This window comes from Buttiauxella sp. AC142 (assembly GCF_979253435.1).
In genome coordinates, this window is record NZ_CEEDCH010000001.1 from 692,060 (window position 1) to 749,730 (window position 57,671).

The 57,671-nt window shown below is 47.6% G+C and carries 45 protein-coding genes, 3 tRNA genes, 3 rRNA genes and 1 pseudogene (2 of these 52 running past the window's edge); 25 read left to right on the plus strand and 27 right to left on the minus strand.

Translation table 11 applies throughout. The features are described 5' to 3' along the window. From proS to metN, 6 genes are all read right to left on the minus strand, one after another. Window positions 1–1,676: the 5' portion of a proline--tRNA ligase gene (gene proS / locus AC0IWZ_RS03120; RefSeq protein WP_471678184.1), read on the minus strand. It extends 43 nt beyond the left edge of the window; only the first 1,676 of its 1,719 coding nucleotides appear in the window; its start codon is at window positions 1,674–1,676; its stop codon lies beyond the left edge, outside the window. A gap of 113 nt (window positions 1,677–1,789) precedes the next feature. Next, on the minus strand, window positions 1,790–2,497 hold the full coding sequence (tsaA, locus tag AC0IWZ_RS03125; RefSeq protein WP_034493527.1) for a tRNA (N6-threonylcarbamoyladenosine(37)-N6)-methyltransferase TrmO: 708 nt from the start codon (window positions 2,495–2,497) through the stop codon (window positions 1,790–1,792). Further along, window positions 2,494–2,898: an Rcs stress response system protein RcsF gene (rcsF, locus tag AC0IWZ_RS03130; RefSeq protein WP_034493529.1), complete on the minus strand. Its 405-nt coding sequence runs from the start codon at window positions 2,896–2,898 to the stop codon at window positions 2,494–2,496. The genes tsaA and rcsF overlap by 4 nt, the downstream gene beginning before the upstream one ends. Window positions 2,899–3,012: 114 nt before the next feature. Further along, entirely contained in the window at window positions 3,013–3,828 is an 816-nt protein-coding gene (locus AC0IWZ_RS03135; RefSeq protein WP_034493531.1) for a MetQ/NlpA family lipoprotein, read from the minus strand. Between the two features lie 45 nt (window positions 3,829–3,873). Beyond that, window positions 3,874–4,527 carry a methionine ABC transporter permease MetI gene (locus AC0IWZ_RS03140; protein WP_034493533.1) on the minus strand — a complete coding sequence of 218 codons (654 nt, stop codon included), beginning with the start codon at window positions 4,525–4,527 and terminating at the stop codon, window positions 3,874–3,876. Continuing rightward, entirely contained in the window at window positions 4,520–5,551 is a 1,032-nt protein-coding gene (gene metN / locus AC0IWZ_RS03145; protein ID WP_410373897.1) for a methionine ABC transporter ATP-binding protein MetN, read from the minus strand. Before metN ends, AC0IWZ_RS03140 begins: the two co-directional genes overlap by 8 nt. Before the next feature lie 190 nt (window positions 5,552–5,741). On the opposite strand from metN, the gene gmhB reads away from it, so the two are divergent. From gmhB to dkgB, 7 genes are all read left to right on the plus strand, one after another. Then, on the plus strand, window positions 5,742–6,308 hold the full coding sequence (gene gmhB / locus AC0IWZ_RS03150) for a D-glycero-beta-D-manno-heptose 1,7-bisphosphate 7-phosphatase (RefSeq protein ID WP_115630703.1): 567 nt from the start codon (window positions 5,742–5,744) through the stop codon (window positions 6,306–6,308). 397 nt (window positions 6,309–6,705) lie between these two features. Further along, window positions 6,706–8,245: ribosomal RNA gene (locus AC0IWZ_RS03155) — 16S ribosomal RNA — on the plus strand. 90 nt (window positions 8,246–8,335) lie between these two features. Continuing rightward, window positions 8,336–8,411: transfer RNA gene (locus AC0IWZ_RS03160), tRNA-Glu, on the plus strand. Between the two features lie 218 nt (window positions 8,412–8,629). Further along, window positions 8,630–11,538, plus strand: a 23S ribosomal RNA gene (locus AC0IWZ_RS03165). Between the two features lie 112 nt (window positions 11,539–11,650). Continuing rightward, window positions 11,651–11,766, plus strand: a 5S ribosomal RNA gene (rrf, locus tag AC0IWZ_RS03170). Together the 16S, 23S and 5S rRNA genes with 2 tRNA genes alongside form the textbook arrangement of a ribosomal RNA operon. A gap of 63 nt (window positions 11,767–11,829) precedes the next feature. Further along, window positions 11,830–11,906, plus strand: a tRNA-Asp gene (locus AC0IWZ_RS03175). A 174-nt stretch (window positions 11,907–12,080) separates the two neighbouring features. Further along, window positions 12,081–12,884, plus strand: a complete 804-nt coding sequence (gene dkgB, locus AC0IWZ_RS03180) for a 2,5-didehydrogluconate reductase DkgB (RefSeq protein WP_471678183.1) — start codon at window positions 12,081–12,083, stop codon at window positions 12,882–12,884. Here dkgB and yafC read toward each other — a convergent pair. Then, window positions 12,881–13,794: pseudogene (gene yafC / locus AC0IWZ_RS03185) on the minus strand (DNA-binding transcriptional regulator YafC). The gene dkgB and the pseudogene yafC overlap by 4 nt on opposite strands. 104 nt (window positions 13,795–13,898) lie before the next feature. Between yafC and AC0IWZ_RS03190 the strand changes: the two are divergent. The 3 genes from AC0IWZ_RS03190 (at window position 13,899) to AC0IWZ_RS03200 (ending at window position 16,866) form a co-directional block, all read left to right on the plus strand. Beyond that, the gene (locus tag AC0IWZ_RS03190) at window positions 13,899–15,074 is read left to right on the plus strand and encodes an MFS transporter (protein WP_471678182.1); all 1,176 of its coding nucleotides are present in this window, start codon (window positions 13,899–13,901) and stop codon (window positions 15,072–15,074) included. A gap of 150 nt (window positions 15,075–15,224) precedes the next feature. Beyond that, window positions 15,225–16,022 carry an endonuclease/exonuclease/phosphatase family protein gene (locus AC0IWZ_RS03195; RefSeq protein WP_034493561.1) on the plus strand — a complete coding sequence of 266 codons (798 nt, stop codon included), beginning with the start codon at window positions 15,225–15,227 and terminating at the stop codon, window positions 16,020–16,022. Between the two features lie 76 nt (window positions 16,023–16,098). Beyond that, a complete protein-coding gene (locus tag AC0IWZ_RS03200; RefSeq protein WP_471678181.1) occupies window positions 16,099–16,866 on the plus strand; it encodes a class I SAM-dependent methyltransferase in 768 nt (255 codons plus the stop codon). Between the two features lie 59 nt (window positions 16,867–16,925). Here the strand turns inward: AC0IWZ_RS03200 and mltD are convergent, their stop codons facing one another. Together mltD and gloB are read right to left on the minus strand one after the other, a co-directional pair. Continuing rightward, window positions 16,926–18,284, minus strand: coding sequence for a murein transglycosylase D (gene mltD, locus AC0IWZ_RS03205; protein ID WP_172895477.1), 1,359 nt, complete (start codon window positions 18,282–18,284; stop codon window positions 16,926–16,928). Window positions 18,285–18,354: 70 nt separating this feature from the next. Further along, entirely contained in the window at window positions 18,355–19,110 is a 756-nt protein-coding gene (gene gloB / locus AC0IWZ_RS03210; RefSeq protein WP_471678180.1) for a hydroxyacylglutathione hydrolase, read from the minus strand. A gap of 36 nt (window positions 19,111–19,146) precedes the next feature. Here gloB and AC0IWZ_RS03215 point away from each other — a divergent pair, with 36 nt between their 5' ends. Continuing rightward, on the plus strand, window positions 19,147–19,911 hold the full coding sequence (locus tag AC0IWZ_RS03215; RefSeq protein ID WP_471678179.1) for a methyltransferase domain-containing protein: 765 nt from the start codon (window positions 19,147–19,149) through the stop codon (window positions 19,909–19,911). Here the strand turns inward: AC0IWZ_RS03215 and rnhA are convergent. Then, window positions 19,862–20,434 carry a ribonuclease HI gene (rnhA, locus tag AC0IWZ_RS03220; protein ID WP_167333327.1) on the minus strand — a complete coding sequence of 191 codons (573 nt, stop codon included), beginning with the start codon at window positions 20,432–20,434 and terminating at the stop codon, window positions 19,862–19,864. The genes AC0IWZ_RS03215 and rnhA overlap by 50 nt on opposite strands. Here rnhA and dnaQ point away from each other — a divergent pair. From dnaQ to AC0IWZ_RS03235, 3 genes are all read left to right on the plus strand, one after another. Further along, entirely contained in the window at window positions 20,388–21,119 is a 732-nt protein-coding gene (dnaQ, locus tag AC0IWZ_RS03225) for a DNA polymerase III subunit epsilon (RefSeq protein ID WP_471678178.1), read from the plus strand. The two genes, rnhA and dnaQ, sit on opposite strands and share 47 nt — an antisense overlap. Window positions 21,120–21,253: 134 nt before the next feature. Next, window positions 21,254–21,330: transfer RNA gene (locus AC0IWZ_RS03230), tRNA-Asp, on the plus strand. Window positions 21,331–21,657: 327 nt separating this feature from the next. After that, window positions 21,658–22,497, plus strand: a complete 840-nt coding sequence (locus AC0IWZ_RS03235; RefSeq protein ID WP_471678177.1) for a DUF4225 domain-containing protein — start codon at window positions 21,658–21,660, stop codon at window positions 22,495–22,497. A 398-nt stretch (window positions 22,498–22,895) separates the two neighbouring features. Here the strand turns inward: AC0IWZ_RS03235 and AC0IWZ_RS03240 are convergent, their stop codons facing one another. From AC0IWZ_RS03240 to tssB, 15 genes are read right to left on the minus strand one after another with little or no spacing between them, the layout of a single operon-like run. Further along, window positions 22,896–23,375, minus strand: a complete 480-nt coding sequence (locus AC0IWZ_RS03240; RefSeq protein ID WP_471678176.1) for an Hcp family type VI secretion system effector — start codon at window positions 23,373–23,375, stop codon at window positions 22,896–22,898. Window positions 23,376–23,387: 12 nt separating this feature from the next. Then, window positions 23,388–24,740, minus strand: a complete 1,353-nt coding sequence (locus AC0IWZ_RS03245) for a VasL domain-containing protein (protein ID WP_471678175.1) — start codon at window positions 24,738–24,740, stop codon at window positions 23,388–23,390. Window positions 24,741–24,787: 47 nt separating this feature from the next. Next, complete coding sequence (gene tssM, locus AC0IWZ_RS03250; RefSeq protein WP_471678174.1) at window positions 24,788–28,330, minus strand: type VI secretion system membrane subunit TssM; 3,543 nt, start codon at window positions 28,328–28,330, stop codon at window positions 24,788–24,790. Between the two features lie 14 nt (window positions 28,331–28,344). Continuing rightward, on the minus strand, window positions 28,345–29,751 hold the full coding sequence (tssA, locus tag AC0IWZ_RS03255) for a type VI secretion system protein TssA (RefSeq protein WP_471678173.1): 1,407 nt from the start codon (window positions 29,749–29,751) through the stop codon (window positions 28,345–28,347). 18 nt (window positions 29,752–29,769) lie between these two features. After that, a complete protein-coding gene (vasI, locus tag AC0IWZ_RS03260; RefSeq protein WP_471678172.1) occupies window positions 29,770–30,462 on the minus strand; it encodes a type VI secretion system-associated protein VasI in 693 nt (230 codons plus the stop codon). Further along, a complete protein-coding gene (tssH, locus tag AC0IWZ_RS03265) occupies window positions 30,462–33,092 on the minus strand; it encodes a type VI secretion system ATPase TssH (RefSeq protein ID WP_471678171.1) in 2,631 nt (876 codons plus the stop codon). Before tssH ends, vasI begins: the two co-directional genes overlap by 1 nt. 16 nt (window positions 33,093–33,108) lie before the next feature. Continuing rightward, a complete protein-coding gene (gene icmH, locus AC0IWZ_RS03270) occupies window positions 33,109–33,870 on the minus strand; it encodes a type IVB secretion system protein IcmH/DotU (RefSeq protein WP_471678170.1) in 762 nt (253 codons plus the stop codon). Between the two features lie 4 nt (window positions 33,871–33,874). Next, on the minus strand, window positions 33,875–35,218 hold the full coding sequence (gene tssK / locus AC0IWZ_RS03275) for a type VI secretion system baseplate subunit TssK (protein WP_259268154.1): 1,344 nt from the start codon (window positions 35,216–35,218) through the stop codon (window positions 33,875–33,877). A 5-nt stretch (window positions 35,219–35,223) separates the two neighbouring features. After that, window positions 35,224–35,754 (minus strand): type VI secretion system lipoprotein TssJ, encoded by a 531-nt coding sequence (gene tssJ / locus AC0IWZ_RS03280; protein WP_410372430.1) that lies wholly within the window; start codon window positions 35,752–35,754, stop codon window positions 35,224–35,226. Continuing rightward, window positions 35,751–37,076, minus strand: a complete 1,326-nt coding sequence (tagH, locus tag AC0IWZ_RS03285) for a type VI secretion system-associated FHA domain protein TagH (protein WP_471680487.1) — start codon at window positions 37,074–37,076, stop codon at window positions 35,751–35,753. Before tagH ends, tssJ begins: the two co-directional genes overlap by 4 nt. 26 nt (window positions 37,077–37,102) lie before the next feature. Continuing rightward, the gene (tssG, locus tag AC0IWZ_RS03290; RefSeq protein WP_471678168.1) at window positions 37,103–38,140 is read right to left on the minus strand and encodes a type VI secretion system baseplate subunit TssG; all 1,038 of its coding nucleotides are present in this window, start codon (window positions 38,138–38,140) and stop codon (window positions 37,103–37,105) included. Beyond that, window positions 38,104–39,942 carry a type VI secretion system baseplate subunit TssF gene (gene tssF, locus AC0IWZ_RS03295; protein WP_471678167.1) on the minus strand — a complete coding sequence of 613 codons (1,839 nt, stop codon included), beginning with the start codon at window positions 39,940–39,942 and terminating at the stop codon, window positions 38,104–38,106. Before tssF ends, tssG begins: the two co-directional genes overlap by 37 nt. 5 nt (window positions 39,943–39,947) lie before the next feature. After that, window positions 39,948–40,379: a type VI secretion system baseplate subunit TssE gene (tssE, locus tag AC0IWZ_RS03300; protein ID WP_172895458.1), complete on the minus strand. Its 432-nt coding sequence runs from the start codon at window positions 40,377–40,379 to the stop codon at window positions 39,948–39,950. A gap of 2 nt (window positions 40,380–40,381) precedes the next feature. Further along, window positions 40,382–41,866 carry a type VI secretion system contractile sheath large subunit gene (gene tssC / locus AC0IWZ_RS03305; protein WP_410372426.1) on the minus strand — a complete coding sequence of 495 codons (1,485 nt, stop codon included), beginning with the start codon at window positions 41,864–41,866 and terminating at the stop codon, window positions 40,382–40,384. Window positions 41,867–41,886: 20 nt separating this feature from the next. Then, complete coding sequence (tssB, locus tag AC0IWZ_RS03310) at window positions 41,887–42,384, minus strand: type VI secretion system contractile sheath small subunit (protein WP_410372425.1); 498 nt, start codon at window positions 42,382–42,384, stop codon at window positions 41,887–41,889. A 536-nt stretch (window positions 42,385–42,920) separates the two neighbouring features. Here tssB and AC0IWZ_RS03315 point away from each other — a divergent pair. The 9 genes from AC0IWZ_RS03315 to AC0IWZ_RS03355 all read left to right on the plus strand — a co-directional run bounded on the left by AC0IWZ_RS03315 (window position 42,921) and on the right by AC0IWZ_RS03355 (window position 53,731). Continuing rightward, window positions 42,921–43,439, plus strand: a complete 519-nt coding sequence (locus tag AC0IWZ_RS03315) for an Hcp family type VI secretion system effector (RefSeq protein ID WP_172895455.1) — start codon at window positions 42,921–42,923, stop codon at window positions 43,437–43,439. Between the two features lie 69 nt (window positions 43,440–43,508). After that, a complete protein-coding gene (locus AC0IWZ_RS03320; RefSeq protein WP_471678166.1) occupies window positions 43,509–45,473 on the plus strand; it encodes a type VI secretion system Vgr family protein in 1,965 nt (654 codons plus the stop codon). 18 nt (window positions 45,474–45,491) lie between these two features. Next, window positions 45,492–46,724, plus strand: a complete 1,233-nt coding sequence (locus AC0IWZ_RS03325) for a hypothetical protein (RefSeq protein ID WP_471678165.1) — start codon at window positions 45,492–45,494, stop codon at window positions 46,722–46,724. Window positions 46,725–46,748: 24 nt separating this feature from the next. Then, window positions 46,749–46,985, plus strand: coding sequence for a hypothetical protein (locus tag AC0IWZ_RS03330; protein WP_471678164.1), 237 nt, complete (start codon window positions 46,749–46,751; stop codon window positions 46,983–46,985). A gap of 86 nt (window positions 46,986–47,071) precedes the next feature. Continuing rightward, entirely contained in the window at window positions 47,072–48,097 is a 1,026-nt protein-coding gene (locus AC0IWZ_RS03335; protein WP_471678163.1) for a DUF2169 family type VI secretion system accessory protein, read from the plus strand. Further along, the gene (locus tag AC0IWZ_RS03340; RefSeq protein ID WP_471678162.1) at window positions 48,079–49,143 is read left to right on the plus strand and encodes a hypothetical protein; all 1,065 of its coding nucleotides are present in this window, start codon (window positions 48,079–48,081) and stop codon (window positions 49,141–49,143) included. The genes AC0IWZ_RS03335 and AC0IWZ_RS03340 overlap by 19 nt, the downstream gene beginning before the upstream one ends. After that, entirely contained in the window at window positions 49,137–50,135 is a 999-nt protein-coding gene (locus tag AC0IWZ_RS03345; RefSeq protein ID WP_471678161.1) for a DUF4150 domain-containing protein, read from the plus strand. The genes AC0IWZ_RS03340 and AC0IWZ_RS03345 overlap by 7 nt, the downstream gene beginning before the upstream one ends. Before the next feature lie 2 nt (window positions 50,136–50,137). Then, complete coding sequence (locus AC0IWZ_RS03350) at window positions 50,138–52,501, plus strand: phospholipase D-like domain-containing protein (RefSeq protein ID WP_471678160.1); 2,364 nt, start codon at window positions 50,138–50,140, stop codon at window positions 52,499–52,501. 33 nt (window positions 52,502–52,534) lie between these two features. After that, a complete protein-coding gene (locus AC0IWZ_RS03355; RefSeq protein WP_471678159.1) occupies window positions 52,535–53,731 on the plus strand; it encodes a T6SS immunity protein Tli4 family protein in 1,197 nt (398 codons plus the stop codon). Between the two features lie 122 nt (window positions 53,732–53,853). On the opposite strand, the gene AC0IWZ_RS03360 is transcribed toward AC0IWZ_RS03355, so the two are convergent. Beyond that, a complete protein-coding gene (locus AC0IWZ_RS03360; protein ID WP_471678158.1) occupies window positions 53,854–54,624 on the minus strand; it encodes a lipoprotein YafT in 771 nt (256 codons plus the stop codon). 161 nt (window positions 54,625–54,785) lie between these two features. Beyond that, on the minus strand, window positions 54,786–56,279 hold the full coding sequence (locus AC0IWZ_RS03365; RefSeq protein WP_410372413.1) for an NCS1 family nucleobase:cation symporter-1: 1,494 nt from the start codon (window positions 56,277–56,279) through the stop codon (window positions 54,786–54,788). 220 nt (window positions 56,280–56,499) lie between these two features. Between AC0IWZ_RS03365 and hpxA the strand changes: the two genes are divergently transcribed. Together hpxA and puuE are read left to right on the plus strand one after the other, a co-directional pair. Continuing rightward, the gene (gene hpxA, locus AC0IWZ_RS03370; protein WP_410372412.1) at window positions 56,500–57,237 is read left to right on the plus strand and encodes an allantoin racemase; all 738 of its coding nucleotides are present in this window, start codon (window positions 56,500–56,502) and stop codon (window positions 57,235–57,237) included. 30 nt (window positions 57,238–57,267) lie between these two features. Then, window positions 57,268–57,671, plus strand: the beginning of a protein-coding gene (gene puuE / locus AC0IWZ_RS03375; RefSeq protein ID WP_471678157.1) for an allantoinase PuuE. 553 nt of this gene lie beyond the right edge of the window; the window shows 404 of its 957 coding nt (coding positions 1–404); it begins with the start codon at window positions 57,268–57,270; its stop codon lies beyond the right edge, outside the window.

A 57,671-nucleotide genomic window follows, 5' to 3' on the forward strand; every position in this document is an offset into this window, starting at 1 on the left:
GTTTTGATCATCTGCTTCTCACCTTCACGGCGATTTTTGTATTCAACTTCTTCGCTATCGAGATTGCGATCGCCGATAACAACAGTGTGTGGAATACCAATCAGTTCCATGTCAGCAAACATCACTCCAGGACGCTCTTTACGGTCGTCCATCAGCACTTCAATGCCTTTAGCACGCAGAGTGGAGTACAGCTCTTCAGCCAGTTCTTTCACGCGGAAAGATTTGTGCATATTCATCGGCAGAATAGCAACCTGGAACGGTGCAATAGCGTCTGGCCACAGGATGCCGCGCTCGTCGTTGTTCTGCTCAATGGCTGCTGCCACTACGCGAGTCACACCGATACCGTAGCAACCCATGGTCAGTGTCTGGTTACGACCATCTTCACCCTGAACAGAGGCTTTCATTGCTTCTGAATATTTGGTACCGAGCTGGAAGATGTGGCCAACTTCGATACCGCGTTTAATCAGCAGCGTACCTTTACCGTCCGGGCTTGGATCGCCTTCGACAACATTACGGATATCAGCAACTTCTGGCAGCGCAACGTCGCGTTCCCAGTTAATACCGACGAAGTGTTTGCCATCGATATTTGCGCCAGCGGCGAAATCACTCATCGCAGCAACGGTACGGTCAACAACCACAGGGATTGGTAGATTAACTGGGCCAAGTGAACCTGGACCGGCTTTAACTACCGCACGAATTTCTTCTTCGGTTGCGAAAGTCAGCGGGGCAGCAACTTGCGGCAGTTTTTCGGCTTTAACTTCGTTCAGCTCGTGATCGCCGCGAACCAGCAAAGCAACCAGTGGGTAAGCGCTACCTTCAGCCGCTTTAACCATCAGAGTTTTGACTGTTTTATCAACTGGTAGGTTGAACTGCTCAACCAACTCAGCGATGGTTTTCGCATTCGGGGTATCAATCTGTGTCATTTCAACGGCTGGTGCTGCACGACCGCCAGCCGGAGCAACTGCTTCTGCAAACTCGATATTCGCTGCGTAATCAGATTCGGTCGAGAAGATGACATCATCTTCACCGCTTTGTGCCAGCACCTGGAATTCATGGGAAGCGCTGCCACCAATAGAACCGGTATCCGCTTCTACCGCGCGGAAATCCAGACCCATACGGGTGAAGATTTTGCTGTAGGCCTGATACATCGCATCGTAAGTTTCCTGCAAGGATTCCTGAGAAGTATGGAAAGAGTAAGCGTCTTTCATCAGGAATTCACGAGAACGCATCACGCCGAAACGCGGGCGAACTTCGTCACGGAACTTAGTCTGAATCTGGAAGAAGTTCAGTGGCAGTTGTTTGTAAGAGCTGAGTTCATTACGAATCAAGTCAGTGATGACTTCTTCGTGAGTTGGGCCGAGGACAAATGGACGATCGCCACGGTCAACAAAACGCAGCAGCTCTGGGCCATACTGTTCCCAACGACCACTTTCTTGCCACAAATCTGCGGGCTGAACCACGGGCATGCACATCTCGATGGCACCGGCGTTGTTCATCTCTTCACGCACGATGTTTTCGACTTTTTTCAGGACGCGCAGACCGGTTGGCAACCAGGTATACAAACCAGAAGCGAGTTTGCGGATCATCCCGGCACGCAGCATCAGTTGGTGGCTGATGACCTCAGCGTCGGCTGGTGTCTCCTTCAGTGTGGAGAGCAGATATTGGCTAGTACGCATGTTGTTACGGTTCCATTTGAACGGCAGATAACTGGCTACCTGAGTAGCCTGATGCAAAATAAGTGTTTTAGTTTACCAGTGTGGCAGGAATGTCAAAAGAGAAGGGCGATAAATTAACGGTTCTCAACGGCAAACACTTCCGAGCCGTGCTCTGTTACACGCCAGCGAACATTAAAATCTAGCAATAAAACGGCGTAGCTTTTACCAGGGTCTTCTGCTTTACGATAGGCCGGGCGTGGGTCTTGTGCCAGCACCTGGCGGATAAAACGCTCAATGTACGGATAATGTTTATCGAGTAACGATAATCGCTGTTGTACTTCTGGCGTGAAATAAACCGACATATCGGCAACGGGAGCATTTTGCGCGTAACCCGCAACGGCTTCTGGTATCGCTTCGGCAAATGGTAAATAAGGTTTGATATCAACGACCGGCGTACCATCGACTAAATCCAGACTGCCCAACTGCAAAATGACCTGATCTTTTTGGCAACGAATCCCTTTCAGCTCGACCAAAGACATGCCGATGGGATTCGGGCGAAAGGTGGAACGCGTAGCAAATACGCCCATCCTCGCGTTTCCACCGAGCCGTGGCGGACGTACCGTGGGCCGCCAGCCACCTTCCATCGTTTGGTGGAAGACAAAAAGCAGCCATAGATGGCTAAAGCCTTCAAGGCCGCGAACGGCATCTGCCACATTATACGGGGGCAGTAAATGCAATTCGCCACCGCCATCAGTGACTAAACCGGGTTGGCGGGGAACGGCAAACTTCTCTTTATAAGGAGAGTGAATAACGCCAATTTGCTCAAAACCAAATGCTGTCATTTTGCGGAGACGTTTAACGCAGACCCAACACAAACGGCCTGACGGTAGCAACCTGGCGTGCCGCTAGTCACATCACAACTATGCAACAGCACCGCGTTTGCTTTCATTTTTGATGCGTTAACTTGCAAGCGTTTACGAGCTGTCGGGATATTGGGTGGAGAGTCCTGATTGCTAACCTGGCATGAATCGCCACTGACTTCACCGAGATCGCGGAATGGCTTACCGACTAACTCTTCAGCATTGGTATAGATTTTTACGGGTGCTGGTTTCACGGCCTTAGGTTTTGCAGGCTCGGCTTTCGGCGGTGTTGCAGTGCTTTTGATAGGTTCAACGGGGGATCTGCTTAGCATCGTACAGCCGCTGAGCATGACTGCTAATAAACAGATCGGTAAAGCACGCATAATTTTTCCTCAATGAATGATAAAACGCGATTATTGAACCAAGCTCTCGTACAAATAACAAGACGGGCATAAGCCCGTCTTAGATTATTTACGCAAAAATAGAAGAATGGAAACTTACCAGCCTTTTACTGCGCCGCCGTTGAAGACTTTGTTTGCTGCATCGTAAACTTCATCAGACTGATAAGCCTGAACGAATTTCTTCACGTTTTCAGCGTCTTTGTTGTCTTCGCGGGAAACGATCAGGTTTACGTATGGAGAGTCTTTATCTTCAACGAAGATACCGTCTTTCGCTGGAGTCAGGCCAATCTGGCTTGCATAGGTGGTGTTGATGATAGCCAGTGCAATCTGAGCATCGTCCAAAGAACGTGGCAACTGTGGTGCTTCCAGTTCAACCAGTTTCAGATTTTTAGGGTTCTCAGTTACATCCAGAACAGTTGGCAGCAGACCGACACCATCTTTCAGTTTGATCAGACCTTGTTTTTGCAGCAGCAGCAGGGAACGGCCAAGGTTAGTTGGGTCGTTTGGCAGGGCAATTTGCGCGCCAGTTTGCAGCTCATCTATAGATTTGATCTTTTTGGAGTAGCCAGCGATTGGGTAAACAAAGGTATTACCCACACCAACCAGTTTGTAGCCACGATCTTTGATCTGCTGGTCCAGGTATGGTTTATGCTGGAAGGCGTTAGCGTCGATGTCGCCTTTGCTCAGCGCTTCGTTAGGCAGAACGTAATCGTTGAAAGTCACTAGCTCAACATCCAGGCCATATTTTTCTTTTGCGACTTTCACTGCAACTTCTGCAACTTGTTGTTCAGCACCAACGATGACGCCAACTTTAATATGGTTTGGATCTTTCTCGTCTTGACCACAACCCACGAGTGCCAGAGACCCAATCAGAGCACCAACTGCTGCAAAGGTTTTAAATTTAAAAGACATATCCCTTCCTTACTATGTGTAAAAAACGATGTTGTGTTGAACGTATTATTTGTGAGTTACAGCCCGGACGATACGATCGCCTGAGAATTGAATTAAATACACTAATACCACCAATAACACTAATACCGTATTCATCACGGTAGCGTTATAACCGATATAACCGTATTGATAACCAATTTGACCTAAACCGCCAGCGCCCACGGCGCCGCCCATTGCAGAATAGCCAACCAGAGTAATCAGTGTGATGGTCGCCGCATTCACCAAACCTGGCAGTGCTTCAGGCAGCAATACTTTGCGGATAATTTGCATTGGCGTCGCGCCCATCGCACGTGAGGCTTCAATCAGGCCTGATGGAATTTCCAACAGGGCGTTTTCTACCATACGAGCAATAAATGGTGCTGCGCCTACTGTTAACGGCACGATTGCAGCTTGTAGACCAATCGAGGTTCCGACAATCATCCGGGTAAATGGAATCATCCATACCAGTAATATAATGAACGGAATGGAACGGAAGATATTTACCAGCGCTGACAGGCTGTTATAAAGCTTCGCGTTCGCGCTGATTTGGCCTGGGCGGGTAATATAAAGAAGCACGCCCACAGGAAGTCCCAGAACAAAGCCAAAGAAGCCGGACACAAACGTCATCGCCAGCGTTTCATACACTCCTTTAAGGAGTAACCACATCATTGGCTCAGACATAACCCAGCACCTCTACTTTTACATGTTGCTGCTGCAAGTATGCGATTGCAGCGTCCATATCCTGATGTTCTCCATGCAGCTCGCACAGCATAATGCCGAACTTCACACCACCGGCGTAATCCATCTGCGCGCTGATGATATTGCTGTTCACATTAAAGCGGCGTGCGGTTTCGGAAAGAAGCGGCGCATCAACAGACTGGCCGGTAAATTCCAGGCGAAGCAGCGGAACGGTAGTCTCGTTTTTCTTTGTGCTTAAACGCTGGGCGTAATCTTCCGGGATATCCAGATGCAAAGTTGATTGAATAAATTGCTGCGCAAGAGGTGTTTTCGGATGAGAGAACACTTCGCTTACAGTGTCTTGCTCTATTAACTCACCGTCACTAATGACTGCGACGCAATCACAGATGCGTTTTACAACATCCATTTCATGAGTAATTAAGAGAATCGTCAGGCCAAGACGGCGGTTTATATCTTTCAGCAATTCCAGAATCGAACGTGTTGTTGCTGGATCAAGTGCGCTGGTGGCTTCATCACACAAAAGCACTTTAGGGTTGCTTGCCAGCGCACGCGCAATCGCTACGCGCTGTTTTTGCCCGCCGGACAAGTTGGCTGGATAAGCATCGTGCTTTTCGCTCAGCCCGACCAGGTCGAGCAACTCTGATACCCGACGTTTGATTTCTTCGCGCGGCGTATTATCCAGCTCCAACGGTAATGCAACATTGCCGTAAACCGTACGGGAAGAGAGCAAGTTAAAATGCTGAAAAATCATGCCAATCTGACGGCGTGCCTTGGTCAGTTGGCTTTCAGAAAGCGTGGTCAGTTCCTGGCCATCAACCAGGACTGAACCTTGCGTTGGACGCTCAAGCAGGTTTACGCAACGGATAAGTGTGCTTTTCCCAGCACCTGATGCGCCAATCACGCCATAAATTTGCCCGGCAGGAACATGCAAACTGACATTATTCAATGCCTGGATGCTGCGATTCCCTTGCTGGAACACTTTGGTGATATTCGAAAGTTTAATCATTAGGTTATTTATTATCGTATGAGTGTAAGCCGTGGCATTTTCTGCTGCCGACAACGGGCGATGACCGTTATCGATATGGATGTTAAGGCATCCAGACGTCTAAATCAATCTGCGAATGATTGTCTATTCCCGCCAGGATAAGAAATCATGCGATACTACCGCTAATAATCCCAGTTTCAGGAGTTTCCAAGTGGCACAGTCTGTTCCCGCTATTTTTCTCGATCGTGATGGCACCATTAATGTTGATCATGGCTATGTCCATGAAGTTGATCAGTTTGAGTTCATTGATGGTGTAATTGATGCAATGCGTGAGTTAAAAGCAATGGGCTATGCGTTAGTGCTTGTCACCAATCAGTCAGGTATCGCCCGCGGCATGTTTACTGAAGCGGATTTTGAAAATCTTACAGAATGGATGGACTGGTCTTTAGCAGACCGTGGTGTTGATCTTGATGGCATCTATTATTGTCCGCATCATCCAGAGGCAATAGTAGAAGAGTTTCGCCAAACCTGTGATTGCCGCAAACCGCAACCGGGTATGTTGCTTTCCGCTCAAGAGTTTCTACATATAGATATGGCCTCTTCTTATATGGTTGGCGACAAACTAGAAGACATGCAGGCGGCATCAGCGGCACAAGTAGGGACAAAAGTGCTGGTTCGCAGCGGTAAGCCAGTGACTGAAGAAAGCGAAGCGGCGGCAGATTTGGTAATTAATAGCCTCAGCGACCTGCCAAAAGCGATTAAAGCGCGTCAAAAATAGACGTGGCGCTCGAAAAATAAGCGTTCGGTCATGATTTTGAAATTAGGGGTTGTCAGCTCCCAGAAAATCCCTATACTGCGCCTCCACTGACACGGCACAACGGCTTACAAACCGGCCCGTCAGCCAGATGAAAAGCGAAAATAAACGCTTGACTCTGAAAGAGGAAGGCGTAATATACGCCACCTCGAGTTAGCAAGCGAAAGCGCGTAACTCACTGCTCTTTAACAATTTATCAGACAATCTGTGTGGGCACTCGCAGGATTGATATCTCAGATACCCTCGGGTATCAAAAAAATATCAAGTCTTGAAGAGTGACCAAGCAGTAATTCATTTAGTTGAATTATTACGAAAGTTAATTTTTGAGCACCGCTTCACGAGTTGAAGCAAATCAAGCTTTTAATTGAAGAGTTTGATCATGGCTCAGATTGAACGCTGGCGGCAGGCCTAACACATGCAAGTCGAGCGGTAGCACAGGGAGCTTGCTCCTGGGTGACGAGCGGCGGACGGGTGAGTAATGTCTGGGAAACTGCCTGATGGAGGGGGATAACTACTGGAAACGGTAGCTAATACCGCATAACGTCTTCGGACCAAAGAGGGGGACCTTCGGGCCTCTTGCCATCAGATGTGCCCAGATGGGATTAGCTAGTAGGTGAGGTAATGGCTCACCTAGGCGACGATCCCTAGCTGGTCTGAGAGGATGACCAGCCACACTGGAACTGAGACACGGTCCAGACTCCTACGGGAGGCAGCAGTGGGGAATATTGCACAATGGGCGCAAGCCTGATGCAGCCATGCCGCGTGTATGAAGAAGGCCTTCGGGTTGTAAAGTACTTTCAGCGAGGAGGAAGGCATTGTGGTTAATAACCGCAGTGATTGACGTTACTCGCAGAAGAAGCACCGGCTAACTCCGTGCCAGCAGCCGCGGTAATACGGAGGGTGCAAGCGTTAATCGGAATTACTGGGCGTAAAGCGCACGCAGGCGGTCTGTCAAGTCGGATGTGAAATCCCCGGGCTCAACCTGGGAACTGCATTCGAAACTGGCAGGCTAGAGTCTTGTAGAGGGGGGTAGAATTCCAGGTGTAGCGGTGAAATGCGTAGAGATCTGGAGGAATACCGGTGGCGAAGGCGGCCCCCTGGACAAAGACTGACGCTCAGGTGCGAAAGCGTGGGGAGCAAACAGGATTAGATACCCTGGTAGTCCACGCCGTAAACGATGTCGACTTGGAGGTTGTTCCCTTGAGGAGTGGCTTCCGGAGCTAACGCGTTAAGTCGACCGCCTGGGGAGTACGGCCGCAAGGTTAAAACTCAAATGAATTGACGGGGGCCCGCACAAGCGGTGGAGCATGTGGTTTAATTCGATGCAACGCGAAGAACCTTACCTACTCTTGACATCCACGGAATTCGGCAGAGATGCCTTAGTGCCTTCGGGAACCGTGAGACAGGTGCTGCATGGCTGTCGTCAGCTCGTGTTGTGAAATGTTGGGTTAAGTCCCGCAACGAGCGCAACCCTTATCCTTTGTTGCCAGCGGTTCGGCCGGGAACTCAAAGGAGACTGCCAGTGATAAACTGGAGGAAGGTGGGGATGACGTCAAGTCATCATGGCCCTTACGAGTAGGGCTACACACGTGCTACAATGGCGCATACAAAGAGAAGCGACCTCGCGAGAGCAAGCGGACCTCATAAAGTGCGTCGTAGTCCGGATCGGAGTCTGCAACTCGACTCCGTGAAGTCGGAATCGCTAGTAATCGTAGATCAGAATGCTACGGTGAATACGTTCCCGGGCCTTGTACACACCGCCCGTCACACCATGGGAGTGGGTTGCAAAAGAAGTAGGTAGCTTAACCTTCGGGAGGGCGCTTACCACTTTGTGATTCATGACTGGGGTGAAGTCGTAACAAGGTAACCGTAGGGGAACCTGCGGTTGGATCACCTCCTTACCTGAAAGATACGAACTTGCGTAGTGCTCACACAGATTGTCTGATAGAAGTAAATGAGCAAAAAGCGATATCCTGCAAAGGATCATTCGTGTCCCCATCGTCTAGAGGCCCAGGACACTGCCCTTTCACGGCTGTAACAGGGGTTCGAATCCCCTTGGGGACGCCATCTTCGATAATGATGTGAAAGACATTATCAATAAATATCTCAAAACTGACTTTCGAGTCACGTTTGAGATATTGCTCTTTAAAAATCCGGAACAAGCTGAAAATTGAAACGACATGTCGTCTCATTCCTCCGTAATAAGGAATGGGAATACGATATGTTCGAGTCTCTCAAATTTTCACAACATCGATTGTGTCTCACGAGACATCTTCGGGTTGTGAGGTTAAGCGACTAAGCGTACACGGTGGATGCCCTGGCAGTCAGAGGCGATGAAGGACGTGCTAATCTGCGATAAGCGTCGGTAAGGTGATATGAACCGTTATAACCGACGATTTCCGAATGGGGAAACCCAGTGCAATTCGTTGCACTATCGTTAAGTGAATACATAGCTTAACGAAGCGAACCGGGGGAACTGAAACATCTAAGTACCCCGAGGAAAAGAAATCAACCGAGATTCCCCCAGTAGCGGCGAGCGAACGGGGAGCAGCCCAGAGTCTGAATCAGTTTGTGTATTAGTGGAAGCGTCTGGAAAGTCGCAGGGTACAGGGTGATACTCCCGTACACAAAAATGCACATGCTGTGAACTCGAAGAGTAGGGCGGGACACGTGGTATCCTGTCTGAATATGGGGGGACCATCCTCCAAGGCTAAATACTCCTGACTGACCGATAGTGAACCAGTACCGTGAGGGAAAGGCGAAAAGAACCCCGGCGAGGGGAGTGAAACAGAACCTGAAACCGTGTACGTACAAGCAGTGGGAGCCTCTTTTATGGGGTGACTGCGTACCTTTTGTATAATGGGTCAGCGACTTATATTCTGTAGCAAGGTTAACCGTATAGGGGAGCCGCAGGGAAACCGAGTCTTAACTGGGCGTTAAGTTGCAGGGTATAGACCCGAAACCCGGTGATCTAGCCATGGGCAGGTTGAAGGTTGGGTAACACTAACTGGAGGACCGAACCGACTAATGTTGAAAAATTAGCGGATGACTTGTGGCTGGGGGTGAAAGGCCAATCAAACCGGGAGATAGCTGGTTCTCCCCGAAAGCTATTTAGGTAGCGCCTCGTGAACTCATCTTCGGGGGTAGAGCACTGTTTCGGCTAGGGGGCCATCCCGGCTTACCAACCCGATGCAAACTACGAATACCGAAGAATGTTATCACGGGAGACACACGGCGGGTGCTAACGTCCGTCGTGAAGAGGGAAACAACCCAGACCGCCAGCTAAGGTCCCAAAGTCATGGTTAAGTGGGAAACGATGTGGGAAGGCACAGACAGCCAGGATGTTGGCTTAGAAGCAGCCATCATTTAAAGAAAGCGTAATAGCTCACTGGTCGAGTCGGCCTGCGCGGAAGATGTAACGGGGCTAAACCATGCACCGAAGCTGCGGCAGCGACGCTTATGCGTTGTTGGGTAGGGGAGCGTTCTGTAAGCCGTTGAAGCTGGACTGTGAGGTCTGGTGGAGGTATCAGAAGTGCGAATGCTGACATAAGTAACGATAAAGCGGGTGAAAAACCCGCTCGCCGGAAGACCAAGGGTTCCTGTCCAACGTTAATCGGGGCAGGGTGAGTCGACCCCTAAGGCGAGGCCGAAAGGCGTAGTCGATGGGAAACAGGTTAATATTCCTGTACTCGGTGTTACTGCGAAGGGGGGACGGAGAGGGCTATGTTAGCCGGGCGACGGTTGTCCCGGTTTAAGCATGTAGGCGGAGAGTTTAGGTAAATCCGGACTCTTATCTAACGCTGAGGTGTGATGACGAGGCACTACGGTGCTGAAGTAACAAATGCCGCACTTCCAGGAAAAGCCTCTAAGCATCAGGTAACAACGAATCGTACCCCAAACCGACACAGGTGGTCAGGTAGAGAATACCAAGGCGCTTGAGAGAACTCGGGTGAAGGAACTAGGCAAAATGGTGCCGTAACTTCGGGAGAAGGCACGCTGTCGGTAGGTGAAGTCCCTCGCGGATGGAGCTGAAGGCAGTCGAAGATACCAGCTGGCTGCAACTGTTTATTAAAAACACAGCACTGTGCAAACACGAAAGTGGACGTATACGGTGTGACGCCTGCCCGGTGCCGGAAGGTTAATTGATGGGGTTAAGCGCAAGCTGAAGCTCTTGATCGAAGCCCCGGTAAACGGCGGCCGTAACTATAACGGTCCTAAGGTAGCGAAATTCCTTGTCGGGTAAGTTCCGACCTGCACGAATGGCGTAATGATGGCCAGGCTGTCTCCACCCGAGACTCAGTGAAATTGAAATCGCTGTGAAGATGCAGTGTACCCGCGGCAAGACGGAAAGACCCCGTGAACCTTTACTATAGCTTGACACTGAACATTGAGCCTTGATGTGTAGGATAGGTGGGAGGCTTTGAAGTGTGGACGCCAGTCTGCATGGAGCCAACCTTGAAATACCACCCTTTAATGTTTGATGTTCTAACGTAGACCCGTGATCCGGGTTGCGGACAGTGTCTGGTGGGTAGTTTGACTGGGGCGGTCTCCTCCTAAAGCGTAACGGAGGAGCACGAAGGTTAGCTAATCACGGTCGGACATCGTGAGGTTAGTGCAAAGGCATAAGCTAGCTTGACTGCGAGAGTGACGGCTCGAGCAGGTGCGAAAGCAGGTCTTAGTGATCCGGTGGTTCTGAATGGAAGGGCCATCGCTCAACGGATAAAAGGTACTCCGGGGATAACAGGCTGATACCGCCCAAGAGTTCATATCGACGGCGGTGTTTGGCACCTCGATGTCGGCTCATCACATCCTGGGGCTGAAGTAGGTCCCAAGGGTATGGCTGTTCGCCATTTAAAGTGGTACGCGAGCTGGGTTTAGAACGTCGTGAGACAGTTCGGTCCCTATCTGCCGTGGGCGCTGGAGAATTGAGGGGGGCTGCTCCTAGTACGAGAGGACCGGAGTGGACGCATCACTGGTGTTCGGGTTGTCATGCCAATGGCATTGCCCGGTAGCTAAATGCGGAAAAGATAAGCGCTGAAAGCATCTAAGCGCGAAACTTGCCCCGAGATGAGTTCTCCCTGACCCTTTAAGGGTCCTGAAGGAACGTTGAAGACTACGACGTTGATAGGCTGGGTGTGTAAGCGTAGCGATACGTTGAGCTAACCAGTACTAATGATCCGTGAGGCTTAACCTTACAACACCGAAGGTGTTTTGGTTGAGAGACTAAGCATTTGATTTTCAGCTTGAACCGAGATTTTAAGTCGATGGTTGTGTGAACAGCATAACGGTTGATGAAACAGAATATGCCTGGCGGCAGTAGCGCGGTGGTCCCACCTGACCCCATGCCGAACTCAGAAGTGAAACGCCGTAGCGCCGATGGTAGTGTGGGGTCTCCCCATGCGAGAGTAGGGAACTGCCAGGCTCCAAATTCAAAGCAGTAAAAGCCAGAATGTGACATCTGGTGGTAGTAAGAAAGAAATTCGGTGGAGCGGTAGTTCAGTCGGTTAGAATACCTGCCTGTCACGCAGGGGGTCGCGGGTTCGAGTCCCGTCCGTTCCGCCACTTATTTAAGCCCTGAGTCTTTTAGACTCAGGGCTTTTTTATGCATAAAATTCAGCATGTCTCTCTATTATTGTGTTTAACGCAAATATCTTCTGCAATTATCTGACTTTGTTAGCAAAGTTATCCGCTGCATAATCCTCGTATAACAAACATATATCCCCAACGAGGTAAAAAATGACAATTCCTGCATTTGGTTTAGGTACATTTCGTTTAAAAGACGATGTAGTGATCGCATCAGTAAAAACAGCGCTTGAATTAGGTTACCGCGCGGTCGATACAGCACAAATTTATGAGAATGAAGCTGCTGTAGGGCAGGCTATTGAAGAAAGTGGTGTTGCACGTAGTGAGCTTTTTATCACCACTAAAATCTGGATTGAGAATCTAAGCAAAGAAAAATTAATCCCAAGCCTGAAAGAAAGTCTACGCAAATTGCGTACAGATTATGTCGATTTGACTCTAATTCACTGGTCATCATCCAATGATGCTGTGCCAGTCGCAGAGTTTATGCAGGCGTTACTTGAAGCGAAAAAAGAAGGACTAACGCGCAATATTGGTGTTTCTAACTTCACTATCGACCTGATGCAGCAGGCAATTGAAGCGGTGGGGGCTGAAAATATAGCGACCAACCAAATTGAGCTTTCACCGTATTTGCACAACCGCAAAGTCGTTGATTGGGCACATGAACATAATATCCATATCACCTCATATATGACTCTTGCCTATGGTAAGGCACTGAAAGATGAAGTCATTAGAAGAATTGCGCAGAAATATAATGCAACTCCGGCTCAGGTTATTTTGGCATGGGCAATGAAGTTGGGTTATGCGGTTATTCCTTCTTCAACAAAACGCGAGAATCTGCAAAGTAATCTACGATCGCAGACTCTCATGCTCGATGAGGAAGATATGATGGCCATTACTGAACTGGACTGTAACGATCGACTGGTTAGCCCGGAAGGTCTGGCTCCACTCTGGGATTAATCTTCCATTACAGCCCCTGCGGGGGCTGTTGCACATGCTCACTTAGAAAATCAATAAATGCTCTAATCCGGCTGCTGACGGCACGATCGCTGTAATACACCGCACTGAATGGCATTTCTACGGGGAGCAGTTTGTCTGCAAGTAATTCCACAAACTTCCCTTCAGCTATTTCTTTATTAATCATGTAGTCAGACAGGCAGGCAATACCATTCCCGGTCAGGCAAAGTTGCTTGAGTGTTTCACCGCTATTGGAGGTTATTCCCGGTGTAATGTCATACTGTAATCCATCAGTTTGGGCAACCGGCCATTTGTTCAAACTTTCTGTTTCAGAGAAACCCAGGCAGATATGATCCTGAAGATCCTCTGCACTTAGCGGTATTCCGTTTTGTGCTAAATATTCAGGAGAAGCAATAATTTTACGCTGGCTGGTGAAAAAGGGTCTGGCCCGAAGTGTTGAATCCGTCAACGTTCCTGCGCGAATGGCAACATCGACTTTACGTTCAATCAGGTTAATAAATGTCTCTGAGGAAATTAGCGAAAGCGTTATCTCTGGATAGCGTTCACGGAAAGGTTTAATGAGCGGCATCAAGAGGTGGAGCATCACAGGGGTCGCGGCGTCAATGCGCAGTAAACCCCGAGGTCTTTGTCGCGTTTCCATTAGCTCATTTTCAGCCGCTGCCATCTCTTGCAAGATCTGTTGTACGCGACGGAAATAGCGTTCCCCTTCCTCTGTAAGGCTCAGCTGGCGCGTTGTGCGATTTAGAAGTGTTACCCCTAGCTTCATCTCTAATTTTTTCACCGAGCGGCTCACAGCTGAATTAGCCAGTTCGAGCTGTATCGCTGCACGACTAAAACTTCCACTTTCCACAACGGCGACAAAGATCGTCAGTTCTTCAGAGGTGGCCTTCATTATTGCTCCTGAGACAAAATTGTATTGAGATTTTGCATGTTTTTGTTATTTAACCATCACGCCATACTGCGTGTCATCAAAAGACACCTGCTATGGAGTAAATTATGCCTCTGGCACTATGGGCGCTGACTATCAGTGCATTTGCAATCGGTACTACAGAATTTGTCATTGTTGGGCTGGTACCAACAATCGCTGACCAACTTTCAATTTCATTACCTTCTGCTGGATTGTTAGTCTCTATTTACGCGTTGGGCGTCGCTGTGGGCGCTCCTGTTTTGACGGCATTAACCGGGAGATTGCCTCGTAAGCAATTACTGATTGGTCTGATGGCATTATTTACCGCGGGTAATCTGTTAGCCTGGCTTTCGCCAAACTATGAAACCCTCGTTATTGCTCGTCTTCTGACAGGACTTGCGCATGGCGTGTTCTTCTCAATTGGCTCAACCATCGCAACCAGTCTGGTCCCTAAAGAGAAAGCGGCATCTGCCATTGCGATTATGTTTGGTGGTTTAACCGTTGCTTTGGTTACTGGCGTACCTCTCGGGACGTTCATTGGTCAGCATTTTGGTTGGCGCGAAACGTTCCTCGCAGTGTCGGCTATCGGTGTAATCGCATTAATTAGCAGCACAATTTTGGTGCCTAAAGATATTCCAACTCGAGTGGTTGCCAGTATTAAAGATCAACTGAAAGTGATGACTCACCCGCGTTTGTTGATCATTTATGCGATAACAGCTTTGGGGTACGGTGGCGTGTTTACGGCATTTACCTTCCTGGCTCCGATGATGCAGGACCTTGCAGGTTATTCGCCAGCAGCAGTGAGCTGGATTTTATTAGGCTATGGCATCTCCGTAGCAATAGGGAATATCTGGGGCGGAAAACTTGCTGACCGTCATGGTGCTGTGCCTGCCTTGAAATTCATTTTTGCAGCACTTGCCGCATTACTCCTGGTGTTCCAGTTTACGGCTAGTTCACATATTGGTGCTTTAGTGACGGTGTTAATCATGGGGATTTTCGCCTTCGGCAATGTACCTGGTTTGCAGGTGTATGTTGTGCAGAAGGCTGAGCTTTACACGCCAAATGCGGTAGATGTTGCTTCTGGTCTGAATATCGCGGCTTTTAACGTTGGGATCGCATTAGGTTCTGTTATTGGCGGTCAAACGGTTCAAAGCTTTGGTTTGGCGCAAACTCCCTGGATTGGCGCGGTGATTGTTGTTGGTGCATTACTTTTAATTACGTTAAGTGGCCGACTTGATTCCCGCCGAGAAATTGCTGTCGGGTAACTCATTTAAACAAGATCGTTAGCAATTGCATACGGTCTTGTTCATCAATGGTTTGAATTGGTCGTTGAAACTCTGCACTAAAGTCCCTATAACTGAAAGACAGCCTTCGATATGGAGGCTTCTTTGGTTACAGAGGTCATTAGTAAAAAAGTGCGCAAAAATACTTATGCCATGAGATATGTTGCCGGTCAGCCAGCAGAACGCATTCTGCCTCCTGGCTCCTTTGCAACTATTGGTCAGGCATTGCCACCCGGGGAACCTTTGCCGAGCGAGGCTTCCTTAAAAGTATTGGTATGGAATATTTTCAAGCAGCAACGAGCTGAGTGGCTTTCGGTGCTGCAAAATTTTGGTAAAGATGCTCACCTCGTCTTGTTGCAGGAAGCGCAAGCCACTCCTGAACTGGTAAAATTTGCGACCAGTAATTATCTGGCCGCAGATCAGGTTCCGGCGTTTGTATTGCCTCAACACCCCTCTGGCGTGATGACGTTGTCTGCCGCACATCCTGTCTACTGTTGCCCACTGCGCGAACGTGAACCGATTCTACGTTTGTCTAAATCCGCGTTAGTAACAGTTTACCCGCTGCCTGATGGCCGTTTATTAATGGTCGTGAATATTCATGCCGTGAATTTCAGCCTGGGTGTGGATGTTTACAGTAAGCAACTTGGGCCAATTGGTGATCAAATTGGCCATCATAATGGGCCGATTATTATGGCAGGCGATTTTAATGCCTGGAGTCGCCCTCGCATGAATGCACTCTACCGCTTTGCTCGCGAGATGACTCTGCGTGAGGTGCGCTTTACTGACGATCATCGCCGTCGGGCTTTTGGTCGTCCTCTCGATTTCGTTTTTTATCGTGGATTAAATGTTACGGAAGCCTCTGTTCTGGTTACCCGCGCGTCTGACCACAACCCTCTACTAGTCGAATTCCGTCCCGGCAAACCTGATTGAAGTAAGGTTAGTCAGGTCTGCCACTGGGCAGACCTGTGTGCTGCCCTTACTTATAATCAACTGCAAGGACAATACAATGACAACACAAACTCACCATGACAAAGTCAGCCAACAATTTAGCTCTCAGGCAGGGGCGTATCTGAGTAGCGCTGTACACGCTTCAGGAAGAGACCTGGAGCGCTTGAACGCGCGTCTGGCCGATTTTCCTGAGGCCCAACTGCTTGATATGGGATGTGGGGCAGGGCATGCGAGTTTTATTGCCGCGTCACAGGTGAAAGATGTTGTTGCTTACGATCTCTCTGAACAAATGCTCACGGTGGTCAGTGAAGCCGCTAAAACTCGTAATATTTCCAATATAAAGACGCAGCAGGGTTATGCGGAAGCTTTACCATTTGAAGATGAATCATTTGATGTTGTGATCAGCCGTTATTCAGCTCATCACTGGCACGACGTTGGCAAAGCGTTACGGGAAGTAAGGCGCGTACTGAAACCTGGCGGCGTGGTGGTGTTTATGGATGTTATGTCACCTGGCCATCCTGTTCTGGATATCTGGTTACAAACTGTTGAAGCATTGCGGGATACTTCGCATGTTCATAACTATTCCAGCGGAGAGTTACTGGGCATGTTTAACGAGGCAGGTTTAGTGACGCAAAACTTATTGTGCGACCAATTGGTTCTGGAATTTTCAAGTTGGATTGCACGTATGCGAACACCCAAGGTAATGGCTGATGCTATCCGTGCTTATCAACAAAGCGCATCAGACGAAGTACAACGCTATTTTGATCTGCAGGCTGATGGGACGTTTACCAGCGACATTGTGATGGTCGAAGCCAGGAAAGTCTGACATTGCGAAGCAGGAATAAAAAAGGCACCTAAATAGGTGCCTTTTCTTCGAATAAACAATCATGTATCAGGTGTAGAGTTGTTGCTTACAAACAGCGTCAACTGATCGCCAGGTTTCAGATTGTCCGTATCATCGTTCCAGCGTAGAACATCTTTGATATTCACACCGTGACGTTTAGCGATACTCGACAACGAATCACCCTTGCGCACCTTATACGTGATGCTATCGTTCTTAGCTAAGCTCTGAGCGCCATTTTTGACACTGAGTGTTTGACCAACTTTGATATGCGCGCCACGTATGCCGTTCCAGCTTTGCAAATCTTTTGAGCTAACACCTAAGCGTGAAGCGATGCTCGACAGGGTATCACCCGAGCGAACACGATAAGATTTGCTGCCACCTGCGCTGATACGGTTATCTGCGACAAGCGTTGGCTGCACTGCTGCAATTTCACCGGAAGCCAAAGAGGCTTTCAGCTGATCGGCATGCTTTTTAGGCACCATCACATAACGCTGATTTTTGCCAACCGTCGAGGTTTTAACCCCAGCGTTGAACGTTTTAAGCGTACTTAATGGTATTCCCGCCATTTCAGCCACTTGTGTCAGTTCCACCGGATCGCTCACTTCAACTCGCGCTAAAGCACGACTTTCGTCAGTCGTCGGCAGGCGTACACCGTATTTTTGGCTGTTCTTGAGAATGTCACTCAGCGCCAGCATTTTTGGCACGTAAATCTTGGTTTCCCGTGGCAGTGAAAGCGACCAAAAATCCGTAGGTAAACCACGAGCTTTATTCGCTTTCATTGCCTTCAGTACACGACCTTCGCCGCTGTTGTACGCCGCCACGGTTAACAACCAGTCGCCGTCAAACATCTTATTCAGACGCTGCATCATATCGAGTGCGGCAGTGGTAGAAGCCACTACATCACGACGTGCATCGTATGCTTTGGTCTGTTTTAAACCATAATTTCGACCCGTACTCGGTACAATCTGCCAGATGCCAGCGGCATTCGCAGAAGAGGTAGCGTGGGGGTCAAAAGCGCTCTCCACTATGGGTAGTAGTACTAGTTCCATTGGCATGTTACGTTTCTTAACTTGCCCGGCAATCCAGTACATATACGGCTCTGCCCGTAATGTTACATCGTGGAGATAGCTCTTATTCTTCAGGTACTTCTGTTTCTGTTCGCGGATCCGGGTATTCTCCGGTATCCCCATCTTTAGCTCGTCGCCAATGAAGTTCCACAAGTTTTGATTATCTGCGAGGTATGTCCCATCGTCCATCCATCGCTTACCTGTGTACTTTCCTGCTTCACCTTGACCAGCTGCAGACAGACTCTGTGCGTGCTGTTGGATGTTGCCGTCATGCTTCGACGCCTGGCACCCCACTAGCAGGACAGAGGCGAGTAATATCGCTTTTGCCTTCATGTATGTGTCAATAGTTGCTTAAAAGACGAGCAAGAATACCTTCCACTTCCAAACAACACAACCAGAAAATTCAGAATGTATCTTTCTTTGTCCGTAACCATGCAAAAATCTGGCGTGGTTGTTGCAAGTTTGTTTCTTCTTTTATTTTATCTATTAAATCAACGTCATGCGTTCTAAGGAATAAATTTATTTTGCGTTCATTTTCCAAAGAACTAGGTAACGTTGATTGGTTTTTTGCACGTAACTCCTTAACTTTTCGAAAGTATCGGTTTAACTCATCATCGTTGGGAAGGATCGATAAGGAAAACTTAATGTTTGAAAGTGTGTACTCGTGGGCACAACAAATTAACGTTTCAGCGGGGAGTTTGTTAAGCTTTTGAAAAGAATCAAACATATTTCTCGCTGTGCCTTCAAAAAGCCTGCCGCAACCACCAGAAAATAGAGTATCGCCGCAAAATAGATAAGGTGCGCAGTAGAAACAGATATGTCCTAAAGTGTGACCGGGAGTGGCAATAACACTAAATTCATACTTTAAAATATTGACCTTATCACCCTCTCTGACTACCCGGTTCGTTCCCTTATCTTGTGTCTCTTCGGGGCCATATACCACAAGGTCTGGATACTTTTTCACAAGTTCTTTTACGCCGCCAACGTGATCATTGTGATGGTGAGTCAGTAAAATTGCCTCTGGTGTCCATTGGTTGGTTTCAAGAGCTTTAAGCACTGGTTCAGCTTCACCAGGATCGACGATGATACATTTACCCTGTTCGTCGTTCAGAACCCAGATGTAGTTATCCTGGAATGCAGAAATACTGTTAAGATTCATAATTCAACCTCTCTGAATTGCGTTAAGAAGGTAGTGATGAAACCGGCAAGGATACCTGATAATTTCATTTCACCGCATCATTGGGGAGAGCTGCCCTGGGGCGAATATTACCGCGAAGCTCTGGAAGTCCAACTCCAGCCCTGGCTTGCTAAGATGTTCGGTTTTCATCTTCTGAAGATTGGTAACTTAAGCACAGAAATTAACACCGAAGCATGTGCTATTTCACACCAGGTGAATGTCGCACTACAAGGCGAGCGGCTTCAGGTTAATGCCGATCCGCTGTATTTACCCTTTGCTGCTAAATCGGTCGATGCCTGTATGTTGGCTCATACATTACCCTGGAGCCAGGATCCGCACGGATTACTCCGAGAAGTGGACCGAGTATTGATTGATGACGGTTGGCTAATTTTAAGCAGTTTTAACCCGGTGAGTTTGCTCGGCTTGGGTAAAACTGTTCCGTTTTTACGCAAACGCACGCCGTATCATTGCCGAATGTTCACACCAATGAGGATGTTTGACTGGTTAGCGTTACTGAATTTTGAAGTGATGCACCAACGCAGTTTCCAGGTTTTACCCTGGAGTAAACAAGGTGGGAAGATGCTCAGCACCCACCTTCCTGCGTTGGGATGTATGCATGTCATTGTGGCACGTAAGCGCACATTACCGCTGACGCTCAATCCAATGAAAAATCGGAAAGCGAAAACACAAATTCGATCAGCGGTCGGGGCGACAAGGCAGTTTAGGGAGACAACTAAAGCTTCGTCTCTGGTTGATAACCCACGTCCTCAAGAGTTGGATTAGAAGCCGCTTCACGCGCAAGTTCATCGCAACGTTCGTTCTCGGGGTGACCGGCATGGCCCTTCACCCACTCCCAACTAATTTTATGCTCGCTTAATGCGGCATCCAGTCGTTTCCACAAATCGACATTCTTTACTGGTTTTTTATCGGCGGTTTTCCAGCCACGTTTTTTCCAGTTATGAATCCATTGGGTAATGCCCTGGCGAACATATTGGCTATCAGTGCTAAGCACCACGTCGCAAGGTTCGACTAACGCTTCAAGTGCGACGATCGCAGCCATCATTTCCATGCGATTATTTGTCGTTAAACGAAAGCCAACGCTGAAAATTTTTTCGTGCTGCTTGTACCGTAAAATGGCGCCATAACCGCCCGGGCCTGGATTACCGAGGCAAGAGCCATCGGTGAAAATTTCTACCTGTTTGCGCATCTCTGGTAGACTTCCTGTGATTAAAAAACCAAGTCTGACATAAACGAGCGACATGAGCACACCAATTACACGACAGATAGTCCTTGATACTGAAACCACCGGTATGAACCAAATCGGTGCTCACTACGAAGGGCATCGCATTATTGAAATCGGTGCGGTTGAAGTGATTAACCGCCGGTTGACGGGTAATAACTTCCACGTTTACCTGAAGCCTGACAGGCTGGTGGACCCGGAAGCCTTTGGCGTTCACGGAATTGCCGATGAGTTTCTGGCAGACAAACCCACTTTTGATCAGGTTGCTGATTCGTTCATGGATTACATTCGCGGCGCAGAGCTGGTTATCCATAACGCGTCGTTTGATATTGGGTTTATGGACTATGAGTTCGGGAAGCTTAAACGCGATATCCCGAAAACCAATACCTTCTGCAAAGTTACCGATAGTCTGGCACTTGCTCGTAAAATGTTCCCGGGCAAGCGTAATAGCCTTGATGCACTTTGCAATCGTTATGAAATAGACAACAGCAAACGAACACTACACGGCGCGTTGCTCGATGCCCAGATTCTGGCTGACGTCTATTTGATGATGACGGGCGGCCAAACCTCTTTGAAGTTTGCCATGGAAGGGGACGTTCAGCAGCGTACCGGAGATAGCGGTATACAGCGTGTTGTGCGTCATGATTCAGGTATACGTGTCATTCGAGCCAGTGATGTGGAACTGGAAGCGCATGAATCGCGGCTTGATCTTGTGGAAAAGAAAGGTGGAAGTTGCCTGTGGCGGGTATAAAAGCAGCATCAATGGATTAAAAATCACCGGTTGGGTTAAATTAACGGCAACCGATTAGATTTTTTAGAAAAAACGTTGACGCTTACCGGCCCAATACGTAATATCTGCCTCGTTCCCGACGGGGAACAAAACGCGGAGCGGTAGTTCAGTCGGTTAGAATACCTGCCTGTCACGCAGGGGGTCGCGGGTTCGAGTCCCGTCCGTTCCGCCACAATCAGAAAGCCTGAATCAGAAATGATTCAGGCTTTCGTCGTTTCTGCAGAATGAAAAAATCACCACTCTAACCAAACCCATTACTACATCTCTCTTCGCTCAGCTTGAACCTGTTAATCATTTCTGTGTCAATATACTAAAAACATACAAAAAATATAATAAATAGCAGGCATTCATATTCTTAATGCATGAGTGTTTTGTTTGCATTTAAATATTTATTATCAAACTTTGGTATGGGTCAATATAAAAATAGAAATCTAAATAAACTTCGTGTAATTATATATAGCACTCACTGACACGGATATTTAAAATTATTGAGGCTCTAATGGAAGCATGGAAAGAATACCTAGAGACAAACCCTGATATCAAATACCATCTTGATATAGATTCTGATGTTGAACGTACGAATATAGAAACATTTTTAAATAAGCAAAATGAACTCATTCAGGTGATGAATGACGTTGCACGTAAGTTTATACAATGGAGTATGGCAAAAGATCATTTTGTTAGCGAAGTCATTGCTTACTCATCAGAGATAAATGCAAAAATTAATAATGGTGAAATGACTGTCACTGAAGCAATAGTAACTATTAATAATGAAATATTATCTTTGAAGAAACAAGGTGATGAACTGAGCAGAAATGATCGCAGACAAGTCATTATTGTTAAGCCAATTTTAGATGATTCGAAACAGAGGCGAAAGCAAGAAAATATTGATTTAGTGGTTGCTGGCATTGGTTTTGTTGCTGGTGGCTTGCAAATAGCATCTGGTGCTGCACTGATTGGTAGTGGCGTCGGGATAATTCCTGGTACATTATTACTTGCTCACGGAATAAATAATATCATAGAAAGTGGCTATTTTTTAATTTATCGAGAAGGAATTACTGGGCCAGTAAGATTTATTTACGAAGGTATTGGCGAGTTTTTTGGCTTAAGTAAACGTAATTCGGATGTTGTTTATACATTGGTTGATGTTGGGCTTTCCTTGAATGGGCTGCTTACATACAGACTGGCTGAGGATGCTGTACGATTGTATCGCTATATAAATGCAGATTTGCTATGGGGTATGAAGCAAATAGGAATTAAATTGATGTCACGAAATGAATTGGTTTCAGAGTTTGCTGGAGACGTTAATACGATTTATGGACAATATAAGGCATATTAGATGAGCTTGTTAAGCGTTATTGTATTATATGTCTTATGTACATTGATTTCGCTGTTTCCATTTTATTATATAGTAAGTCATTTATTATACTCTAATAGCATTTATTTGAATTTGCTTTCGATAGTACTACTGGCGTGTTGTTCATTATTTCATTTTGTTGTTTTTAGAACGGGTGTTATCCCTCTGCTCAATATTGATATTAGCGGTGATGGGAGTATGTTTTTTGTCTTAATTCCTTTTGCTTGTGCATATTCTTATGTTATTCCATTTAATAAAGCCAGGACAAAATACTATCTAAATAGATGATTGTTGAAGATGTCGTATTAGAAAAAGATGCTGATCTAAATATTGAGTTTTCATCAGCACCTTTAATATAACATTATGCTTTATTTTATTTGTCAGTAGACCCTGTCAGTCCACAAGCTATAAGCACTCGTTCCTGCAGTAATATGCTCCCAGGTTATTGTTTCATACACCAGTGATAATTTTTCTTGTGGTAGGCCTTTGTTATTGTGCACTGAATGAGGCAGCATAAGATGGATGTCCACCAGCCTTGCTTGGGTGAGCTTTATTTTATAATAAAGCTCATTTATCCCAAATCTGTTAGTCTGGTGAACATCAAAGTCACAAGTCAATATCTCATTCTCAGAAATGGCCTTTCCTAATAAAGGTGAAGATTTGTCGATCGGTTTTGTGATTATTACTGGATTATGGTTTGCATTCTGTTGTCGCGTAATTGCATGTGAAAGCTCATAAACCATTATCTGATCCAGATGCGCAATCTGTGCCTTATTCCCGATTGAATCCAGAGAGCAGCAGCCCGCTGAGATGTTTCCCTGTTTTTGTCCGGTCAGACTTAAATAGATTAAATTTGCCATGGTGATTTTCCCTTACTGGTGTTTATTATAGACAGGAAATATAGGTTCATTTTCTGCATTTAAATTACGAATTAACTGGTAACGGCTCGACAAGGCACTTATTCGTTCATCGATCTGCTTCTCTAGCGTTTGTGTGCCCAGGTGTTGTCTCTTCGCATCCTCTAATTGGGTGATCAATACCTCCAGTGGTGTTTCCTGCTTCAATAAAGTCTCAACCTGATAAGCCACTGTTTTGAGATACGAAAGAGTCATACCTTCTTTATTTTTTTCACGTTCCACGAGTAGGGCTGCAAATGCATGTATATCCTGTTGTGCCTGCATATAGCTCCTTAGTGATGGGCTATTTTCAGCGCGCGATTTTAGGGTTGCTTGCCATTTCGCACTAGCTAACTGTTGTTGAGTACTTTCCGGCCAGGTGGCCTGCGCGGTACGTATGAGGTGCTCACCGGTATCGAGGGGTTGTAGCGGTGAGGCAGCAAGTAACTGGTCCAGTCGGTCGGTATAATCTTCCAGACCAGGTGAGGCAAGCCAAAGTGTTGCGCTGCCTTGTGGGGTGTCGTTCACCTGAGTTATCTGTTGCTGCATAGGAAGTACATGCCACCACCATATACCGGCCGCAATAATCGCACTACAGATGGCACCTGATAGAAAACCGCGCAAAGTTAATGGTGGACAGGGGCGGGGGGTATTTTCTGATCCTGGAAAATGCACTTCAATTTTCGGTGACTGAGGGTTTGAATCTGTCATTGGTGGTGTGTAATTCATCGCATCCGTAAAGTCCGACTGCGCGGGCATATAAACTAATGTCGGTGATGAGTACGTTGGTGTAGAAAGTGCAAGTTGTTCACTCTCCACTCGCTTACGGATGTTCTGCACGAAATAAAGCAGGTTTTCGACGCGAGGAATACGTTTTAATTCTACCTGCTGAAGCTTATCGCATATCAGTTGCAGAGTTCTTTCCGTACGCAGCAAAAGGTTTGTATCGGCGGTGAGGAGGGAAGGGTTCTGGCGCAAGATACTACCGACACGGCTATTAAACCATTCCAGCATATCTGAGCGTGCCTGATAGTTTTGAGGCCAAAAGTGTTCCCATTCCGCAGTAATTAACCCTGCCAGTAATTCGCATCCTTCGCAAAAACCCGCCAGCCCGTTAATCCTCGTGCGTGCCAGGGTGTAATAGGTGGCGCTATGCAGGTCAACTCCATTGCTTTTAAAGAGTGTCAGTGCCAGAGATTCGACGAGCCGCCAGTTCACTTCTGGGTGAGCGGGATGATTGGCTTTATTTACCTCTTCCCGAATAGCACTAAACTCAGGCAAGCTACGTGGATCTTCACCCAGTTTGATGATCAATTTTGTGTCGCTCATACTGTCATTCCCTGAATATCCCCGGCGCTGCCACCGGGGAATAACCATTAATACAAAGTATCCGGAAGGGTGAAATCGCTAAAAAGCCCGCCGGTAAATGGATTGTCCTGAGTGTCTACGTGAATCCGATAGATCATATGGCCACCGTCAACATTAAACCGAACATCAAACGAGCCATCTTCAACGTTGGTTAGTTGGCCTGCATCTATCAGGCGGAATTGTGCCCATGGCCCGCTAAAGATGATGCTACGAGGTGCGCCACCACCCGTTCCAATGAGCGTGAGCTTACTTTCAGACCCTTCTCGCATGGTGTTTGGCCACACCAGATGAGCTGTGAAATTGTGCCCATGGCTGTAGTCCAATAACTGCCCATCCATATTCAGAACGCTGCGGCGCTTATTGGCGGACAACTCAACGGTTTCTGCGGCATATTGCGTCCCTAAACCACTTTGTTGCGTGAAGAAGGTGTCGCGAATTTTTTGTGCAGTTTCAAGTTGTTGCTGTACGTCCTGACGGATCAAGACCTGTCCGTCTTCGCCCAACGTCAGTTTGCTTTCAATAAACAGTTTGAGGTTTTCCTGGTAGAAGCTATCGAGGATCCCGGCTGGTTTGAAGAAGCGATCGAAAGCATCCAGCGATGCATCTTGTTCGGCTTGTGGATCAAATGGATAGCGATCGGCTAATGTCTGCTGCCATGCTTTCACCACTTTTTCGTTCCACTCGACCTCCATGTAATGAACCGCTTCTATCATCACAACATGCCAGGCCTGATCGGCAAGTTTGCCCACCCATCTGTTCAATGGGGCTGGAAGCGTTTTTGCTAACTGGCGTGTCGCAAAGATGGGATCGCTGCTGTTTTGATCAAGGCGAAGCTGCACAGCTTTAAGTGCAGATTTACCCGGCACCGGCGAGTTATGGATGGCGAGCAGATAGCGATGCAACTCGGTTAATTGCTGGTACACCGTCTGCAATGTGCTGTCTTTGTCTTTCCCCTCGGCTAGCACGCTGTTTTCAGGAGCAAATTCGCGTCCAAGACGTGTCAGCAACTGGAAGTCCAACGCAGACATCATCGCTTCGCGAGTTTTATCCGGCAGGTTGGCTGGTGGAGGTGGTGATTGAGTATTGTCACGGAGCGCTTGCAGAGCGCGGTAAAAAGGCTGATCGCCACTAATTATCTGCTCGAGCGCATCAATCACCTGTTGCATATCCTCATACTCCCGAAGATCGAGATTGTTCAGAGCTGCCTGCCAGGTCGCGGTATAGTCGCTGATATATTGCTCAGTAATATGCCGCTGAATCTCTTCACGATCGGCGGCACTGTAGGTCACATCTTTGGTGATATTCAGTACCCAGCTATCCAGCGCGGTAAGTTCAACCAGGCTGTCGCGCTGCTTAACGAAATAGCTTTGCAACCCGTAACGCGTCAGGAATTGAGGAACGGAGAGATCTTCTTCTTTATTGGCAACAAACACTTTGTCAAAGCTCGGCCCAATTTGATCGCGCAGGTTCAGGTCTGCAGGCAACGCGCCTAATGCTCTGGTGCGCAAACTCTGGTAAACGCGCTGATAAATTGAGAGTTTACTGAGCTCTTTCTGTGCCGCCGCAATAGGTTTCGCATAGGGTAGAAAACGATTAATTGAATCGCTATCACCTGCCATGCGTTGCGCCTGCCAGTTTGTATGTTCAAGGGCATAATCCAGATGCGCCATAAGTTGCCCCTGCAAGCCTCGCTGACCATGGAAATTATCACTCCAGCGTTGCCCCATATATTGCTCCACCACTTTGTTATCGCGGCCACTTTTATCTTCGAGCATGCGGATAACCCTCAGTACCGCGAGTTTTTTCTCACTTTCAGGCTCCGCATTGTTCAGATCCCGAATCAATCCGTTTAGCAGTGCCGGTAAATAGCGTTGCTCAAGCAGTTGCAAGTAAGTTCTCTCGACATAGGGGCCAATCCTTCTTCCTTGATAAAGAGCCATATCGGTGAGGGCGTTATGTTCACGATAATCACCGTATGCAAGCGTGGCGTCTCGAATAGGGTTGAGCAGTGGTAATTGCAGATTGCCAAGCTCATCAATGCCCTGCGGTGGTGGGATATCCATAAAGGATTTTGCCTGCGCAAGAACGGTGACACCCGAGCGGTAATTCGATTTGTAATAGTGATGCCAGCCAGCAATACACGCGATTGCCGCAACCGCTCCAATAGCGGAAAAGACAGTGAGTTGACGTTTGTTTTTCCCAAGCCACACGCTGTTTTCGCTTGCCAGATTAGGTTCTGCCAGCAACGTTTGAGGGAACAGCCTGCGGGTAAAATAAGGCTGTGTTTCGACCATTGGCCAGGAGGTCAGTGCATTTTGTCCCAGTCGGTATTGCGCTGCGGCTGACTGAATAAACATGTCGTCAACCTGACCACGTTGCAGCGACGAAGTGAGATAAACCCCGCGCAACATCACTGCCATATTGTCACCTGCCAGCAAACCTGAAATAAGGGCTTCCAGATGCTCGATAATTCCCTGAACCTGACGACTAAAGCTAAATAAAGTACTTCGCTGGCTGCTTTCTACATGATTGAGTGACAAATTCGGTAGCGCCTGATTAAAACGCTCCATCCACTCTTGCCAGAAAGCATGCAACTCCTCGCGCCAGCGCTCATTTTCGTGAGCACCTGCGGTAAAAGTGACGCCCAACGTTGCATCCCGCTCTTGCTTATCAAGCGGTTGGAAAAGTGGGGCGAATCCAAAAAGCAGATCAAGTTTTGTTAAGGTGATATAGACCGGCAGTTCGCAATGAAGCTGCTGGCGAATATCCTGAAGACGTTGGCGCAATATCGTGAGTTGACGCTCACGTTGATTTTTATTTGCCGTTAATAGCTCGGGCAAATCCACGGTCAGAATAATGCCGTTAAGGGGCTGACGATGACGCTTCTGGTTTAGCCAGTCCAGCCAATGTACCCATAATCTCGCGTTAGAATTCGTTTCTTCCTGCTCACTAACCGGCTGCTCGATAAGCGCCCCATCGATATCGAAAATAACTGCATGAGCACCGACCCGAGGTGAAATATGCCAGGTTGAGTTATTCTCGCCGCGAACTTTTTCCGGCGCGTAAATGCTATCGGCAGAATAGCCCTCTCCTAAAAGCGTACTTTTCCCGCTTCCAGAAGTGCCAATGATCATATACCAGGGTAAATGGTAGAGATAATTACGCCGTGCCAGATGGCGTTGCAGGCGTAACAACCAATGGTCTAGATGGCGCTGTTGCTGGTGGATCTCCAGGCTAATCGGATCCTTTTCATGCTGGCGTTGCTGCTGTTGCAGAGTTTCAAGAAACTGCAATCGTTTAACGATACGTAATGTTAGCCATGTCAGTGCAATCAGTACCCAAACGGCCGTTGCCAGCCATCGGTTAGCCTGCGGAGCGAGTGGATGTTGGTCGCCCAGCATCCAGGTTGGCCCCTTCCACCAAACCCAGACCAGTGATAATACCCAGCCTACAATCAGCAAAATCATTGCGGAGATTTTTAACCTCGGCATTGCTGGTTTAAGTGTCGGTCTTAGCGCTCTTAAAAAGCCGGGTTTAGAAACTTTGAACACAATAAAACTCCTGTTTAAACATCACTGTCCGTCGTGATTTTTTCTTCTAATTGTTTAAGTAAGACGGGTTCCCACTGAGATAACGTCATCTGGCATGCTGTTTGATGCAGCATTTTGTATTGCTGACGTGCAGAGGTGACCAATCCGGCTTGTTCAAAAAGCTGGGCGCCAAAAAATTGTCGGTAAAATTGATCTCGTGGTTCGTGAACTTGTTGCTGGTATTGATCGAGCAATTGCAATGCAGGGGTAAGGCCTTGCTCTGAAAAGCATTGCCAAAGAGTTTCTGTATCGCTATTACTGCTCAGTGAAGAAGTAGAAGCCGTTTTTGCTGCATGCGTATCAAGCCAATGCTGTGTCGTTTGTGACAAATACGGGGAATAATCGTTGAACAGTAATGTTTTTAGCGCCGGAATTCGGTTTAAGAAATAATTAAGCTCATCACGTATCGCTTCTGCGGTATCTGAATACCCTAGCTGCATTGCAATTCGGGCTGACAGACAGTGTCCGTCGAACCAGTAAGGCGTCAGCAGAAGGCTCTTCTCAACCTGTTCCCAGAGTTCACTATTTGCGGGTGTCAGACGAGCCTGGTAATCCTCCATTAAATCGACAGAGAATGCCGCCAGCTGCGTTCTTCCATCAACTTCCGCCTGTGGGGCGCTGGTGATAGTTTGCCAGATAGCGTAGCGACGCAGACGATATCCAACTGGGCATTGAGGATTGCGCTCGCATAGCAAATCCGCGACTTTTAAAAGCGTTTGTCTCCAGGCTTTATCGTCATGGTTTTCAATGGGAATAGTGGGGAGAGGCGCACTGATAGCCGTTGATAAATTGGCTGGTGTAGTCGCTAATACATTTTCAACTGGTGCAGAAGCATGTTCGAGAATATGACGCTGATAAAGCGCAATTAACTCATGTGCGGTCGCGGCAAGTTGCTCGCAGCCAGCCTTTTGCCAGAACGTTGAGAGTTGAGCAAATTCATCCAACATCGTTGTATGCTGGGTCTGGTTTGAATCACTCGCAAAGCCTGCCGCAGCAGCCTCAAAACGAGAGAGTATCTGCTGCGCGAAGCGGTTTTTATGAGCTTCTTTATGCGGCCATGACGGCTTCCAGAATCGCCGTAAATATTGATTGAGCAGTTGAACGGAAAGTATCAACTCAACCGCTTTCCCGGAATGTTGCAGTGTTCGTAGCAGATGGACTATTACGCGAAAATCTTTGCTTTCGTTCGCCAGTAATTTCAGGGAACGCTGCTGTATTTCAGCAATATCCAGCTGTGAGTGATTAAGCGACCCAAGCTTAACCATTTCCCTGTCAATGTATTCCCAGTCGGCATTACTTTCGCTGAGCACAGAACTGATTTGTTCTTCTGATAGAGAAGCGACAACGTGTGCAACCCATGTTTGCGATGTTGAAATATCCATATTAGCTTCCTTGTAAAACTAGCTTGCCCAATGGCAGGCAGCCCGCATTGGTTCAAGTGTTTTTTCCAGATCGGTAATGGCAAATGTCATCGCATGCAGGGAAGGTTGCGACTGGCCTGTAATGTCTACCGTCAGCGTCAGCGTCTGCGCAGCGAAGAGTTGTTTGATTTCATCGATCCCTGCCAGGCCTCGGCTGGACTCAAGAAGTGAATCGCTTTCACGTAAAAACCAATGGACGTTAAGGTGCATTTTTTCCGTAGTAATCGACAGATTTGGTGCACTTTTAAGGGGTTCAGGTAAAGCAATTTGCATTCGAGTGATGTTATCAATGCAACTGAACATCAATACCGGGCGAGGGGGCACGCTTCCCAGCGCAGGGGTGGTAATCACCACTGAAGGGCGCTCACCCTCCGTTTGCCGGGTTATAAAAGTGGTGGAGTGATCGTCGCGCTGCAGCTCCTGGTTATAGGCTCGCATCCAGGCGTCGCCCTGCAATTGGGCTTTTTTTAGCGCGCCGGCAAATCCAGGATGCTCTGGTGCCAGAGCATGGTCGTAACAGTCCAGTCGCACCAGCGAAGCCGGTTCGGCGCGACAGGTTAGCATCGCTTTTAGCGTGGCTTCTGTGGGGAAATTATCGAACTGAGTCGAGGCACAACTGGCTTGTAGCGGTATTAAAGCCAGCAATATGCTGGCTAATGTCGATCCCTTCATCAGATGCCTTGCGCCTCAGTTGCCGCATCTTCAATCTCTGCGGTGAAACGGTGCTCATCAACCGCGATGTGCACACGCTGGATGACTGAACCCGCTGCCATTTTTTGCAGCAGCAGTAACGAAAGCGGCGGCAATACTTCGCCATCAATGACAGATTCGAGCATGCGGGCACCGTTTTCGGACCGCGTGACACGAAGCATGATTTCTTCACTGACTTGCTCTGTAATTATTGTTTCGGCACTGAATCGCTGGTGTAGCAAAGTAATGAGCCTTTCCAGCTTAGCGGCGATAATGGTTTTTAAAGTCTCATCTGAGAGGGGCAGGAAAGGAATAATTTCCATACGCGCCAGCAGGGCCGGCTTGAAGAATTCGGCCAGTACCGGATAAAGTTCTTCATGAAGTTGCTCTGGGTTTTGCGCATGTTCGACGATGACCTGATAACCCAGGTTTGAGGTAAGGAAAAAGACCACGTTTTTGCAGTCGATCAGGCGTCCTTCGCCGTCGGCCATTTCGCCTTTGTCGAAAGCCTGATAGAAGAGATTAAGCACATCCGGGTGCGCTTTTTCGACTTCATCAAGCAAAACGACGGAATAAGGTTTCTGGCGAATCGCTTCTGTCAGCACACCACCTTCGCCGTAGCCGACATACCCTGGCGGCGAGCCAATCAAGCGTGAAACGGTATGTTTTTCCTGGAATTCCGACATATTGATCGTGGTGAGATACTGGCGGCCGCCGAACAACAACTCGGCAAGTTGCAAAACGGTCTCTGTTTTGCCGACGCCGCTTGGGCCTGCCAGCAAAAATGCACCCAATGGGCGCCCCGGGCGGCGCAGGTCAGCTCTCGCCGTCAGAAGATGTTTATGTAACTGTGCAATGGCTAGCGTTTGGCCTTTAATTTTGTCGCCGAGCCATGTCGGAAGCTCAGTAATTAATGTCATTTCGCTTTGCGACAAGCGGTTAAGCGGTACGCCTGTCCACTCTGCAATCACCGAGGCAATCTGGCGCTTATCGACATGCGGGGAAACCAGCAATTGCTGCTGATGCAACGTATCCAACTCGACCATAAGCGACTGAAGTGTTTCGCGTTTTTCGGGCCGTGTTGTTGCAAAATTTTCTTCACTGGTCATCAGTAGTTCATGACGCAGCGCCACAATGCGCTGCACCAAATCCTGCTGGTGGTGCCAGCTTTCATCCAGTTCGCCGAGCTGTGCGTTCGCCTGTTGATTAAGCTGATGCAATTCAAGCAGGCGAGCATCGTTTTGCGGCAAACCAATTTTCTGCTCGCGCTCTAACTGATGGATTTCTGCCTGGTACTGATGGCTTTGTGTTGTGAGTGCCGAGATTTGGCGCGGAGGGGAGGAAATATTAATTGCCACGCGGGCGCAGGCGGTATCAAGGACATCAATCGCTTTATCCGGAAGCTGACGGCCAGAAAGATATCGCTCGCTGAGTGTCGCGGCGGCCTGCAATGCTTCATCATCAATTAACACGCCGTGTGCCTGCTCGTAGACAGAGGCCAGTCCGCGCAAAATAATAGTCGCTTCAGCGGCGGTGGGTTCGTTTACCTTAACGGGCTGAAAACGCCGCGAAAGTGCAGCATCTTTCTCAAAATACTTTTTGTATTCACTCCAGGTTGTCGCCGCGATGGTTTTCAGTTCACCACGAGCCAGCGCGGGTTTAAGTAGGTTGGAAATATCCAACCCGCCCTGTTGGTTGCCTGCACCAATAAGCGTATGCGCCTCATCGATAAATAAAATCACCGGAGTTGTGGCCTCACGCACTTCCGTCATGATCCCTTTGAAACGTTTTTCGAACTCGCCTTTAACGGATGCTCCAGCCTGAAGCGCGCCTAAATCGAGGGTCACGAGTTCTGTATTCAACAGCTTTTCCGGGACCTGACCATGGATGATACGTAGAGCAAGCCCTTCAATTAGCGCACTTTTACCTACACCGGCCTCGCCAACCACAATGGGATTGTTTTTCCGTCGGCGACACAGAATGTCGATCATCAGATCAATTTCGGCATCGCGACACAGTACGGGGTCGAGTTTGCCGTTGCGCGCATCATTCGTCACATTGGTGGAGTAGCGAGCGAGCAGGCTCTCTTCGTTGTGTGCTATCGCCGATGTTTTGGCATTGTCATCAAGAATGACGGACTCCGCAGAGTCTTTGGTGCATGAGGTAAAATTCAGCCGGAGCAAGTCGCGGTTTATCTGCGCCAGTAATTGTGCTGCGGCTGGCGGTACGTAGCGCAAAGGCGTATGAAGCAGGGCAAGCAGTAAGATTCCGCCGCGTAATTGTCCAAGCTGCATCTCGGCAGAAGCCAGCAGCCATGCATCTTTTAGCCATTCCACCAGTAATGGTGAAAAGCTTGGGTAGCTATCAACGGATTGACCTTTATATTCACCGACGAGAGTCAGTGCGTCGCGTAGCTCCCCGAGGTCAATCCCGGAATATTCGGCGATAACACGGACATCGCTACGTGGCGTTGCCAGCATTTGTACCAGGACTTGCGCGACGGTAATTTCTGATGCTTGCTGGTTGACGCATTCAGCCGCTGCCATCTCCAACGCTTGTTTTGACAAAAGATTCAGCCGGTTAACCAGCGTAGGTAAATCAATCTGGATCATCTCAATATCCTTATTGTTATCTCAGCAAGCCACTTAGCTGCTGCAAAATGTCCTGGGTCTGCGCGTTCAGGCGCAGTAGATAAAATAAATAGGTCGCGAGGAGTAGGGTGATACCGCCTACGAGCAAATGCTTAATGCCCAGGCGTTTTACTAAGCGGTACGGCGAATGCTGGTTTCTTTTATCCAGATGCAATAGCGGGAAGGGACCATCCCCACGCAACTGGTGGAGTACGTGGTGTAAGCGGCGAAATATATGTTCGAATTCATCGTTGTTTTGCATACTGACTTTATAGCGGCCACGGAATCCGAGCGAAAAACATAAGTACAGAAACTCAAGTAGATCGCGATATCGCTTCGGTTCGCCAATCAGCCTTTCAAGCAGAATATAAATCTTCTCACCGCCCCAGGTTTCATTATGAAAATGCACCAGCAGTGATTGTTTTACCCATTCGTTCTGGCTTGACCAGCCCTGGCCCAACGCCGCTTCATCAATGAAAGTACAAAGAACATAACGAAACGAAATGATGGTCCCCGGCTCGTAGCCATGGTTCTGCAGTAATTGCTCAATCGCACGAATATCGGTAACAACCTGACCAAAAAGATGGTCCGGTAACCCACGACTGCTCATGGTTTTCAGACGCAACACCATGCCAAGAAGAGGGGTTGCTCCATCAATCATTGGATTCAGACTATTGCCGCGAAGCGCCAGTCGATACTGGCGTTGGTTATCGTCATTGGTTTCATCAGTGAAAACCGATGCTTCAGAGATTTCGCTCATAGCGTTATCCTCTTATTGCCCAAAGCTGTAGCTCGAGTTCCGGGAAGTTCCCGGAGACGTGCAAAGCGATGCCGTTGTGACGCACAATTTCCGCCCAGGCCAGGCTGTTTTTATCCAGGGTGAAGTAGACATAATTGGCGTGATAAGGGATCTGGCGTGGTGCGGTGGAAAGCGGCACCAACTGAACCCCCGGAACTTGAACGCTTACCACATTGCGGATTTTTTCCACGGAGCTGATTTTGGATTGCTGCACAAATTGGCGATGTAATGTTTCGTGTGGCATTTGCGATTTCACCGCCAGCACAAAGGTTGCGGATTGCAAAAGGGTTGAATCATTAACGATGGCGGCATAAATGCCATCCATATAAGTAAATGGCAGATTCATCGCGCGTGGAGCTAATACCGTACTTAGCGCTTTGCGTAATCGAGGCATTATCTGATTAAACGTTTCGGTCAGATTTTCCTGCTGATAGAAACCAAGCTTTTCAGACAGGCGACTCTCTTCTGTGAATGTCACAAGCTCGCCATACAATGAAATCAAATCGAGATAAAAAACCTCAGGGTGTAAGCGAGCCAGCGCAGAGCGATGAGCGAATTTTGTCTGATTGCGGTTAAACATCTGCAACATCATAAATTCGGCAACGTCGGCAATACCTTGTTGCGAAGGCGCGCCAATACGTTTTGCCAGCTCTTCGGCACGGTTAGTGACAGAGGAGGTCACTTCTCCCAGATAACGCGTCAAGGCGGTACTGGAATGAGTCGTCATAACGCTGGGAATAAATTCGGGATCTAGCTCCAGCATTCCATTGGGATGGCGTTCTTTAATGCGACATAAAGGGATCGTCACCCAGGAACTTAAATCTTCGGCTCCGCTCATCAGGCAAGGAAGTAATTGACCCAGAGCGAGAGCGCTTGCATCGCCTTCATTGGTGTGAAGATCGCGAACATCGCTGTAGTTAATACGGTAACGCCCCGAAGATTGTCCTGCACTATGCATCCCTTCAACTTCATTAATCACATCGCTAATGATTGGCAGAGCCAGATAAATTTCGCGGCTGGCCGAAGTCTTCAGCTCATTAATTAGCAGCGGTGCGGGGATAATATCCTGGTCTGGGATGCTAAATACTGTTCCATCGGACATACATCCGATCGCTTTATTAATACTGATTTTGCCATGCTTAAGTTGAGTTTCATCAATATCCAGATCGGTAAAACCCCAGTTGATATTACTCAGCGCCAGCAGACGATTCTGTAGGACATAATCGTTATGTCGTTGCTGTTGCTGAAAATGCTGGGGTTTAACAAATAAACCTTCCTGCCAGATAACTTTATTTTTCATGGTTGCCACGATTGTTATTCCTCTTTTTTTAATTCGATACTGCTGTCGCGCACATGTACCAGCAGGTGATAGGTATGTCCGATACCTTCAACAGATGTTATTTGCTTCCATTCTGTAATTTGATCATCAGCGAAATAGGCCACTACGCCGATATAACGTGTTACCGGATTCATTTTTATCAGTGGTAGCGTTTTAATGGTGTTGGGCAGTAAGCTGAAATCCTGGTTGTCGATATAGTTTTTACCCAATACCTCATCAAGCTTGGCACCCGCAATAAGATCAAAATCAGCATCTTGCAGCCTGGAGTCTTCACTCATATAAATAAGCTGAATACTTACCGGCAAACCCTCGCCACTTTCGTTGGCATTAGCGTCCGGCTCGGTCAAAAGTGTGACGACCAGTTCAGAAGGCTGCTCAGCGGCTTCGCCCACTTTAATATTTGGGTCAGCGATCACCTGGCCTAACTTTTTTGCCGTTTCGCATCCGCTAAGTATTCCTGTGATGAGACACAGAATTGCCATCGCCAGGGGCCATCTCCACTTCATAGTGCATCCGACTCCCGGTCTGACCGACGCAATACGCGGTCGTAGACCTGCGCGTAAACCTCATTAAATAATCTTTCGAAACCAAGCTGCCGGCTCGAAGCCAGCTCATCGTAATAGTTGCAGTACATGTTCCATGCCCAGGCATCGTTCATTTCCAGACGTTGTTCGTGGCTGCGGCGGTACTGTGCAAAACGCGTCATTAATTGATTGGGAGAGAAGGCATCAAGCATCATGCGAAGCGCTTCAACGATGGCAGTTTGATTCGCCTGGTTGTGCAGTTTCATATTGCGCAGGCTTTCAGCGACAGCGGCTGGAGCAGACAAATGTACTGGGCTTTTTCCATCGGCAAAGAGTACGTTCAGCGCACTTTCATAGCTCAAATTCAGACGTAACGGGTTATCCTCAAGCGGGCGTAAATGCTTATCAGAAAGGCTATTTTGCTGGTGTTGCAGATCTAACAACCCTTTCACCGCTGCTTGCAAAGTGCGGCCAATCTCTTCCAGAAAATCATCTGCACTTTGCGAGTTGTGCAGTGGAAGTGCATGACCCAAGCCACGCATAAGTGGTGAAACGGCGACATGGTGGTAAGTTAGATCTTTGGCATCGTTGTGGTGTGTCCCTTCATTTTCTTTAGCGCGTAAACTACTGATATCGGGCAAATCCATGAAGTGGTTATCGATGCCACCTTTTCGAGGCGCATCCGAACCCGGCGCGGTAAGCGGGACTTGATGGCTGTACTGCATAAGAGAAGGTTCATCAAAAGCCGAGAATGTTGAATGGTGAGTTGTCAGACTCTCTTTTTGTAGGGCTGCAAGCGGGTCCGAAGAAAAACCATTCACAATCGAAGGCGCGATTTCCCGGTAAGGCAGGGTGCTTTGGTAGCTTGGTTGCCCTTCTGTGGTCAGTAACGTTTCGGTTAACCGATCCTGGTTCATCACAATGGTTTCTGGTGTCGTATTTTGCAGATCTAAATCGTCGCCTTCGCCCAGATGAAATTGTGCTTTTATACGCAGGGTGCCGATGCCGATTTCATCTCCCTGACGCAAACGAATTAAACCCGCGCTCTGAGTTACAGGCGCCTGATTTAGCTGTAAATTTCGCGTGTGTATTTGCAAACAAAAAATGCCGTCTCGCCAGACAACGGAACAGGCTTTCTCATTAATACTTTGCTTGTTGTCCTGTACAGACCAGTAACACATTTCGGTATGGCCAATATCACCGCCTTCTGTCGTAAACAGGCATTTTGCTGCCCGGCCACTTTCCAGTTCATTACCATTCATAATCTGTAATGAAAGTGACGGCTGCTGTTTATCCTCTGCCATATTGCGCTCCGTTTTTAAGGCTCTGGTTACGTTCTCACCGTGATTGTCACGTGAGGATACTGATTGGGTTGGCCGAGAAAACTCGTCCATCCCAGAAGTGAATTTTGTTCATTGCCAAGCGTCATGCCGCCCACTTGTTGCGGGGCAATTCCTAGCCGTAGATCCCAGGCAAATTGGTCACGTAATACAAAGGCAACAAATAGTGTTAATGGCAGGAAATTTTTACCGTTGGGTAAAAAGGAAAGAAATCGTTCACGAGAGAGATTGTTTAGACATAACAAAAATTTGCCACCTCGATCGGGAATATGACCGCCGATAGAGAAGTTCTTACCCAGCACCGATTTTTCCTGATATTTACTACTACCGCACATGACACGGCTTCCCAATCTGTTTTGTTGGTCGGGAGCAATATTGACTTTACGTAATTGCCAGCCGTGTAATGTCACTTCTTCATGATCAAAGCAGTGAGATATCAGGCTGCAAATAACTTCAGGCGAGCGACCTGGGTTTGCCAGCGCTCCAGCGTAAGCCAGCATTTTGCTGTGATTAATCGCCAGGCGGCTGCGAATAGTTTCGCTGCCCAATCCAACAAGTGAATACATTCGTTGAGAAAAGGCATCCACACCACCATTACGGAAACAGGCGTAGTAACGATATTTACGCCAGATATGGTAAATAAATTGAGTCCAGCGGTGAGAAAACATATCGAGAAAATCACCCAGTTTTTTTTCGCCTTGAGCAGAGCCCCAGGCAAGATTATCAAGGTAATAACCCGGTAATGGCGATTGACTGCCATGCAATCCCAGAAAGGTGGTGGTCATAATAAACTGGTCGATTTTATTACGGGTAAGCGCTTGAACATCGCTTTTAGGAAAAGCAATGCTCGCATCAGCTTCAAATCGCAATACTTCATCCTGAGGTTCAGTCTGAAGGGAAATGACCTGATATTTGTCGGTCTGCTTATAAATTGCTTCAACTAAAGCATAAAAATTATAACGACAGACGTCGTGAAAGGGATTGTTCACTTCTAAATCAGCGCGTGCTGACCCATTCTCTCCGGCCATTCGTAACACTCCTGATTATCTATATTGACGACTTTTAATTCGTGGAAGCTATTCACGCTGGCATAGAGCGAAAAAAAGTGGGAAAGTACAGTGCCCAATAAATAAAGTTCACCCTCACAAATGAATGGGGTTTGACGGATATAGATTGTTGACGCTAAACCTCTGATTGGTACACCTTTAAAAAGGTGATCCACGGGTTTGGTTTCAATCTGCTCAATGGCGTCTAGTTTTTGTTGAGATAACCTTGCTGCCTGCGGGTGCTGGATACCCGGCAAATCATAAGTACGAAGTATCTGCTTCAAGGCATCCAGATCCAATAATGAGAGATAGTTAAGACTCATATTCGACAACAGCGACCAATGCAGACTGCCATCAAGAACAGGATATAAAGGCAGTGAGGGACGTGTGACATTACGGAAGGAGGATACCGCGGGGTTTTTTCCCATTGCGCGTTTGATATCACCCGTTTTGAGTTGTGCAGGTAACTCTCTGTTGGTACAAGTTAATTCTGCTGAAACAACCTCATATCCGTCACCACTGTATTCTCTTTCAGATAAGGTACCGTCACCGTGGACAAAGGAAATAAAGTGCTCAAGCCCATGATAGGAAATCGATGTTTTGGATTTAACCCGATAATATAATGCTTCCCGTTGCTGAGAATATTCCACCTGATGCTGAAAACTTTCGAAAGAAGAATAGGTACGTATTGTCGTATCGACTGCTTTTCCTCTATGATTATTATCATAACACCAACCACTTTCGACGCTATTCACTGAGAATATGTCGTAGCACTCAGATAGTCGATGGTTTGCTTTGAGCAAATAATCAGTAGTGGTGTTATTCAACTCAATAGGCTCTGCACTTTGTGAAAAAAGATTCACTGCGGGTGTGCAATATAATCTGACTGAGTCCTGTCTTAACTTTAGATCGGGAGGTAATGGTTTTGAAAAATGCAATCGAAGAGTGAATTTATCCGTGATTGTCTCTGAAGGTAATGAATGAATACCTTTCGCATCGAAAAAGAAAAAGCTATCTAAATAGCATAAGTATTCTTGTAATATACGATATCCGCTATAAACATTCTTTGGATAGGGAAGTATTGCATCCTGTTTTTCAAAACCTACCGGAGTCAGCCTGAAATCAGGCAGACGAATAGTATTTTCACCTACAACTAATTCTGCGTCTGTCATGTACTCGCAGAACCACAGATAGAGTTGATAGCGAGTATAATTATCATCATTACCTAACCAGACGCGTATTTTGTCGAAGTCCAGCGTGCTGATATCCTGCGCTTTACCCAGCACAAATGTTATATCAATCATGCCATGCTTGTGACTGCTATTGGTTGTGACATCATCAATACTGATGGGTAATAACCAAACGTCACGACTTAGCGTGAATATGCATGCAGGTAACGATTCTTCAGAGTGTTGATCGGGTGTTATTCCAGCGGAGTCATTTGATGCACTCATGACCTGCGAATCAGCACTCACTAAAAATGCAGTGGTTACTGTTTTCGGATTGGGTGTGTATTCAATGATTGTCATACTCGGTGTTGGCCGTAGGTAATTTGGCCACAATAAATTGAGCAGACTATGAGTCAATTCAGGAAATTCATCTTCAATTCTGGATCGTAAATTACCCGATAAAAAAGCAAACCCCTCTAACAGGCGTTCAACGTCAGGGTCAGCTTCTTTTTCTGCCAGAAAGGGAGCTAAATGGGGTTTTTCTTTAGCCAGTAGCTTTCCTAACTGACGAAGATAATCCAGTTCTTCTCGAAAATACCTTTCCTCAAATGACATATAACTTAATCCAGATGGTAGTGATATTGGTTGTCTAATTGCATATTAAATTCCACGACATCCTTACGGCCGTTAAAGTCTAAATGCGCCACAATATGAAAATTAAGATCCATGGGGTCATATCCATCACTGCTTACAGCATGGACATCTGCTTGCTTTATACGAGGTTCGTAATCTTCAATACATTTCTTGATGGCTTCTTCGACCGTTTTTCGAAAATCTGCTGTTGAGGCCGTTGCGTCGTTTAAATCGATGACACCTAATTGCAGTGTGCTTTGAGAACTGCCAGGCCTGGAATTAAGGATGCTGCGCAAGTTACGTTTAATCGATAATTGTAAACTCTCGATTTGCATTGAACGTGAATGACCTGATGAACCATTTTCAATACGCTCAAATAAACTGGCTGATGCTTCTCTTTTCCGGCCTGGCGTTATCATAATTATTCCTTGTCAAGCCTGCCAACAAGAGACAATTCAAAGTTGGCACCCATATATTTAAAGTGAGGGCGAACTGAAATAGCGACCTGATACCAACCCGGCTCACCGTCAACATCTAATACATCAATTTTGGCTGCGCGCAGAGGTTTGCGACTGCGGACATCTGCTGGCGGATTCTCCTGATCGGCAATGTACTGCTTAATCCAGTTATTCAGTTCACGTTCCAGATCATTACGAACCTTCCATGAACCGATTTGCTCGCGCTGTAGCACTTTAATGTAGTGAGCCAGACGGTTGATGATGAACATATAAGGTAATTGCGTACCCAGCTTATAGTTGGTTTGCGCAACTTTTCCTTCAGGGGTGCCAGGGAATTTCCTTGGTTTTTGTACCGAGTTTGCTGAGAAAAACGCGGCGTTATTGCTGCCTTTACGCATGGTTAACGTAATAAAACCTTCCTCGGCAAGTTCAAATTCACGGCGGTCTGTGACGAGAATTTCGGTAGGGATTTTTGCCTGAGTCTGCCCAAGAGCGTCAAACATATGTACGGGTAAATCGTTCACCGCACCGCCACTTTGAGGGCCAATGATATTTGGACACCAACGATATTTAGCAAAGCTATCTGTCAGGCTGCTCGCCAGTAAGAAGGCGGTATTACCCCATAAGTAATCTTCGTGGTGATGGCTAACATCTTCTTGAAAATTAAAGTTTTTAATAGGGTTTTCGATTGGTGAGTAGGGCAGGCGTAACAAGAAACGTGGCGCCGTTAGTCCCAGATATCGGGCATCTTCAGATTCCCGTAATGCACGCCATTTTGTATAAGACGGGCCTTCAAAAATGGAGGCAACATCTTTGATTGTTGGCAGTTCAGTAAAGGATTTTAGACCAAAGAAATCAGGCGATACGGATGTCAGGAACGGGGCGTGAGCCATTGCGCCAACAGCGCTGACATAATTCAGTAGCTTCATGTCTTGAGCGTTATTGTTAAACGCGTAGCTACCGATAATCGAAGCAATTGGTTCACCGCCGAACTGACCATAACCTGATGAATAAACGTGCTTATAAAATCCGGATTGAACAATCTCAGGAGCGAATTCAAAATCTTCCAACAACTCTTCTTTAGTTGCATGCAGGATATTGATTTTTATGTTTTCTTTAAAATCTGTCCGGTCAACCAGCAACTTCATCGAACGCCAAAATGACTCAACTTGCTGGAATGGCTCAGCATGCAAAATGTGATTCATTTGCTTACTTATTTTGCCATCCAGTTCAGCAATCATGCGATCAACTGCAAGTTTATTAACAGGATCCTGGTGATTACCCGTTTGCAGAATACTGGTTACGAAAGCGGCAATACCCTGGCGCGCGACATCATAACCGTCAGACTCTGGCTGAATACGGGTTTGCGCCATAATCTCATCCAGAAGTGATGTTGATTTAGTAGCAGCTCCCGCTAAGGGCGAGGAAAGTTCTTCCTGTAACGACATGTTCAAAATCCTTCTTAAAATTATGCCTTATTGACGATATCTAGCTCTTTAAGGAGTTGGGCACGCGATTCTTCCTGATCCAGCAATGCCTGTAACTGGGTACGGAAAGCAGGAACATTCCCCATTGGCCCTTTTAACGCGACCAAAGCTTCACGTAACTCCAGCAATTTTCTGAGTTCAGGAACTTGTCTGGCGATATTATCCGGGGAGAAATCTTCGAGTGATTTCACGTCAAGCTCGACCTGAAGTTCTTCACCTTTCTTCGTGCTCAGGGCGTTCCCTACGCTAAAGTTCAGGTTGATTCCCGTTTCGCTCATTACTGCGTTAAAATTATTTTTATTGATAGAAACTGTATTGCGTTCATCCAGCTGTGAATCTTCTTCACGGCCTTTCATATCGCCAACGACTAATAAATTTAGCGGTAATTCAATTTCTGAATTTAACCCATCAGCTTTGGGAACATAACGAATGTTGATCCGTTCTTTAGGCGCGACGCTGCCGTCTTTATTGTTACTCATATTTACTTACCCTTGTGTTACGCACTTATTGGTATGCCTGGCATTGGTTGACTGGCGTTAGTTAATAAATAGTTAGGGCTGATTTGTTATTTGTCAGAGTAATAGTTTCTGAATGGTGGCTACGTTAGCACTATAAGCCAGCGTTTTGTACAGATACAAAAGTACAGAAACCGACTTCTAATTATGTTTTTTTTGTTGTGGTTTTATGTTTGCAGTTGGAGTGTAATGAGAGAACGCTCCTTTATTTGTCACTGTATTATTTTTTCGTATGCTTGAGAGTGTACTCATAATTTTTATAACTCCTTAAGGTAGGGATACGGACATTGCTCTGTATTTTTGTTCTTTCGCCTTTTTGCTGGTGTTATTTTGTCGCCTGGTTTCGTTTTGTTTTGTTTGCCAGTTTAAAATTTTAAATGATGTAAATCACTCTAGTTCATTCATATTACTGATGTGTATGACGTAGTTGGCAAACCAAATGAATGTTAAGAAATCATCGTTGATTAATAGTGATGTTTATTACTTACAGGAGTTTTTCAATGCCAACCCCATGTTATATATCAATGAATGGTCAGACTCAGGGCAATATTACTGCTGGGGCTTTCACCGCTGAATCCGTCGGAAATATTTATGTTCAGGGGCATGAAGATGAAATGCTGGTGCAAGAGTTCCAGCATATCGTTACCGTACCTACCGACCCACAATCAGGCCAGCCTGCTGGGCAGCGTGCTCATAAGCCTTTCATTTTCACTGTAGCGCTTAATAAAGCCGTACCACTGCTTTATAACGCGCTGGCATCAGGCGAAATGTTGCCAACAACAGAGCTGAAATGGTTCCGTACTTCTGTAGAGGGTAAGCAAGAACATTTCTTTACTACCCGCCTGACAGATTCAACCATTGTGGATATCAATTGCCATATGCCACATTGCCAGGACGCTACCAAGCGTGAATTCACCCAATTAATCCAGGTTTCACTGGCTTATCGCAAAATTGAGTGGGAACACACTTCTGCGGGTACTTCTGGCGCTGACGACTGGCGTGCACCACTGGAATCTTAATTCCGGGTTAAAGGTAATAACGTCCTGCATGCAGGACGTTATTTTACTGTATCCCTGAAGGAGTATTTTATGGCTTCAGACGGCACCCGCTTTACCTTCACCGCGGGGCGCACTCCGGCGGACACCTTTGCGGTGGTGGGCTTTAAATTAAAGCAGTCTCTCTCTTCGCTATTCACTCTGGATATCACCGTGGCCTGCAATGACCCGGCGATTGGCTTTAAAGCCATTCTCGACGAATACGCGTTGCTCACCATCTGGCAGGGTGACGTGATTAAGCGCCGGGTGCGGGGTATTGTCACCTTCTGCGAACAGGGTGACAGTGGCAAGCACCAGACGCTCTACCGCATGACGGTACGCCCGGAGTTCTGGCGCAGTTCACAGCGGCAGAACTGCCGCAGTTTTCAGAACTACGACATCCAGTACATCTTCGCAAAGTTGCTGAAAGAAATGCGTATCCGCACGCATGACGCGCTGTTTCGCCGCCCGCATCCGGCGCGCGAATTCTGCGTGCAGTTTATGGAGTCGGATTACGATTTCATCGCCCGTCTCGCCGCCGAAGAAGGCATTTTTTTCTTCGAGGATGAATATCTCGATGACAGCGACCAGAAACTGACTTTCACCGATGACCGCTGCAACCTGCGCGGCCTCGGGGCGTTCCCCTATAACCCGAATGCCGCCTCTGAATCGTCCACCTACTGCATCAACACCTTTTGCCGCAGCGCGCAAATCCGCCCGGCGAAAGTCACTACCCAGGATTACACCTTCACCGCGCCCGGCTGGCAGGCGCAGTACCAGGAAGAAGGCGCGGACCTGTCTTATCAGCGCCCGGACTATGAGATTTTTGACTATCCGGGGCGTTTTAAGGATGAACAGCACGGGGCTGATTTTGCGAAATATCAGATGGACGGCTGGCGTAATAACGTCGATTTTGCCAGCGGCACCAGCAACTCCCCGCAGCTCCAGCCGGGGCGCTGGTTCACCCTTACCGACCATCCGCGTGAAGATTTAAACAGCCCGTGGCAGGTGGTGTCGAGCGAGATTTCCGGCAACCAGCCGCAGGCGCAAATCGGCAGTTCAGGCCAGGGCACCACGCTCACCAACCGCTTTTATGTTATTCCGGCCACCCAGACCTGGCGCCCGACACCGTTGCCGAAACCGCTGGTGGACGGCCCGCAAATCGGCATTGTCACCGGTCCTGCCGGGGAAGAAATCTACTGCGACGAACACGGTCGCGTGACGGTGAAATTTGCCTGGGACCGCTACAACAAAACCAACGAGGAAAGCTCGTGCTGGGTGCGCGTCTCGCAGGCATGGGCGGGCACCGGATTCGGCAACATCGCCATCCCCCGCGTCGGCCAGGAAGTGATTGTCGATTTCCTCAACGGCGACCCGGACCAGCCGATTATCACCGGGCGCACCTATCACGCTGCCAACCGCGCACCGGGCGACCTGCCGGGCACCAAAACCCAGATGGCGATACGCTCGCAGACGTATAAGGGTGCCGGGTACAACGAACTGATGTTTGAGGACCAGACAGGCCAGGAGCTGCTGTCGATGCATGCCCAGAAGGACATGAAGACGGTGGTGCTCAATAACCGCGACACCAATGTGAAAGTCGACCACCGCGAAACCATCGGCAATAACCAGCAGGTGACGGTCGGGCTGGGGCAGACGGTGATTGTAGGTAAGGAGAATGCCGGAGGTCATGACCAGAGTGTTACGGTGACTCACGATCAAAACGTGAGTGTCGGGAATAATCAGACGTTGAAAGTGACTAAAGATCGTAAGAAAGATGTAGGTAATAATCAGGACAGCAAGGTGATCGGATACGATACCGAAAAAGTGGATAAATCCCAGAATATTACGATAGGGAAAGATTACACCCTCACGGTTACTGATAGCTTGACCATCAAAGTTGGAGAGTGTGAGCTGAAAATGAACAAGGACGGTACCATCATGATGAACGGTGTGAAGATCCAGTTTAAGGCAGATGACAGTATTAAAGGCGTCGCCAGTACTGTGCATTTCAACTGATACTACAGAGGCTACACTATGTTGACCCGGACACTACGTCCCCGGCTTGCTGAACAATACACCGATATGCTGGCCCAAGATTATCGCCTGCGGAATGTGCTGTTGTCGTCATACCATCATGATTTTAGCGATCTAATGCAATTTGACCAGCGAATGCAGACGTATCTGGACGGTATGTTGTTGCTGAAAGATGAAACAGCAGAGTACTTGCGGGGGCTATTACAGGGGGTGTTATCAACGGGGGAGTTGTTCGCTGTGGCGCTTTTTGCAGCAAATACGAATGATGAATTGCTTCTCTCCGGATGTATGGGATTAGTTCAGGCAATGCCCCGTCTGTTACCTGCTCTCTGTTCCGTAATTAACTGGATGCCTGCCCGATCCAATATATGGCCAATGGTATTGTCACTTCCGGTTTGCAGGGCTTACGCAACAGCTACCCTAAATGACAATGTCCATACAGCATCTGTAATGTTCAATCAACAGGATATCCAGGGACTTATTGAGCAGGGCTGGTGTGTTGATTTCCTGCTAAATATTCTGCGAAGGACTGCTTCACCATTATTTGTTCCTACCATGGAAACCGTATTTTCCTCCGGTCGGGATAATCTTATATTACAGGGATGCAGGGCAATTTTATGTTCAAGTTTGCCACCGGATGAACACACCAATGCAGCCACCGCACACCTTCACTTGCTGACTCACAGTAAAAAAGCCGATATTCGGGCCTCCGCTGTCAAATATCTATTAACACACCGTGCTGGAAATTCCCAGACTCTGATAAGTCGGCTAGACGAAGAAAGCATTGATACCCGATTACTGATACAGGCTATGGGCTGGTCTGGGAAGGCAGACTTTATTCCTTCCCTGATGACTTACTTTGATATACCTGAATATGCCCGACTAAGTGCGTTATCCGTCATTACCATTACCGGATCGTTACCTGAACAGGACGGCTGGCAGTATAAGAAAGAAGAAATACACCCCAGAGTAATATCTGAGTCAGCTGACATTCCAGAGAGTGATCCGGAGCAGGGTGTGTGCTGGCCAGCGAGAAAAGCTTTTGATTGCTGGTGGGAAACTCATCAGGGCAGTTTTTCATCGGATACACAGTATCTGTGTGGGCAACCTACAACATCGGAAGGATTGAGCGCGGTTCTGAAGAAAGGTTATTTGAACTTACGTCCTCTGGCGTTGCTACGGATGTGCGAATTTTCTGATCGAGCCACTCTGCCTGCTTTAAGCCAGTTATAACTACTGAAAATTGAGGGAGCACTAATGCAACAAACATTAATAAAGGCCGCCGCGCATGATGACAGAAAAGAAGAAACCGATAAAAAATCAGTGGTGCCGGAAGAATTGATTTTCACGGCACAGCAAAAAATCACTCTTAGTTGCGGCAAATCATGTATCACGCTTTACCCCAACGGTAAGGTCGTAATCAAAGGTGAATACATCCTAAGCGATGCAGAAGGTGTAAACCGTCTTTCTGGTGCACGCATTGAGGTTAACTAATCCATTTTCCTGAGACTATATAACCATAGAACATTAATTTCGCGTGGGAACACAGACAGGACGCATCGGCTAACCGGAGTAGCAACATGTGGCAAGTAAAAAATCAGACCCCCTATGCAGTAAAAGGAAGCTGGATAAGAAACAGGTATGGCGAAGAGGTCTGGACCATCGTACTGAAGGCGACCTGGGATATATTGCCAGATGGCACAACAATGCTGTCCGCCATCCAGCCACCGATTAATACCGGGCCAGTATTTCAGGATGACGGCAGGACATTATTATATGACACTGATTTTGGCCCCACAAAAACAGCAACCGATATTGTGCTGAATGGGCACGCCCATTCGCCAGATGGGAAAGTGGTCAGTGTTCTACCCGCCGGACTAAAAGTTGGAAATGTGACCCGGCTTGCTCGTGTTTATGGTGAGCGGATATGGGACGGTAGTCAGTACAGCCCTCCGGTCCCTTTCAGAAAAATGCCTCTCAGTTATAACAAAATGAGCAGGGGAAGCTATTTACCTGCATGTATGAGTGATTTTAATCCTGTGGGTGTTTCTGTCGAGGCTGTTTCTGAAAAAGGAATCTCAGTCTTACCTAATATTGAGTTTTATGGTGACGAGGATGCCCCCGGATTTGGTGCGCTGTCGCGGCAATGGCCTGGTCGCTCACAGTTTGCCGGGACCTATGATGAAAACTGGCAACGACATCGTGCCCCATTACAGCCGGACGACCTGGATGAACGCTACTGGCAATGTGCGCCACCACCGCTGTATGCAGGAGGGCGACTGAAAGGTGGTGAAGTGGTCTGCTTGGGGAACCTTACACCGCCCAACTACGGTTGTAACGGGCTGCTGATTTTTAACCTCCCCCGCATTGTTCCTGCATTCAGAACGCAGTTTTATGATGGCAGTGTACGTTTCCACCAAGCCACTTTGCATATGGTCATTATTGAGTCCGATTTTCCACGCGTCAGTTTGGTCTGGCACAGCGCACTACTCTGCCATCACCTGGTTAATCAGCTTGAATCCACTACCATTTCAGAAAAACGCCGTATATTTGTCAGAACAAAAGTGCCCCCTACACGATTTCCTGAATGGGAGATGTTACTGTGACAGCCATTATTGCTGCGGCCTGTACTCACCCTTCCGGTCCTGAGCTAGCGCTTGCCGACATTGCTCACCGCCTCCGGTTTGCTCTGATACGTAAACATCCCTTGTGGACCGACCGCTGCCATGTACCGGTAAAGGCCTGCTATTTCCCGGAAATAGCCTCTGCCTCTCTGGTTGAACGTTTTCAGCGGTTGTTCCGGCAAATATTAGCGGAACTGACGACTAACCTGCCTGAACTGAAACACTCCCCGCCAGGAGTGGTAGGGGTGCTCCTCCCTCCACTGAACAGGCCTGGGGTCACATCAGTATTGACAGCCACAGCAAAAGAAGCTGTGCTGGAATGTACCGGTTGGCATAACACACCCGTTCTTATTCTGCATGGTGGGCGGGCCGACACCGTCGCTCTGATGAACTTGCTCGTTGATCAACCGCTACAGCAAGGAGTAACCCGTGTCCTGCTGGCGGTGGATTCATGGCTGTCTCCTCCCTCTCTGATGTGGCTGGATGATGAAAATTTGCTCCACGGCGCACATCGGCTATTCCACCGGGACGTGCGCGTCAATCCTTATGGGCGTGTGCCATCGGAAGGAGCAGCAGCACTGGTTCTGGCATCCACGTCCACAGATCTCCAGCCCTGGTGTCACATTCGTGGTGCGGGGCAGGCTATTGAGGACGTGCTGTATTCAGACAACGGTGTATGTCTGGCCAGAGGGTTGCGCATGGCGGCATTACGCGCGCTGAAGTCAGCAAATATTCCCTCAGTACGCCATATCGTCAGCGATTTTAACGGTGAGCCTTATCGTGCAGACGAACTGGGTTTTACCTTGCCCATGCTGCGGGATTACACTGGCAATACACTCATACGGGAAATTCCTGTGCTGGCGTCAGGTGACTTGGGGTGTGCCAGTTTACTGGCACATATGGCACTAACTGCTTGGCGGATGCATTCATCGGAACAATCCGGCGATACGCTGCTGCTCTCTTCTTCGGATGATGGGCAGCGTGGTGCGGTGGTGATGTCGAAGAAGCCAGGAATCTTGATATGTTAACTATTAATATTAACGGAATAACGCTGTGCCACAAAGGCAGTGAGGGTGTGAGCCACAACACGTTACCGGATGTGTGCAAAACCCCGCCTTTTGGCATTCCGATCCCTTATGAGAATGAAGCGTATTCCGCAGATCTGGTCAAAGGTACGGTCAGTGTTTTTGCGGATGGTGGTAACATAATAGCCAACATGGGCTCGCAGTTTGCCCGCAGCGTATTTGACGAACCCGGCAGCATGGGGGGAGTGATATCCGGTACCAACAAAGCCGAAACAGACTGGATATCTCATTCATTCGATGTCTTTTTTGAGAAAAAACCTGCATGTCGTTTAACCGATAAGCTGTTCATGAACCATGGGAACACTGTCAATATGGCGGGGTTAATACAGGCTCCTCTACCTCCCGTTTCTGAGTTGGATGATGATACATTTTCGAAAGTTGCCTCACCAGAGCCCTTAGAGGCTTCGTTTACTCCTTATACTTCGGATACAACAGATACTGCAGATCTGGACGACAGCGCGCCACCGGAATCGCCTGAGATCAAACAGTACAAACCTGTTATTCGGTTACAGGATGCGCCAGGTGTGAACGGCCTGCCATTCATCGCAAAAAACTGGTATATCGTTATTGCGAAATCATATTTACAGGCGATTATGACCGACCAGTCTGTTATGGCGGGAACTAGCGATAGTTCAGGATATTTGCTCAGCACGGAAGAACAGGAGCACGAATTAATGCAGTTATATCATAAAACGCCATCTCAACTGTGGCTGGTTGAAGGGGGGCGCGCGCATCAAATATCATTTTACCGGGTAGGAACCAAACAGTCTGAATTTGTTCGTGATTACTACGCACAGGATACGATGGGATATCACCTCAGTTTTAATCAGGTTATTGCAAGCCGACCGGGAATGAGGCTATGGGACTGCGTCAGGCGTGAGTCGGATGTAACAGGTGGTGGTTCATTGCTTGATTTACTCATGGAGGAAAAATAATCATGGCATCGACGACTCTTGATGACGGTATGAATCATTGCAGTATCTATTTTACTGAAGATAAAGAGAAGAGTTATAGGGCCGCTGCAACTCACAGTCACTGGGTGAATTATTCCCTTGGTAACGGTTCTTCGTCTCAAAACTTTGCAGATTTCACTGAAGGCAACAAAGTAGAGTATTTTCTCGGTGGTAAAGCTTATTTTGCAGAACTCCTGGTAGCTTTTAAGCAGGCGACTAAAAGCATTTACATCACAGGCTGGCAGGTAAATTGGGATGCACAACTGGCAGAAGGAATTCGCCTGATAGATGCACTCCTTGACGCTGCGAAGAATTCTCCACAACTTAAAATATATCTCATGCCTTGGGCAAACCCAGCTCAGGTTGAAACCTATGCCGCAGCCACAGAACGGGTCTTTGCGGCCATGAACAGCCACCGCGAAATTAAACGCAGTGCTTTCCATGTTCAGCGTGCAGACTCCAAATCTGGCCTATTCTTTTCCCATCATCAGAAATGCGTGATCATTGATGAGAAGCGAGCATTTGTCGGTGGCATAGACCTGGCCTACGGGCGTTATGATGGCCATTACGGACTAATTGCAGATGCAGATGGCCGCCAGGGGCTGAATATGTATAACCCTTGCCTCCCGCCGATTGCTTCTGGTAAGGGTTATAATCCGATGGAAGAAGATGTATTTCACGGACCACTACGGGATGAAACGAGTGCAGTAGATGAAATCAGCGTGGAACATATCATTGATGCGGTTTTAAAACATCAATATGGGCAGTCACCGGGCCCTTCACGGCAGACTCTTTACACAGATCCTACCATCCAACCACGGATGCCTTGGCAGGATTACCAGGTACAGATTGACGGCCCGGCGGTTGATGACCTAGTACGTAACTTTGTGCTGCGCTGGAACAGTTACCCACACTTCAAACCAGATAATGCGTTAAAAACAGATGTTCCTGAGCTGGCGATGCCCTCAATACCGTCAGAGAAAAAAGGCACTTGCCAGGTACAGGTTCTGCGCAGTGCCTCTCTGAAGATGCGCGAGGATGAATATGTATGTATGCCACAAGTAGCCCCAGAGCCGGGACTGAAACAGGATGATATTCTGCGTAGCATTCACCTACTTATCAGTAAAGCCGAGCACTATATCTATATTGAGAATCAGTTCTTTGTGTCGGCATTCGGTGAGTCGTCTGTTGAGGATAAAACACTTTTAAGTCCTGTGGCGGACAGCCTTAATCCCTCCACCAGCGCCTGGGCCACCCGGATGATGCCTGATGATGATGCGCCGCAGAATCCGGTGGCAGAATGGCTGGGGGACAGGTTAAAAAGGATAATCTTCAGCAATATGCCTCAGCCGTTCCATATATACATTGTGTTGCCGGTTCACCCTGAAGGGAAACTAAACGACCCGACCATTGTGGCGCAAATCCATTTAACTCGGCAGTCGTTGGTCTCCGGCTCACATAGCCTACTGAACCGAATTCGCCGCAATCTTTGGATAAAACAGCAGCTTGAGACGCAGGGGATACCGCGTGTTGCGTGGGAAGGCCGGATACGGCAGTTGGAGCGGACATGTGGTGATGAATACCTGAAAATCGATTTATCTGAATGTAACCAGTATGTCACGCTGCTGAACCTCCGCGACCATGCTCAATTAAACAGCATGGCGGTGACCGAACAGATTTACGTGCACAGTAAGCTGATGATTGTTGATGACCGCTATGTGCTGGTGGGCAGCGCCAATATTAACGATCGAAGTCTGATGGGCGACAGGGACTCGGAGCTGGCGGTACTGATATCAGACACCGCTCACGGTTCTACCGACCTGGACGGTACGGGCATTGCTTCACCGTACCGTAATTTTGCGCGGGAGTTGCGGCAAAACGCCTGGCGTAAATGGCTGGGCAGTGCTGCGGGAGAGTGTGCGGAAGCATTGGATAAACCGGCAACAGGCTGGGGGGGAATTCAGGAGTTAGCGCGGAAAAATGCCAGAGCTTATGAGGATGTTTTTAATTTTATCCCGAAAAGTTACGTGAGTACTGGTATTGACTCATCTGAAAAACCAGATTCTGTTCCCGCCGAAAAAATGGTTGAGGAATCACCAGCATCACTCTGGTCAATGATGAAATCTAATACAATGCCTGATGATAATGCCATGTATATGCCCTTCACCGAGACCTTCTGGCAGCATTATAAATACCTGGATAATGGGTCATTAAAGGCGAAAGTTAAAGGCTATTTTACTGCTCTGCCAATGCGGTGGACTGAGGGTGAGAATAATTTAATTCCATATAATATGCGGCTAATTGCCAGTAATAATATACCAGAGGGTAAGGATAACCAGACTGTATAATAGCGATGAACATGACAACTAGGGCGGTTTAACATGAAGATATCACCATTACATGCATTTTTTGGATGTTTATTTTTCCCATGTTCTGCTACTGCTCAGTCGTGGGAAAATGAATGTATTAGTTATTACCAATTACAGTTGCCGGATAATCTTGAGGTGGCTTTATATCCAGTGAATTTAATTATCACCCCGCGTAAAGATCCTGCCTGGACAAAGAATGACCCTGGCTATCGTTATCTATTTCCAAAAATATCTTTTGGTGAAGATATTTACCAGAACAACAATGACAGGACTCAGGCACAATTCTCTGAATTTTCTTATGATAATTATGACATAAACATTTCATCTGAAAACGAATCAATTGATATATTGAAAGTTGAAGAGGGATTGAAAGACAGAATTGATGTTTATATGCAGGACTACTGGAATAGAAGAGATGACCGACTATCAATGAATCTTTCCGTCTTGTCAAAAGAATTAGTTAAACAATCGATGGCATATCATATAGATAATTATGATAATGCATTTTCAGCCTCAGATTCTAATAAGTATTCGCTATTCATAAACCAAAACAATCGACTGTATATTTTTAATAAATCCAATGAAGCACCATCACTGGATGAGCAATTGAAGAGAAGTAAACCCGAAGTCCTCTCACTACTAAACCGGTTCCGTCCTCGTAAACTCTTTGAAGTTCCTACTGAGCAGGGGTTCTGTTTACCCTATGGCTTTATTGCCGGGGACTCGGGGCACGAAAAGCGCAATATGGGTGTGACATACCGCCTGAAAGACCATCCGGATGTGACCATCTTTTTCCAGGATTTTGGGATAAATGGTGAAATACCGACAGACAAAGGTAGTGTGAAAGAAGCGATTACTCGTATGTGGAGCAGTCGTTATTTAATGGGGGCAAAGAAAAAAGAGTTACTTCCACCCAAATGGCAGAATATTAAAATGGATAGGCGTGAGGGGATGACCACCTTCGTTAAGGCAATTTACAGTAATGTTCCAGTATATGACTATGAAGGACATGTATCTGAATATCTTAATTATACTGACTATGGCTACTTGGCTTATATTAGAGGTGATAAAGAGGCCAGAAACATAGAGCCGGATTTATTACTCTATGTCTCACAAGATAGTGAGCAGGCGAAAGGCCGCCCACCCATGGATAAAAATGAACTGAAAAAAATGGCAGAGCACATTGTCAGTTCAGTAAAGCGAAGGTAAGCAGAAAGGCGAGATTGGAGGAGACTCATAACTCGTCTATTAGTGGTTGAGGAAACCTGAAACAGGTAATTTTAAGCAACGGTATATTCCTTAATTGGCCAGCCCTCACTGGCCAATCCCTATCAACCCCTACTTTTCCCCAGGCTAAACCGTGAATAAATCTCCTGAGCATTTGCCTGATAGGTTTGCTGTTTCGATGTTTTGACCACATCCTCCAGGTCTTTCGCTTTAGTCGTACTGGCTGGCGTGATAGGAATCGCTGTCTCGATACTCGCTGGTGAATACATTTCCCAGTTACCCGTTTTGACATCAATAACGGCATAGCGGGTCAAATAGCGTAGTGAACTAATTTGATTGTTATTATTAACAGGTTGATAGTCCTGCCACACAACAGAGTTAGCTTGTTTATCAAATATCCCCATCTGCAATGTTGGCCAGTAAACAATCACTGTGCTTTGTCTACCCCTTGCTCCGAAATAACGTAGAGTCAACATGTAACTGTTGGTGGCAGTGGAGGGTTCTTTATTTGTAGTGATTTTTTTGGAAGGTGAAATCCCAGAGAATGTCGCGACTTTGTAGTGTTTTTCCAGCTCTTTTTGCATGTCAGTATCAGGGGTTTTCTCTCCTGACTGCACCAAAATAATTGAAGCATTGCGTGGGATGCTTATTTCATCTTCTGCCTGGGCAATAGCGTCCTGGATATCCTCTTCTGTGATCTCCGCAGAAGGATCCCAACCGAAAAGTTCTTGCTCAGTTAATTGAGGTGATACCACGGGGCGTGGTTTATATGTCGATTTTTGAGCATCAATGAATTTTCCTTGTTGACCGCACCCAGTTAGCGACAGGCAAAAAATAGCAGACGTGATTCCAACAATGATCTTTTTAGTTTCCATTCTAATCATGCACCTTATCAGCAGCTTGCAATGGTTCGGGCTAACTGAAAATAATAAGGTACAGAAGGGGAAATGGCTCTTTGATAACGTGTCGGATTTCGTACTAATTAATTTGAAAAGGCCTGAGTCTGCAACAACTCAGGCCTTTATCGTGTGCAAGATTACTCTTTTGAAACCGCAACCTGCCCATTAAAGTCAGCAACTTCATTCACTTTCTCGGCACGAGCCAGCCAGCGGTAGCAACCTGCGCTCATGAATGCGCCGATAAACCAGCTAAAGTTTGCCACTTCATGAAGTGAAGGAGTAAAGCTAATTGTCAGACAAACTGCGACGGATGGCACCAGAGCAAGAATCGCTTTTGGGTTGAAGCCCCCTTTGTACCAGTAGCGTCCTTTAGGAGTGGCATCAAACAGATCGTCGACATAAATTTTGCTGCGTTTGATGATGTAGAAATCAGTCAGCAAAATCCCGAACAGCGGCCCAATAAACGATCCCAGCACGTCCAGCGTGTAGTGAATGAGTTCAGGGGACTGGAACAGGTTCCACGGCGTCAGTAATACAGAGCCCACGGCCGCAATCATCCCGCCTGTGCGGAAGCTAATCTTCTGCGGTGAGCAGTTCGAGAAGTCGAAAGCGGGTGATACGAAGTTCGCGACGATATTAATGCCGATAGTGGCGGTAATCATGGTCAGCAAACCAATTGCCATCGCGAGGCTGTTGCCAACATGACTGACTGTTTCGATTGGGTCTGTAATCATTTTTCCAAACAGCGATTGCGTGCCGGAAACGATAACCACGGTCACAATCGAGAACAGCAGGAAGTTGAACGGAAGTCCCCAGCGGTTGCCACGGCGGATCTCTTTCATGCTTTTACCGTAGCGCGAGAAGTCACCGAAGTTCAGTAACGGGCCGGAGAAGTATGAAACCACCAGTGCAGTTGCGGTCAGCATTTGCCATGCTTGTTCGCCAGAAGTGAGTTGTTTACTGGCAAGAGTAAACGAAATTCCATCAAATCCTGTTTGATACAAAATCCAGCCAGCCAGGGCCATCATCACCACATAAACCGCAGGTCCGGCGATATCAATGAAGCGTTTAATCGCATTCATGCCATGCCAGAACACCATCGCCTGTAGCACCCACATGATGCCAAAGCAGACCCACCCGAGATGCGAAAGACCGAGAAAGTGCCCGGTGGTCATTGGCGCAAGTGACGGCCAGAACTTGAGCATAACGAGCATCAGGGCGTTGGCCGCCAGCCAGGTCTGAATGCCGTACCAGGCGAATGCGATAAGACCGCGAATCACAGCCGGAATATTGGCCCCAAATACGCCAAATGCCTGGCGGCAAATGACGGCATAAGGCACACCCGCCATCTGGCTTGGTTTAGCGACCAGGTTTGCACACAGTTGCACGATGCAAATTCCGACCAACAGGCAAAGCAAAACCTGCCAACTCGCCAGCCCTAAAGTGAAGAAACTGGCTGCGACCACATAGCCGCCCATACTGTGCACGTCGGACATCCAGAAAGAAAAAATATTGTACCAGGACCATGTCTGGTTGCGTGTCGGCGCCAGATCATCATTACACAGGCGCGGGCTGTACCCGGCATTGGCGCTATCGGTCAAAACTGATGACGTGTTTTCATTGTTTGGCATGAAATCTGCTCCTTTAAAAACAGATGCTGACGGAATGTCTGCAACTTTCGTTGCATTAACCGGGCCAGGTTTCATGTTTTGTGGAACAAATGGATTATTCAGGCTTTTTGGTGCATTAATAAGGCCGCGCGGTTAATCGCTGCGCTTTGCCATGGTGCAATTGAACATTTTGTTGCCCGGATCTGGTGCTAAACCCCGGGAAAAATACAGAGGACTCAATATGACGAAACATTTGATCCAGGTGATCAACCCAAATACTAATGTTGCGATGACACACACCATCGCGCAGGCGGCGCGAAGCGTTGCTGCACCTTCCAGCGAAATTATTGCCGTTTGCCCAACGCAAGGTGTGGAATCTATTGAAGGGCATTTTGATGAAGCCATTGCCGCCATTGGTGTGCTTGAGCAAATCAAGCGCGGCAAGGAGCAGGGAGTGAGCGGCCATGTTATTGCCTGTTTTGGCGATCCGGGTTTGCTGGCCGCGCGTGAACTCGCCAGTGGGCCGGTTATCGGCATCGCAGAAGCGGCAATGCACGCTGCAACGATGGTTGCGACACGTTTCTCCATTGTGACCACCTTGCCGCGCACCGTGATTATTGCGCGTCATTTATTACGCCAGTATGGCTTCGAGCACCACTGCGCGGCGTTGCATGCGATTGATCTCCCGGTGCTGGCTTTGGAAGATGGCACGGGTCTTGCTCAGACGAAGGTACGCGAGCGTTGTATACAAGCCATGAAAGAAGATAACAGCGGAGCTATTGTGCTCGGTTGTGGCGGGATGGCTAATCTTGCGCGGGAACTGACTGCTGAGTTGGGTATTCCCGTAATTGATGGCGTCACGGCTGCGGTGAAAATGGTCGAATCCCTCATCGCACTTGGCCTTGGAACCAGTAAACACGGTGATCTCGCGTATCCGAATAAAAAGCCGTTATCCGGCTGTTTTGACATGCTGAGTTGATTTTCTGGCTCGGCTCATAAGGACCGAACCATGAATGAAGCACCAAAAAATAAAAACTATCACTTTACCGAGAACTACCCGCGCGACATGAAAGGTTATGCGGGTAAGCCGCCACACGCGCAGTGGCCGAATAACGCCCGAGTTGCCGTGCAATTTGTCCTCAATTTTGAAGAGGGTGGTGAAAACCACGTACTGCACGGCGATGCCGGTTCCGAGCAATTTCTTTCGGATATTATCGGCGCCGCGAGTTTTCCCGACCGCCATATGTCGATGGACTCACTCTATGAATATGGCTCGCGCGCCGGGTTCTGGCGCATCCACAATGAATTCCAGAAACGCGGCCTCACCATGAGTATTTTTGGTGTCGCAATGGCTCTGGCGCGAAACCCTGAAATCGTCGCCGCAATAAAAGCCGCTGATTATGACGTGGTGAG

Excerpts from the sequence above, each read along its gene's own strand:
- tsaA (WP_034493527.1), bottom strand. The coding sequence starts at position 2,497 with ATGACAGCATTTGGTTTTGAGCAAATTGGCGTTATTCACTCTCCTTAT.
- rcsF (WP_034493529.1), bottom strand. The coding sequence starts at position 2,898 with ATGCGTGCTTTACCGATCTGTTTATTAGCAGTCATGCTCAGCGGCTGT.
- AC0IWZ_RS03135 (WP_034493531.1), bottom strand. The coding sequence starts at position 3,828 with ATGTCTTTTAAATTTAAAACCTTTGCAGCAGTTGGTGCTCTGATTGGG.
- AC0IWZ_RS03140 (WP_034493533.1), bottom strand. The coding sequence starts at position 4,527 with ATGTCTGAGCCAATGATGTGGTTACTCCTTAAAGGAGTGTATGAAACG.
- metN (WP_410373897.1), bottom strand. The coding sequence starts at position 5,551 with ATGATTAAACTTTCGAATATCACCAAAGTGTTCCAGCAAGGGAATCGC.
- dkgB (WP_471678183.1), top strand. The coding sequence starts at position 12,081 with ATGACAATTCCTGCATTTGGTTTAGGTACATTTCGTTTAAAAGACGAT.
- AC0IWZ_RS03190 (WP_471678182.1), top strand. The coding sequence starts at position 13,899 with ATGCCTCTGGCACTATGGGCGCTGACTATCAGTGCATTTGCAATCGGT.
- AC0IWZ_RS03200 (WP_471678181.1), top strand. The coding sequence starts at position 16,099 with ATGACAACACAAACTCACCATGACAAAGTCAGCCAACAATTTAGCTCT.
- mltD (WP_172895477.1), bottom strand. The coding sequence starts at position 18,284 with ATGAAGGCAAAAGCGATATTACTCGCCTCTGTCCTGCTAGTGGGGTGC.
- gloB (WP_471678180.1), bottom strand. The coding sequence starts at position 19,110 with ATGAATCTTAACAGTATTTCTGCATTCCAGGATAACTACATCTGGGTT.
- AC0IWZ_RS03215 (WP_471678179.1), top strand. The coding sequence starts at position 19,147 with ATGAAACCGGCAAGGATACCTGATAATTTCATTTCACCGCATCATTGG.
- dnaQ (WP_471678178.1), top strand. The coding sequence starts at position 20,388 with ATGAGCACACCAATTACACGACAGATAGTCCTTGATACTGAAACCACC.
- AC0IWZ_RS03235 (WP_471678177.1), top strand. The coding sequence starts at position 21,658 with ATGGAAGCATGGAAAGAATACCTAGAGACAAACCCTGATATCAAATAC.
- AC0IWZ_RS03240 (WP_471678176.1), bottom strand. The coding sequence starts at position 23,375 with ATGGCAAATTTAATCTATTTAAGTCTGACCGGACAAAAACAGGGAAAC.
- AC0IWZ_RS03245 (WP_471678175.1), bottom strand. The coding sequence starts at position 24,740 with ATGAGCGACACAAAATTGATCATCAAACTGGGTGAAGATCCACGTAGC.
- tssA (WP_471678173.1), bottom strand. The coding sequence starts at position 29,751 with ATGGATATTTCAACATCGCAAACATGGGTTGCACACGTTGTCGCTTCT.
- vasI (WP_471678172.1), bottom strand. The coding sequence starts at position 30,462 with ATGAAGGGATCGACATTAGCCAGCATATTGCTGGCTTTAATACCGCTA.
- tssH (WP_471678171.1), bottom strand. The coding sequence starts at position 33,092 with ATGATCCAGATTGATTTACCTACGCTGGTTAACCGGCTGAATCTTTTG.
- icmH (WP_471678170.1), bottom strand. The coding sequence starts at position 33,870 with ATGAGCGAAATCTCTGAAGCATCGGTTTTCACTGATGAAACCAATGAC.
- tssJ (WP_410372430.1), bottom strand. The coding sequence starts at position 35,754 with ATGAAGTGGAGATGGCCCCTGGCGATGGCAATTCTGTGTCTCATCACA.
- tagH (WP_471680487.1), bottom strand. The coding sequence starts at position 37,076 with ATGGCAGAGGATAAACAGCAGCCGTCACTTTCATTACAGATTATGAAT.
- tssG (WP_471678168.1), bottom strand. The coding sequence starts at position 38,140 with ATGGCCGGAGAGAATGGGTCAGCACGCGCTGATTTAGAAGTGAACAAT.
- tssF (WP_471678167.1), bottom strand. The coding sequence starts at position 39,942 with ATGTCATTTGAGGAAAGGTATTTTCGAGAAGAACTGGATTATCTTCGT.
- tssE (WP_172895458.1), bottom strand. The coding sequence starts at position 40,379 with ATGATAACGCCAGGCCGGAAAAGAGAAGCATCAGCCAGTTTATTTGAG.
- tssC (WP_410372426.1), bottom strand. The coding sequence starts at position 41,866 with ATGTCGTTACAGGAAGAACTTTCCTCGCCCTTAGCGGGAGCTGCTACT.
- tssB (WP_410372425.1), bottom strand. The coding sequence starts at position 42,384 with ATGAGTAACAATAAAGACGGCAGCGTCGCGCCTAAAGAACGGATCAAC.
- AC0IWZ_RS03315 (WP_172895455.1), top strand. The coding sequence starts at position 42,921 with ATGCCAACCCCATGTTATATATCAATGAATGGTCAGACTCAGGGCAAT.
- AC0IWZ_RS03320 (WP_471678166.1), top strand. The coding sequence starts at position 43,509 with ATGGCTTCAGACGGCACCCGCTTTACCTTCACCGCGGGGCGCACTCCG.
- AC0IWZ_RS03325 (WP_471678165.1), top strand. The coding sequence starts at position 45,492 with ATGTTGACCCGGACACTACGTCCCCGGCTTGCTGAACAATACACCGAT.
- AC0IWZ_RS03330 (WP_471678164.1), top strand. The coding sequence starts at position 46,749 with ATGCAACAAACATTAATAAAGGCCGCCGCGCATGATGACAGAAAAGAA.
- AC0IWZ_RS03335 (WP_471678163.1), top strand. The coding sequence starts at position 47,072 with ATGTGGCAAGTAAAAAATCAGACCCCCTATGCAGTAAAAGGAAGCTGG.
- AC0IWZ_RS03340 (WP_471678162.1), top strand. The coding sequence starts at position 48,079 with ATGGGAGATGTTACTGTGACAGCCATTATTGCTGCGGCCTGTACTCAC.
- AC0IWZ_RS03345 (WP_471678161.1), top strand. The coding sequence starts at position 49,137 with ATGTTAACTATTAATATTAACGGAATAACGCTGTGCCACAAAGGCAGT.
- AC0IWZ_RS03350 (WP_471678160.1), top strand. The coding sequence starts at position 50,138 with ATGGCATCGACGACTCTTGATGACGGTATGAATCATTGCAGTATCTAT.
- AC0IWZ_RS03355 (WP_471678159.1), top strand. The coding sequence starts at position 52,535 with ATGAAGATATCACCATTACATGCATTTTTTGGATGTTTATTTTTCCCA.
- AC0IWZ_RS03360 (WP_471678158.1), bottom strand. The coding sequence starts at position 54,624 with ATGGAAACTAAAAAGATCATTGTTGGAATCACGTCTGCTATTTTTTGC.
- AC0IWZ_RS03365 (WP_410372413.1), bottom strand. The coding sequence starts at position 56,279 with ATGCCAAACAATGAAAACACGTCATCAGTTTTGACCGATAGCGCCAAT.
- hpxA (WP_410372412.1), top strand. The coding sequence starts at position 56,500 with ATGACGAAACATTTGATCCAGGTGATCAACCCAAATACTAATGTTGCG.